Origin of the sequence: Frankia sp. CcI156, assembly GCF_001983015.1 — a bacterium.
GTDB classification, from domain to species: domain Bacteria; phylum Actinomycetota; class Actinomycetes; order Frankiales; family Frankiaceae; genus Frankia; species Frankia casuarinae.
This window is the reverse complement of sequence record NZ_MOMD01000017.1, coordinates 1-45,938: the sequence shown is the minus strand read 5'-3', so window position 1 is coordinate 45,938 and position 45,938 is coordinate 1. Positions and strand designations below refer to the sequence as shown.

General features: G+C 69.3%; 36 protein-coding genes, 1 tRNA gene, 1 pseudogene and 1 CRISPR repeat array. Of the genes and pseudogenes, 26 read left to right on the top strand and 12 right to left on the bottom strand.

What is annotated here, in order from left to right; translation table 11 throughout:
• The 5 genes and pseudogenes from CcI156_RS08850 to CcI156_RS08830 all read left to right on the top strand — a co-directional run.
• Positions 1-218: pseudogene (locus CcI156_RS08850) on the top strand (hypothetical protein); the annotation flags it as partial.
• 217 nt (positions 219-435) lie between these two features.
• Positions 436-1,482 carry a thioredoxin-disulfide reductase gene (gene trxB / locus CcI156_RS08845; RefSeq protein ID WP_023839960.1) on the top strand — a complete coding sequence of 349 codons (1,047 nt, stop codon included), beginning with the start codon at positions 436-438 and terminating at the stop codon, positions 1,480-1,482.
• A 154-nt stretch (positions 1,483-1,636) separates the two neighbouring features.
• Positions 1,637-1,963, top strand: coding sequence for a thioredoxin (trxA, locus tag CcI156_RS08840; protein ID WP_011438891.1), 327 nt, complete (start codon positions 1,637-1,639; stop codon positions 1,961-1,963).
• Between the two features lie 363 nt (positions 1,964-2,326).
• On the top strand, positions 2,327-3,613 hold the full coding sequence (locus CcI156_RS08835; RefSeq protein ID WP_076805265.1) for an N-acetylmuramoyl-L-alanine amidase: 1,287 nt from the start codon (positions 2,327-2,329) through the stop codon (positions 3,611-3,613).
• Between the two features lie 177 nt (positions 3,614-3,790).
• Complete coding sequence (locus tag CcI156_RS08830; RefSeq protein ID WP_076805264.1) at positions 3,791-4,429, top strand: GNAT family N-acetyltransferase; 639 nt, start codon at positions 3,791-3,793, stop codon at positions 4,427-4,429.
• 239 nt (positions 4,430-4,668) lie between these two features.
• Here CcI156_RS08830 and CcI156_RS08825 read toward each other — a convergent pair whose 3' ends face one another.
• The 9 genes from CcI156_RS08825 to rpmH all read right to left on the bottom strand — a co-directional run bounded on the left by CcI156_RS08825 (position 4,669) and on the right by rpmH (position 12,778).
• Entirely contained in the window at positions 4,669-5,670 is a 1,002-nt protein-coding gene (locus CcI156_RS08825) for a ParB/RepB/Spo0J family partition protein (RefSeq protein WP_076805263.1), read from the bottom strand.
• Positions 5,670-6,662, bottom strand: coding sequence for a ParA family protein (locus CcI156_RS08820; RefSeq protein ID WP_076805262.1), 993 nt, complete (start codon positions 6,660-6,662; stop codon positions 5,670-5,672). Before CcI156_RS08820 ends, CcI156_RS08825 begins: the two co-directional genes overlap by 1 nt.
• A complete protein-coding gene (gene rsmG / locus CcI156_RS08815) occupies positions 6,625-7,422 on the bottom strand; it encodes a 16S rRNA (guanine(527)-N(7))-methyltransferase RsmG (protein WP_076805261.1) in 798 nt (265 codons plus the stop codon). The genes CcI156_RS08820 and rsmG overlap by 38 nt, the downstream gene beginning before the upstream one ends.
• A 318-nt stretch (positions 7,423-7,740) precedes the next feature.
• On the bottom strand, positions 7,741-9,615 hold the full coding sequence (locus CcI156_RS08810) for a hypothetical protein (RefSeq protein WP_076805260.1): 1,875 nt from the start codon (positions 9,613-9,615) through the stop codon (positions 7,741-7,743).
• A gap of 13 nt (positions 9,616-9,628) precedes the next feature.
• On the bottom strand, positions 9,629-10,183 hold the full coding sequence (locus tag CcI156_RS08805; RefSeq protein WP_011438898.1) for a R3H domain-containing nucleic acid-binding protein: 555 nt from the start codon (positions 10,181-10,183) through the stop codon (positions 9,629-9,631).
• Positions 10,184-10,300: 117 nt separating this feature from the next.
• Positions 10,301-11,689, bottom strand: coding sequence for a membrane protein insertase YidC (yidC, locus tag CcI156_RS08800; protein WP_011438899.1), 1,389 nt, complete (start codon positions 11,687-11,689; stop codon positions 10,301-10,303).
• Positions 11,690-11,701: 12 nt separating this feature from the next.
• On the bottom strand, positions 11,702-12,232 hold the full coding sequence (gene yidD, locus CcI156_RS08795; protein ID WP_011438900.1) for a membrane protein insertion efficiency factor YidD: 531 nt from the start codon (positions 12,230-12,232) through the stop codon (positions 11,702-11,704).
• Positions 12,229-12,600 carry a ribonuclease P protein component gene (gene rnpA / locus CcI156_RS08790; RefSeq protein ID WP_041258073.1) on the bottom strand — a complete coding sequence of 124 codons (372 nt, stop codon included), beginning with the start codon at positions 12,598-12,600 and terminating at the stop codon, positions 12,229-12,231. Before rnpA ends, yidD begins: the two co-directional genes overlap by 4 nt.
• Before the next feature lie 40 nt (positions 12,601-12,640).
• Positions 12,641-12,778 (bottom strand): 50S ribosomal protein L34, encoded by a 138-nt coding sequence (gene rpmH, locus CcI156_RS08785; protein ID WP_011438902.1) that lies wholly within the window; start codon positions 12,776-12,778, stop codon positions 12,641-12,643.
• Between the two features lie 876 nt (positions 12,779-13,654).
• On the opposite strand from rpmH, the gene dnaA reads away from it, so the two are divergent.
• The 6 genes from dnaA (at position 13,655) to gyrA (ending at position 24,255) form a co-directional block, all read left to right on the top strand.
• Positions 13,655-15,343: a chromosomal replication initiator protein DnaA gene (dnaA, locus tag CcI156_RS08780; protein WP_139341452.1), complete on the top strand. Its 1,689-nt coding sequence runs from the start codon at positions 13,655-13,657 to the stop codon at positions 15,341-15,343.
• A 764-nt stretch (positions 15,344-16,107) separates the two neighbouring features.
• A complete protein-coding gene (dnaN, locus tag CcI156_RS08775) occupies positions 16,108-17,316 on the top strand; it encodes a DNA polymerase III subunit beta (protein ID WP_076805259.1) in 1,209 nt (402 codons plus the stop codon).
• Between the two features lies 1 nt (position 17,317).
• Complete coding sequence (gene recF, locus CcI156_RS08770; RefSeq protein WP_076805258.1) at positions 17,318-18,517, top strand: DNA replication/repair protein RecF; 1,200 nt, start codon at positions 17,318-17,320, stop codon at positions 18,515-18,517.
• Entirely contained in the window at positions 18,507-19,313 is an 807-nt protein-coding gene (locus CcI156_RS08765; RefSeq protein WP_254847337.1) for a DUF721 domain-containing protein, read from the top strand. The genes recF and CcI156_RS08765 overlap by 11 nt, the downstream gene beginning before the upstream one ends.
• Positions 19,314-19,616: 303 nt before the next feature.
• Positions 19,617-21,551: a DNA topoisomerase (ATP-hydrolyzing) subunit B gene (gene gyrB / locus CcI156_RS08760; RefSeq protein ID WP_076805257.1), complete on the top strand. Its 1,935-nt coding sequence runs from the start codon at positions 19,617-19,619 to the stop codon at positions 21,549-21,551.
• 199 nt (positions 21,552-21,750) lie between these two features.
• Positions 21,751-24,255: a DNA gyrase subunit A gene (gene gyrA, locus CcI156_RS08755; RefSeq protein WP_076805256.1), complete on the top strand. Its 2,505-nt coding sequence runs from the start codon at positions 21,751-21,753 to the stop codon at positions 24,253-24,255.
• A 165-nt stretch (positions 24,256-24,420) separates the two neighbouring features.
• On the opposite strand, the gene CcI156_RS08750 is transcribed toward gyrA, so the two are convergent.
• Positions 24,421-25,149: a hypothetical protein gene (locus tag CcI156_RS08750; RefSeq protein WP_049760793.1), complete on the bottom strand. Its 729-nt coding sequence runs from the start codon at positions 25,147-25,149 to the stop codon at positions 24,421-24,423.
• Positions 25,150-25,342: 193 nt separating this feature from the next.
• Here CcI156_RS08750 and CcI156_RS08745 point away from each other — a divergent pair, with 193 nt between their 5' ends.
• The 5 genes from CcI156_RS08745 (at position 25,343) to CcI156_RS08725 (ending at position 30,031) form a co-directional block, all read left to right on the top strand.
• Positions 25,343-26,092: a DUF3566 domain-containing protein gene (locus CcI156_RS08745; RefSeq protein ID WP_254847336.1), complete on the top strand. Its 750-nt coding sequence runs from the start codon at positions 25,343-25,345 to the stop codon at positions 26,090-26,092.
• A gap of 63 nt (positions 26,093-26,155) precedes the next feature.
• Positions 26,156-26,229 (top strand) — tRNA-Ile (locus CcI156_RS08740).
• 488 nt (positions 26,230-26,717) lie between these two features.
• Positions 26,718-28,121, top strand: a complete 1,404-nt coding sequence (locus CcI156_RS08735; protein WP_011434486.1) for a glycosyltransferase family 4 protein — start codon at positions 26,718-26,720, stop codon at positions 28,119-28,121.
• A gap of 10 nt (positions 28,122-28,131) precedes the next feature.
• A complete protein-coding gene (locus CcI156_RS08730) occupies positions 28,132-28,863 on the top strand; it encodes a class I SAM-dependent methyltransferase (RefSeq protein WP_011434487.1) in 732 nt (243 codons plus the stop codon).
• Complete coding sequence (locus tag CcI156_RS08725) at positions 28,850-30,031, top strand: hypothetical protein (protein WP_076805255.1); 1,182 nt, start codon at positions 28,850-28,852, stop codon at positions 30,029-30,031. Before CcI156_RS08730 ends, CcI156_RS08725 begins: the two co-directional genes overlap by 14 nt.
• Here CcI156_RS08725 and CcI156_RS08720 read toward each other — a convergent pair.
• A complete protein-coding gene (locus CcI156_RS08720) occupies positions 30,014-30,631 on the bottom strand; it encodes a class I SAM-dependent methyltransferase (protein ID WP_023839953.1) in 618 nt (205 codons plus the stop codon). The two genes, CcI156_RS08725 and CcI156_RS08720, sit on opposite strands and share 18 nt — an antisense overlap.
• A 91-nt stretch (positions 30,632-30,722) precedes the next feature.
• Positions 30,723-31,406, bottom strand: coding sequence for a peptide deformylase (gene def, locus CcI156_RS08715; RefSeq protein WP_076805254.1), 684 nt, complete (start codon positions 31,404-31,406; stop codon positions 30,723-30,725).
• Positions 31,407-32,169: 763 nt separating this feature from the next.
• Between def and CcI156_RS08705 the strand changes: the two genes are divergently transcribed.
• From CcI156_RS08705 to cas2e, 10 genes are all read left to right on the top strand, one after another.
• The gene (locus CcI156_RS08705) at positions 32,170-34,251 is read left to right on the top strand and encodes a glycosyltransferase family 2 protein (RefSeq protein WP_254847335.1); all 2,082 of its coding nucleotides are present in this window, start codon (positions 32,170-32,172) and stop codon (positions 34,249-34,251) included.
• 308 nt (positions 34,252-34,559) lie between these two features.
• Entirely contained in the window at positions 34,560-35,795 is a 1,236-nt protein-coding gene (locus tag CcI156_RS08700) for an acyltransferase (RefSeq protein WP_023840577.1), read from the top strand.
• A gap of 256 nt (positions 35,796-36,051) precedes the next feature.
• Positions 36,052-38,940 (top strand): CRISPR-associated helicase/endonuclease Cas3, encoded by a 2,889-nt coding sequence (locus CcI156_RS08695; protein WP_076805253.1) that lies wholly within the window; start codon positions 36,052-36,054, stop codon positions 38,938-38,940.
• 362 nt (positions 38,941-39,302) lie between these two features.
• The gene (gene casA, locus CcI156_RS08690; RefSeq protein ID WP_083718391.1) at positions 39,303-40,955 is read left to right on the top strand and encodes a type I-E CRISPR-associated protein Cse1/CasA; all 1,653 of its coding nucleotides are present in this window, start codon (positions 39,303-39,305) and stop codon (positions 40,953-40,955) included.
• 26 nt (positions 40,956-40,981) lie between these two features.
• Positions 40,982-41,602 carry a type I-E CRISPR-associated protein Cse2/CasB gene (casB, locus tag CcI156_RS08685; RefSeq protein WP_011434495.1) on the top strand — a complete coding sequence of 207 codons (621 nt, stop codon included), beginning with the start codon at positions 40,982-40,984 and terminating at the stop codon, positions 41,600-41,602.
• 78 nt (positions 41,603-41,680) lie between these two features.
• Positions 41,681-42,835 carry a type I-E CRISPR-associated protein Cas7/Cse4/CasC gene (gene cas7e, locus CcI156_RS08680; RefSeq protein ID WP_076805252.1) on the top strand — a complete coding sequence of 385 codons (1,155 nt, stop codon included), beginning with the start codon at positions 41,681-41,683 and terminating at the stop codon, positions 42,833-42,835.
• On the top strand, positions 42,832-43,662 hold the full coding sequence (cas5e, locus tag CcI156_RS08675; RefSeq protein WP_011434497.1) for a type I-E CRISPR-associated protein Cas5/CasD: 831 nt from the start codon (positions 42,832-42,834) through the stop codon (positions 43,660-43,662). Before cas7e ends, cas5e begins: the two co-directional genes overlap by 4 nt.
• A gap of 7 nt (positions 43,663-43,669) precedes the next feature.
• Positions 43,670-44,497 (top strand): type I-E CRISPR-associated protein Cas6/Cse3/CasE, encoded by an 828-nt coding sequence (cas6e, locus tag CcI156_RS08670; RefSeq protein WP_076805251.1) that lies wholly within the window; start codon positions 43,670-43,672, stop codon positions 44,495-44,497.
• Position 44,498: 1 nt separating this feature from the next.
• On the top strand, positions 44,499-45,491 hold the full coding sequence (gene cas1e / locus CcI156_RS08665; RefSeq protein ID WP_076805249.1) for a type I-E CRISPR-associated endonuclease Cas1e: 993 nt from the start codon (positions 44,499-44,501) through the stop codon (positions 45,489-45,491).
• Positions 45,488-45,766 (top strand): type I-E CRISPR-associated endoribonuclease Cas2e, encoded by a 279-nt coding sequence (gene cas2e, locus CcI156_RS08660; RefSeq protein WP_011434500.1) that lies wholly within the window; start codon positions 45,488-45,490, stop codon positions 45,764-45,766. The genes cas1e and cas2e overlap by 4 nt, the downstream gene beginning before the upstream one ends.
• A gap of 18 nt (positions 45,767-45,784) precedes the next feature.
• A CRISPR array of direct repeats spans positions 45,785-45,934; the repeat unit is 28 nt; unit sequence GTCGTCCCCGCACGCGCGGGGATCTTCC.
• Between the last annotated feature and the right edge of the window lie 4 nt (positions 45,935-45,938).

Sequence of the window (45,938 nt, the reverse complement as noted above, 5' to 3'; positions counted from 1 at the left end):
CTGACCTGCGTCCGTGCTACCAGAGCCTGACGGCGCAGACGGGTGGCACAATCCTCGCTGTCGACCGCGTCGTCTACAACGACCAGCCGGCGCTGTTGATCGTGCTCTCCGTGCCCATGCAACCGGCGGTGGCCAGGGTGCTGGTCGTCGACGCCCACTGCGGCGTCACCACCGTCTCCACCGCGCCGTGGTACAGCGTGTCCACGCTGCGGCATTGAGGTGGTGGTTGACGCATCGCGGGGCCGGGAGCCCAGCCGTGGCGCGCACCGGTGGCGGGCGCGGATGGAATCAGATGCCCGCGGAGACGGTTGTCGCTGTCGGACACCGTCTCCATGGACGGACCGATGAACGAGGAACTCGGATGAAGCCGRGGCGACAGGTACCGGCGAGGGCCCACCCGGCTCACAGGGATCCCGTAGCGTGAAAGGAGCGGGTGTGACAGCCCAGGAGGACGGCCAGGATGTCACCGGCCGCAGCAGCCAGCCCGACGGCGATGACGAYATACGCGATGTCGTCATCGTCGGTTCGGGCCCGGCAGGGTACACGGCCGCTGTCTACACCGCCCGGGCCAACCTACGGCCACTCGTGTTCGAGGGCGCGGTATCGGCCGGCGGAGCGCTCATGAACACCACCGAGGTGGAGAACTTTCCTGGGTTTCCGGACGGCATCCAGGGTCCGGAGCTGATGGAGAACCTGCGACGGCAGGCGGAGCGGTTCGGAGCCGAGCTGGTGGCCGACGACGTGACCGAGCTYGACCTCGCGGCGAACCCAAAGGTCGTCAAGATCGAGGACAGGACCTACCTCGCCCGCACGGTCATCGTCGCCACCGGTTCGGCCTACCGCATGCTCGGCGTCGAGCACGAGGAGCGGTTGCTCGGCCGCGGGGTCTCCGCCTGTGCGACCTGCGACGGCTTCTTCTTCCGGGATCAGGACATCGCGGTGGTTGGCGGGGGCGACTCGGCKATGGAGGAGGCGACCTTCCTGACCCGCTTCGCCCGCTCGGTGACGGTGATCCACCGGCGGGACAAACTCCGGGCCAGCGCGATCATGCAGGAGCGGGCCTTCGCCAACGAGAAGATCCGGTTCCGGTGGAACGCCGAGGTCACCGAGCTCCTGGGCGCGGACAAGCTCACCGGCGTCCGGCTGCGCGACACCGTCACCGGTGAAGCGAAGGATCTTCCGGTCACCGGACTGTTCGTCGCTATCGGTCACCTTCCGCGTACCGAACTCGTCCGTGGTCAGCTCGACCTCGACGACGCCGGCTACATCTCGGTCGCRCACCCGACCACGAAGACGAACCTGGACGGGGTCTTCGCCTGTGGCGACGTGGTCGACCACACCTACCGCCAGGCCATCACCGCAGCCGGCACGGGCTGCGCCGCCGCGCTCGACGCGGAGCGCTTCATCGCCGCCGGGGAGGGTCCGGGCGAGGTGACCACCGTGGCTCCCCGGGTCGTGACCCCGACGCCGCAACCCGCCTGATCCGGGCATCTGTCCGGGCGGCCGATCAGGCGGCGCCGGAGCAGGCCCGCCCGACCCGGCTGTCCGAAGGCCGTTCGGGCGYCGTCCGCGGGCCACCACCGGCCTGTTGATCGCCTACCCGTCCACCAAAAGATCATCCATCAGGGAGAACAACATGGCAGGTTCCACCACCCCCGTGACCGACAGCACCTTCGTGACCGAGGTGCTGGAGAGYGACAAGCCGGTCCTGGTGGACTTCTGGGCCGAGTGGTGCGGCCCTTGCAAGATGGTCGCACCCGTCTTGGAGGAGATCGCCAAGGAGCATGGCGAGAAGCTCCGGGTCGTCAAGCTGAACATCGACGAGAACCCGGAGACCGCCCGGAACTACCAGATCATGTCGATCCCGACCATGGCTGTGTTCGTCAAGGGCGTGATCGACAAGAGCATCGTCGGCGCGAAGCCGAAGGCCGCCCTGCTGCGTGACCTCTCGGTCTACATCTGATCTCGTCACGCGGTCGTTCCACCGTCGGCCCGCCGGGTGTGATCCCGGCGGGCCGACGTCGTTCCCGGACCGGTCCGCGCCGGTTCGCCCACGACAACCGGATACCACGTGCGGACCGGGAACTTTCTCCCGCCGTCACGAGCATCGGGGGAGTATCACGGCGGCCCGGTCACGCACGGTCAATACTGGAGGATTCGGTTCGCGGCCGGTCGAGACCGCACGGGCATGCCCTAGGCTTGAGATTCAGCAATCGGCCGTCGGCGCATCATTCGTCGACGCGGTGGCCCCGACCATCGGGTTTCGCCAGSGGCACCGGGTTTCGCCAGGGGCACATTGGGCAGGCGAGCTGAAAGGTATGCATCGGTGAAGCTGCTGCGTCTGGGAGACCAAGGTTCCGCCGTTGCCGAGGTTCGGGCGGCCCTGACCTATCTTGGTTTTCTTCCCGTGACGCCCCGGCAGAGCCGGGATCCGGCCGGCCCAGGTAAGGGTGACCCAGGTAAGAGCGCTCCGGATAAGAGCGCCCCGGATAGAGGTGTTACCTCCGCCGCGGAACCGTCCCAGGGCACGCGGGTCCCGGCTGTCGACGGTACTCTCGGCGGTGTTCCGGCCGAGCCGGCCGAGCCGGCCGATCGGTTCGACCGAGATCTCGACAACGCGCTGCGCGCCTTTCAGCAGAGCCGGGGGCTGTCCGCCGACGGGATACTCGGTCCGGACACGGCGCGTGCCTTGGAGGAGGCACGCCACAAGCTCGGCGACCGTCTGCTCTACCACAGCCCCGCGTACCCTTTTGTCGGCGATGACGTGGCGGCGCTCCAGGAACGCCTGTTCAACATGGGTTTCGACGTCGGCCGCACGGATGGGATCTTCGGGCCACGCACCGAGTCCGCGGTCCGCGACTTCCAGCGCAACCGGGGTCTCGATCCGGACGGCCAATGCGGGCCACACACCCTGCGCGAGCTCAAACGCCTGCAGCGCACGGTCACTGGTGGCCGGCCCGACATGCTGCGGGAGTCCGTCCGGCTGTTGGCCCACGGCTCCTCGCTGCTCGGAGTCGTCGTCGCCATCGATCCCGGCCACGGTGGCGACGATCCGGGCATCGTCCGCGGCAACCTGTGCGAACGGGATCTCATGGCCKACCTCGCCGCTCGGATGTCCACGCGGCTACTCGACTCGGGCCTGCGGGCGCACCTCATCCACGGCCTGGACGAGTCCCCCAGCGAGGAGGAGCGGGCCGCGCGGGCGAACGAGCTCGAAGCGGATCTCCTGATCTCGCTGCACGCCGACAGCAGTCCATCCCCGCGCGCCCAGGGGGTGTCGGCCTACTACTACGGCAACGCGCGCGGGTCGTCCGCCGTGGGTGAGCGCTTCGCCCAGCTCGTCCACCGTGAGATCGTCTCCCGGACCGACATGCTGGACTGCCGCACCCATCCGAAGGTCTGGAGCCTGCTTCGGCGGACCCGGATGCCGGCCGTACGGCTCGACCTCGGATATCTGACAAACGAACATGACGCCAAGGCCCTTGGCTCCACCGCATTCCGGGCAACCGTCGCCGAGGCGGTGCTCGCCGCAGCCCAACGACTCTTTCTCCCACCCGAGCAGGACGCGCCGACGGGCCAGCTTCACGTCCCCCGCCTCGCCAGCCGCACCTGACCGGCCACCAAGGCGTTCCATCGACAAGGCTGACGTTTCACGTGAAACGAGGCCGGTGCGTCGATGGGGAAGATTCATGCTCGGCAGCCTAGGCTGATTCCGTGACAGCCTCCGCATCCGTCGACGTTGACCTCGGCGGCCGGAGGCCCGGTAGCCGACCCATGKAGCGCCTTTTCGATGAGCCGTCGCATCGCGAACATCACCCTGGACAACATCGACGATCTCCCTCTACCCTGCCGCCGCTGCGTCTTCTGGGAGCTCGATCCGGTGGCCCGGAGCCGCGCGGAGGAGGCCGGCGGCACCGACCTCGAGAAGGAGGCGTGGGTTTCCCTGGCTCTCCTGGAATGGGGAAGTTGCGGAAAGATCGCCTATATCGACAACGTCCCGGCCGGATTCGTGATGTTCGCTCCGCCGGCCTACGTGCCTCGATCGGTGGCCTTTCCCACCAGCCCGGTCTCACCGGACGCGGTGCTGCTCATGACAGCGTCGATCGTCAATGAGTTCACCGGACAGGGGCTGGGGCGGATCCTCGTCCAGTCCGTCGCCAAGGACGTCATCCGCCGCGGCTTCAAGGCGGTGGAAGCGTTCGGTGACCTCCAGAACTCGGGTACCCGCTGCATCCTGCCCGCCGACTATCTCCTCGCGGTCGGTTTCAAGACGGTCCGGCCCCATCATCGATGGCCGCGGCTGCGGCTAGAGGTGAAGAACGCGGTGAGCTGGCGAGAGGACGTCGAGGTCGCCCTGGAACGTCTGCTGGGATCGATGACGCCGGAGGGCATGCTGCGCAAGGTCAGCCAGGCCGACAATCTGGCCTGAGCACGGCGATCTGCCCTGAGCACGGCGATCTGCCCTGAGCACGGCGATCTGGCCTGAGCACGGCGATCTGCCCTGAGCACGGCGATCTGGCCTGAGCACGGCGATGGCCCGGCACTCGGCGGGCAATCGGCAGACATGCGCGCGGCCACCCGGGGGAGTCCGGCACAGCCCTKGGACCGCGCGATCCGCGTCCGGCTCAAGAAGCCCAGAGAGCCCCGAGCGAACCCCGAGCCGGACGCCTAGTCCAACAAGCCGTCGACCGAGGCCGACGGCGACATCACGGCGACGATCCGCTCCAGATCCTCGATCGAGGCGAACTCGACCGTGATCTTCCCCTTACTGCGGCCCATGTCCACCTTCACGCGGGTCTCGAAGCGATCCGAGAGGCGGTCGGCGAGCCTCACCAGGGCCGGTGAGGCGGCCCCTGGTGCCCGCGACGCCCGCTTACGCGGGGCCTCGTCGTCCAGTGCCACGATCTCCTCGACGGCCCGCACCGAGAGACCTTCCGCGACGATGCGGGTGGCGAGCCGGTCCTGGGCGTCCGGATCCTGTAGCGAGAGCAGCGCGCGGGCATGACCCGCCGACAGCACGCCGGCCGCCACCCGCCYTTGTACCGCGGGCGAGAGCCCGAGCAGCCGGATCATGTTGGTGACATGYGACCGGGACCGCCCGAGCCGACTGGCCAGTTCCTCGTGCGTCGCCCCGAAGTCGCGGAGCAGCTGTTCGTACGCCGCAGCCTCCTCCAGCGGGTTGAGCTGCTGGCGGTGGAGGTTCTCCAGCAGCGCGTCGCGCAGCATGGCGTCGTCCGCGGTCTCCCGCACGATGGCGGGAATCCGGGGAAGCTTGGCGATCTTCGATGCACGCCACCGGCGTTCACCCATGACGAGCTCGTAGCGCTCGGGGGCCACCTCGCGTACCACGATCGGCTGGAGCAGCCCGACCTCGCGGAGGCTCGCCGCCAGCTCTTCGAGGGCGTCCTCATCGAAGTGAGTCCTGGGCTGGCGCGGGTTCGGGCTGACCGACTCGACGGGGATCTCGCGGAAGGTCGCCCCGTGTACGGGCAGCGGCCCGGTGCCGTCGCCGGAGCCGCGATTCGTCCCCCGGCCGCCGTAGCCACTGGCGTAGTCGGCGTAGTCAGCGTAGTCAGCCGAGGCGGTGCCCGCCTGACCGTCGAGGGGRGGAGGAGCAACCGGGATGAGTGCCCCCAGCCCTCGCCCCAGACCACTGCGCCGAGCACTCATCACGCCGCTCCATTCGAGTCCCGACCCCGTTCCGCGAGTTCGCGCGCCGCGGCCAGATAGGACAGCGAGCCGCGCGAYGTCGGATCGTACGTCAGCGCGGACTGCCCATAGCTCGGCGCCTCCGCCAGACGCACGTTCCGGGGGATGGTAGTGGACAGCACCCGGTCCCCGAAGTGTTCCTTGACCTCATGGACGACCTGGTCGGCCAGTCTGGTCCGGGAGTCGTACATCGTGAGCAGGATGGTCGACAGACGCAGCTCCTGGTTCAGGTGCGCCTGCACCAGTTCCACGTTGCGCAGCAACATGCCGAGGCCCTCCAGCGCGTAGTACTCGCACTGGATCGGGATGAGCAGCTCACGGGCGGCCACGAGGGCGTTGACGGTCAGCAGCCCAAGAGAGGGCGGGCAGTCGATGAAAACATAGTCGACGTCCCGTTGCATGCTCGCGATGGCCCGCCGAAGCCGATTCTCCCGCGCCACCAGCGACACCAGCTCGATCTCCGCGCCGGCAAGATCGATCGTTGCGGGCGCGCAGAACAGCCCCGACGCCTCGGCGGACTTCACGATGACCTCGTCGAGGGGCCGATCCCCCACCAGAACCTCGTAGATCGAGGGGACCCCGGAGTGATGGTTGACGCCGAGCGCCGTCGAGGCATTGCCCTGCGGGTCAAGATCGATCACCAGGACCCGGGAGCCATGAGATGCCAGCGCCGCCGCCAGGTTGACCGTCGTCGTCGTCTTCCCCACACCGCCCTTCTGGTTGGCGACCGAGATGATGCGCCGCCGGGTGGGGCGAGGGAATGGTTGTCGTCGTTCTACCGCCAGTGCTTCCACTGCTGCTGCCGYCGCCGCTCCGATCGGGGTCGAGGGATCGAGCAGGTCCAGTGCGGGGAGCGCGGAGTCATAGCCCCGCAAGCCCCCACTCCTGGTCCCACCCTGGCCCGCCGACGCTGTTTCACGTGGAACGAGACTGTCCACGTGTCGGCTGGTCACGACCGACCTCCCGTGATCGGAGTGAATCCCGTGACGTCCGTCTGACCTGTCTGCCATCGTGCCGCTCACCGTCGCCGCGCCCTCCCCTGCTCTCGGCCCGGGTGCGCTGGKATGAACGTACGGCCCGGAGGACACGGGCGGGTTCCTCCACCCGCCCCTCCCCGCACCTCACGACATCCACGGGATGCCAACCCTGAGTTCCGAGACCGCTGCGCGCGTCCTGCAGTTCCTCCAGGATCCGTGAACCGCGCATCGCCAGCATGACACCACCTGGTCGTAGCATCGGAAAGAGGATTGCGCCCAGCCGCTCCAGGGGAGCGACCGCGCGGGCTACGGCTATCCCGAATCTACGACCGTCCGGGCCGATTCCGGCATCTGGCGCGCGGCCACGTACCACAGAAATCTGGTCCTCCAGGCCTATGGTCGCCACAACCTCGTGCAGGAATCGGCACCGGCGTTCCATCGGCTCGAGCAGCACCACCCGCAGATCCGGGCGGGCGAGCGCCAGCGGGATACCCGGCAGCCCCGCGCCGCTGCCGACGTCCACGACATCGGCCTGCACCGGGACCACGTCGGCCAGGACCGCGCAGTTGAGTACGTGGCGGTCCCAGAGCCGGTCAGTCTCACGCGGACCGATCAGCCCGCGTTCGACCCCGTCGGTCGCCAGCAACTCGACGTAGCGCGCCGCGGATCCGGTCCGCGTGCCGAAAATCTCCACCGCGACGGGGGGCACCTCGGGGGCATCCGGGAGACCCGTCATGGCCGGATCCTCCGCCGTGCCGTGTGACCAGCCCGCGCCGGCCGGGCCGCCTGCGTCACCTCGACCGGCCACAGCATCGAGCCGAGCCGGGTTGGGACCGTGGGCATCACCAGGTGACCGCCGGCAGCGGGTGGGTGGAAGACCGGATCCGTGGACCCGGCCGGACAGGACCAGAAGGCCGGACAGGACGAGAAGGCCGGACAGGACGAGGAAGTCAGAAGACCGCGCACCCGACAAGCATCCCCGCCGGCCTCGACATGCTCCCGCCGCCACCCCCCCCCCCCCGCGGGAGGCACGGTTCCGGCCCGGGGACGGATGTCAGGTCGTCCGGTAGGACACCACGGTCCGCCGCGGCCGATCGAGTCGCGGGGCGGCGCCGGCGCAGCGATCGAAGACGGTCAGCGTTCCGGTGAGGGGGAACTGCCAGCCACGGCCGGCGCACCACCCCGCCCGGGGCAGCGCGGCCAGGTCGGGCGCGAGCGCCGGCCGCTCCGCGTCGAAGAGGAAGACGAGCAGCCGGGTCGGCGGGACCCGGCGGTTCGCCAGCTCGCCGACCAGGGAGGTACCCGCAGCGCCGAAGAAGATCGTGTCCTGCCGTGGTACCCGGGCCGGTACCCGCCCGGCGCCGGCGCTGGGGAGAGCTGCCGGCTCACGCGCCGGGTCGTCACTCGCCTCCATCGCGTACAGCCAGCCAGGCCGGGCGAGGCGACCCCCGACCACCACCAGGTCTCCCGGGCGGTGCAGCTGCCGGGCCGCGATGGCCKCGTCGACCATCCGATCGAGGCCACGAGTCCGGTGCCGATGATCCCAGAGCTGCCCGCTTCCCRACAGCGAGGTTCCCAGGAGCGGGACACCAAGCAAGATGATCATTGCGAGGCCGGCCAACGGCAGCACGGCGGTCGGAGAAATCGTGTTCGCGCTGGCGCTCGACGTCGGCGAGACACCGGAAACATCCAATCGTGACCGCTTGGTTACGGTTCCTCCGGTAGGGAGGGTCGGGGTCGCRGCCATCGGTGCCGGTACGGCCGGCTGAGGCCCGGCGGCGGGGATACGAGGTCGCACCGCCGCCACGAACAGGGCCACCAGCCGCCGGGTGCCCACCACGATCACAACGACGATCAGTGGCACGACGAAGAGGTTGGTCCGGGTCGGCCCGAACGGCCAGTACCGCGCGGCGCTCGCTCCCAGCATCAGCACCTGGGCTCCGCCGAGCGCGGTGAGGAGCAGCCTGCCGTCCGGTCGTCGCGCCAGCACGAGGACGCCGGTCAGGCCGGCGATCGACACCGCCACGGCGAGCAGCACCGAGACAACCGGTCCCCCGGGCACCGTCGCATGGATGAGGCTCGGGTCGAACCGGTCGATGCCGGGCGGCATACCGGTAATGAAGGCTCGCATCTGATCGACGATGAAGCGTACGGCCTCGACCGGCCCACGACCGGCAATGAACTGGCGATCCCAGTAGTCGCCGCGACGCTGACTGGACTGGTGCCCGATGAAGAACACGGTGTGTGCCACGCTGATGGCGACCGCGGGCAGGCATTCCACCAGTCGCCAGCGCCGCGCCGGACCGCGCCATACCTCCGCGGTCGCCAACGGCAGCACCAGAAAGATCCCGGGCACGGCGGTCAGGGCCAACAGGCCCGCCGCGGTGCGTCGCAGGAGCCGGGCACGGGAGAACCCGCCGGTGACAGGTGCAGGCCACGGGGACAGCGAGGGCCGCGGAGATGATCCGGTCGACCAGGCGAGGACGATGCAGACAGCGGCCAGCGCCTCGACGGAATACGGCTTGAGTTGGGTCGCGAGATCCAAGAAGGTCACGTTCAGGCACAGCCAGCACGTGGCGAACACCGCCGCGACCAGGCCGGTGAAACGGCGGGTGAGCAGGACGATCGCGGCGCCGAGCAAGGGCACGGCAAGATACCCGGGAAGCCGGAGCGACCAGCTGTGCCAGCCGAGGAGCTCGCCGGCCACCCGGGTCAGGCCGAACCAACCCAGCGCCGAGGGGGTGTTGGCGACGGTCAGCTCCGGCCAGAACGAGGACGCCGGTTCGCTGACGAAGTGGGCGCGCCAGATCTCGTCGTACCAGAAGGGTCTGGTCAGATAGGCATGCAGAACGCCGAGCACGGCCGCCAAGCCGACACCCACGGCGGCGGCCAGCACGAGGGAACGCGTCGGCCGGCGCCGACCCGCCATCGGTCGGCGCCGGTCAGCCGAGAAGGATGACTACCCGGCGGCCGGGTTCCTCGCCCTCGGACTCGCTGTGCACGCCGTCGATCCCGGCGACGGTGTCGTGCACCACCTTGCGCTCGAACGGCGTCATGGGAGCCAGCTTCTCCGGCTCACCGCGCGTGATGGCACGCGACGCCGCGGCGATCGCGATCTTGCGTAGCTCGACCCGCCGCCGGGCGCGATGGCCGCCGACGTCGAGCATGAGACGGCTGCGGGTGCCCGTCTTCTGGAGCACCGCGAGCCTGGTCAGTTCCTGCAACGCCTCCAGCGTCTCGCCGCCCGCCCCGATGAGCTTGTCCAGCCCCTCGCCCACCACGGCGACGACGGCGCGGCCGCTCTCGACGTCGAGGTCGAGGTCACCGTCCATGTCGACGATGTCGAGCAGACCCTCGATGTAGTCGGCGGCGATCTCGCCTTCCAACTCGAGATCGGACAGACGCCGATCCTCCGTGCCGGCGGTCTCGTCCGAGGAAGCGTGCTCGTCGGAGGCTCCGGCTCCATCCACAGCCAGTTCAGGTGCCGAACCGGTCATCAGCGACTCTCCAGGGGAACGGGGACAGCGGAGCAGAGATTACGGGATGCCGCCACTCGATGACGAAATCGGGTCGGCAGCCTGCCTGCCGGTCGGTCGGGAACGGCGTCTCCCGGATCAACGCCGCCCACCGGGCCGCTTGCTCTTGCCGCGCCGTTTCGCGGGTCGGGAGCCGCCGACCTGGCGCCGCACTCCGGCGGGTACGGGTGCCGGCCGGGGCGTGCTCTCCCCGTCGGAGGGCGCCGTCGGCCCGCTCGCCGCGCTCTGCCCGGCATTCTTGCCCGGGGCGTTCCTGCGGCCCGCCGCGCTGGTCTTCGCCTCCGCGCTGCGCCCCGTGGATGCGGCCGTGGTAGCGGCGACGCCGTTGTCCGAGACGCCGTTGTCCGAGACGCCACCGCCCGAGACGCCGTTGGCCCCGGGACCGCCCGGCGCCCCCGCCTTACCGCTCTTCGGGGTCGTCGCCGCTTTCGGGGTCGTCGTGGTACGGCTCGCGGTCGAGGTGCCGTTACGKGACCGGGTGCCGGGGGGAGCCGTCGAGGACGTCCGACCGGCCGCCGCGGCACCGGAATCGCCGCCCTTGGTCGGGGTCACCGAGGCGGACCGGGGGCGGTTCTTCGACTTCGCCCCGGCTCGGACACCGGGAGCCGGCCGAGCGGGGGTGACGGCACCGCCGGCGGCCGGACGGGCACCGGGCAGCCGGCCGTTCGCATCCGCGGGCTTGATCGGCGGCATCTTCTTCATGATGAAGAACTGCTGGCCCATGCTCCACAGGTTGGTGGTGAGCCAGTACAGCAGCACAGCGATCGGGAAACGGAAACCAAAGAAGGCGAGCATCAGCGGGGAGCCATAGAGCAGCGCCTTCTGCACCATCGCCTGCTGCGGGTCGAGCGGCCCGGTGCGGGCCATGATCTGGCGCTGCGTGAGGAAGGTCGTAAGACCCATCAGCACGATCAGGACGATCGCGAGAATCCTGACGTGCGTGCTGTCGACGCCGAGGAAGTGCGAGAAATCGCCATCGGAGGTGAACTTGCTCGCCAGCGAGATGCCGAACACCTTGGCCGAGGCGATCTGCTCCACCTGGTCTGCGGAGAGCCCGACCCGGGGACGCCAGACCAGCGAGTGGTTCGGACCCTCGTTCATCGGCGCCAGGTGGGTGAACACGTGGAACAGCGAGATGAACAGCGGGATCTGGAGGAAGATCGGGAGGCAGCCGAGGAGCGGGTTTCCGTGCTCCCGCTGCAGCGCCATCATCTCCTGCTGCATGCGGGGTTTGTCGTGCCCATGCTTCTCCCGGATCTCCTTGATCCGGGGCTGCATCATCTGCATCGTCCGCTGCGACTTCACCTGCTTGACGAACAGCGGGAAGATCAGAATACGGACGCAGACGACCAGCAGGACGACCGAAAAGGCCCAGGAGAAGAAACTGTCAGCACCAAAGATCGGCGCAAATCCCCGGTGAAAGAAGACGATCGCGTTCGCCGCGAGGTGGTATAGGGGATCCAACAACGGTCTGACTCCTCACACCCACGGTCCACGACCGGAACCGACGATCTCGGCCCGCATCCCCTGACTGGGAGACGGGGGACCATGCCTGTGGACGGGCGGTACGGCGACGGCCGGATCGCCCGCGCTCCGACCGTCGGGAGGCCCGCCGGGGTCGGCCGTCGCGCCCCTGGGTCTCCGAACGATTCCCGGACCCGGATCCGTTCCCGGCACGGGGTCGTAGCCGCCTGCCGCGAGCGGTTGGCAGCGCAGCAACCGGGCGACGGCGAGGACACCGCCACGCACACCCCCGTGGCGCCGCACCGCGGCCAGCGCGTAGGCGCTACAGGATGGCTCGAACCGGCACAGGCCGGCGTTGCGGGCCGACCAGCCGGCTCGGTAGAGCCGCACGAGCCCGGCAAAGGTCCAGGATAGGGGACCGCGTACCGCGCCGTCGGCGTTGCGGGCGACCCGCGGCAGGCGGCGCCACACCATCCGGGAGGCCAGCAGGAGGTCGACGACGGCCGCCGTGGCCAGCAGCACGACCAGCACCGTCCCGGCGGTCATCGTCCACGCCCATCCGGGCGCCTGGCACCCGCCGGCCGGGCCACCCTGGTGAGCGCGGTGTCCAGCGCACGGCCGAGCTCCGCGGAGCTCGCCGTCGCCGCATCGGGCAGCGCACGCACGACCAGCATCGTCCCTGGCGCGAGCGTGTCCAGCCGAACCCGTACCTGTTCCCGCAACCGGCGCCGCACCCTGTTACGCACGACCGCCTTCCCCACCCGGCGGCCGACCACGAAGCCGGCCCGCGCCGGATCGTCGCTTGTTGTCCACAGGCTGTGGACAACAAGCGGACCGGATCGGGTTCGCCGACCCATGGTCCCCACCCGGGCATGTTCGTCCCGGGTTCGGACGCGAGAGCCCTCAGGAAGCATGACCGGCGGGGGTACCAGCAGGACCAGCGGGAACCCGCCGTCAGGCGGAGAGCTCGCTGCGGCCCTTACGACGGCGGGCGGACAGGATCGCGCGGCCCGCGCGAGTCCGCATGCGCAGTCGGAACCCGTGCGTGCGGGCCCGCCGACGGTTGTTCGGCTGGAAGGTGCGCTTACTCACGTGAGAACTCCGTCTGCAAGATGGACGCGGGCGGTGATCTTCGCCGCCGAGGGAGAGTGGGCCGCACCACACGGTCCTGACAAGCAGATCCCACGACAAACGAAGCGGTCTAACACCGCGGTTCGGCCTAGCCTACACAGGGCGGTGCCTCGGACGGTCCGGCGGCGAGGGATCGCTGCCGGGCAGGGGGCCTTCGGCGGCCGGCGGCTCMGGGCCCGCCGGCCGCCGCTGGCCGCACCACCATCATTCGGTCATCACCCGGTCGCCGCCAGGGCAACCCGGACACGACGGCACCACACCGGAGGTCAAGGTGCGAGCGCACCGCGGCCGCGGCGGGCCGGCATCCGTCCGGCGGCCGTGGAATGCCACACTGCCGTGGCGGGCCCTCGGTGCCGCCGACGATGGGGCAGGGACGCGGCGCGGCCACCGCGGATACGTTCCGGCCCCGGCACGGCGGCTCGGGCCGCGCCTTACGATCCTGGTGGCAACGTCTCACTCGGGGCGGGCACCAGACGGCGTCAGGTATGCCCGCGTTCGGTGAGAACGACCGGCTCGGTGCACCCTGACCTGTGGAAAACGCCTGWGGAGAGGGCGGTCGGCGGAGGGGCCAGGGCGGAACGGGGGGACCTGAAGCGGATTCGAATGACCTCACTAATACAGGTTCATCCCCGGGAACGAGCCGGTTGCGCCACGCCGCATGCCGTGTCGTGTCCATGCACAGGTTGTGGACGACGATGTGGAGAACCATCGCGACGAGGCCCCTCGGTCGCTCGGTGGCCGGGGACCACATCACCAGCCGCATCAGCCGCGGCGCACCTCCAGCACGCGGGGAGCAGCACCACCCGCAAACCGTACCGAACTGCCCGAGGAGCCCCCGTGTCCAACCTCCGCGCCGACTCCGTCGCCGGTCTGCCGTTCGGGGACGAGCCTTCGGGTGACCCGGACCTGGCCGCGGTGTGGAGCCAGGCCGTCGCCGGGGTCGCCGACGGCACGCTGTCCGCCCAGCAGCGTGCCTGGCTGCGGCTGACCCGCCCCCTCGGGCTCGTCCAGGACACGGCTCTGCTGGCCGCGCCGAACGAGTTCACCAAGGATCTCCTCGACTCGCGCCTGCGCCCCTTCTTGTCCACAGCGTTGTCCACAGCCTATGGGCGGGAGATCAGGGTCGCGGTCACCGTCGAACACCTGCCCGATCCGGAACCAATGAGCGGACCGATCCGGATCGTACGGCCGGTGGATGCCAGGGGCGACACCACACCCGGCCAGGGCTCGGGCCCCGCCTCCGGTTCGGCGTTGAACGCGGGTACCGGATCAGGATCGACCGGCGCCGCCGCAGCCCCGGTGCCGCCGACGAGCCCGGGCTCGTCGGCGGTGCCGGTGCCGGCGCCGGCACCGGCACCAGTGCCGCCGGCGCCGGCGGCACTGGTGAACGGCGAACTGCCCTTCCCCGACGCCACCGAGGGAACACCACCGGTACGGGTCAGCGCGGGTCTCGGACGCGATGCGGCGCCGCACGAGACCGAACCGGCCCAGGCCCGGCTGAACCCCCGCTACATTTTCGAGACGTTCGTCATCGGCGACAGCAACCGGTTCCCCCACGCGGCAGCGGTGGCCGTCGCCGAGGCACCCGCGAAGGCCTACAACCCGCTTTTCATCTACGGGGACTCCGGGCTCGGCAAGACTCACCTTCTGCACGCGATCGGTCACTACGCACTCAAGCTCTACCCGAACATGCGGGTGAAGTACGTGAGCTCCGAGGAGTTCACCAACGACTTCATCAACTCGATCCGGGACGACCGCCAGCAGGCGTTCCAGCGGCGCTACCGTGACATCGATGTCCTGCTCGTTGACGACATCCAGTTCCTGGAGAACAAGGAACGGACGCAGGAGGAGTTCTTCCACACCTTCAACGTCCTGCACGACGGCGAGAAGCAGATCGTGATCAGCTCCGACCGCTCGCCCAAGCAACTCTCGGCCCTGGAGGACCGGCTGCGCAGCCGCTTCGAGTGKGGGCTGATGACCGACATCACCCCGCCCGACCTCGAGACGCGCATCGCCATCCTGTCGAAGAAGGCGGCTACGGAGCGCCTGCCGGTACCCCCGGATGTCCTCGAGTACATCGCCACGCACATCGAGCGCAACATCCGTGAGCTGGAGGGGGCGCTGATCCGGGTCGCGGCCTTCGCGAGCTTGAACAAGTCCCACGTCGACCGCACGCTCGCCGAGATCGTGCTGCGTGATCTCATCCCCGATGCCGGCAATCCCGACATCACGGCCGCCGCCATCATGAACGCGACGGCGGCGTACTTCGGCGTCTCGATGGAGGACCTGTGCGGCACCTCACGTAGCCGCGTGCTGGTCACCGCCCGTCAGATCGCGATGTACCTGTGCCGGGAGCTGACCGACCTGTCGCTACCGAAGATCGGCCAGCACTTCGGGGGTCGGGATCATACGACGGTCATGCATGCCGATCGCAAGATCCGCGGTCTGATGGCGGAACGGCGCGCGATCTACAACCAGGTCACCGAACTGACAAACCGCATCCGTCTGCAGGCCCGGCAGGCCTAGCGCCACTGCCCACTGTCCACCGCCGCCCACCACCGCCGCCCACCACCGCCGCCCACCACCGCCGCCCACCACCGCCGGGCAGCACCACCGCCGGGCAGCACGGTTCCTCCTACCTCCCCCCGGCCGGAACGTCCCGCGGACCGGTGGCTGCCGCCCGAAGGTGGGGTGTGACGCCTCGCCGGGTGTCACACGTGGCGCAGGAACCGGACGCCGCGGGGCAGGACTTCCCCAAACGACCCCGGACAACCACGGACGGCTGGGGACGACCTCACCGAGCCCACGGGGTGGTTCCGCCCACAGCTTGTGGAAAACGTTGTGGACAGCCTGCGGTCGGAACGGTGGAGTGGCAGTGGACAGCCTGTGGACAACTCGGGGATGGCCTGTGGAGGGACAACGTGGTCCTTGTGGACGCAGATCGGGCCTGGGGATAACCACTGCGCGCATGCACAGATCCACCCACAAGATTTGCACCGGCCAACAACCCCTCTGACCTGCAGAAACAGAGGTTATCCCCAGTATCCACACCCCCTACTACTACGACCAACTAGATCTTTCTAAGAATGATCAAAAGCTCTTAGTACTAGGGGGTGTGGACAACGGCTCGAGCGCGGCTCCGAGAGCCCTACGTGCCGCGACTCGGCCCCGGGCAAGYGCCCGGGGCACGGCCGACCGCTCGTCGGCGCCTGCTGGCACTCTGAGATGCTGGTCGGTGTTCCCTGCGGGGTAACTCCGAACAACCGGAGGGAACGACAGGAGGCCTAACCATGAAGTTCCGGGTGGAACGGGACGAATTCACCGAAGCGGTCGCCTGGACCGCACGCACGTTGCCGAGCCGGCCGACCACCCAGTTGCAGGTGCTCTCGGGCCTGCTCCTCGACGCGACCGGACCGATACTCAAGATCGCCGCGTACGACTACGAGGTGGCCGCCCAGTGCACGGTGCACGCGACCGTGTCGGAGGAGGGGCGCGGGCTCGTCAACGGCAAACTGCTCGCGGAGATCACCCGGGCGCTGCCCGCGGCACCGGTCGATCTGGGCATCGACGGCACCCGCCTGGTGATCACTTGTGGCAATGCTCGGTTCGCGTTGCCGATGCTGCCGGTGGACGACTATCCCGCCCTTCCGGCCATGCCCCCGATCACGGGGCACATCGAGGGATCCGCGTTCGCCGCGGCGGTCTCACAGGTGGCGATCGYGGCCGGTCGTGACGACACGCTGCCGGTCCTCACCGGGGTCCGTATCGAGATCGAGGGGGACACTCTCACCCTCGCCGCGACCGACCGTTACCGGCTCGCCGTGCGGACGTTGAAGTGGCGGCCGTCGGAGACAGCCGCCGGGCTCGATGAGGACGGCGTGACCGGTGTGGACGGCCCCCCGCCCACACCGGTCACTGTCGCTCTCGTGCCGGCCCGCACCCTGCTCGACACCGCGAAGTCGTTGTCGGGTTCGGGGGTGGAGGTATCCATCGCGCTCGGGACCGGCCCCTCCGGCGAGACGCTGGCCGGTTTCGCCGGCTCGACCCGGCAGACGACGACCCGGTTGCTCGACGGAAGCTTCCCGCCCTACCGCAAGCTGTTGCCTGACAGTTCGCCGTTGATCGCGCAGCTGGAGATCGCCCCGTTGCAGGAGGCCGTCAAACGGGTGGCGCTGGTCGCCGCGAAGACCGCACCGGTGCAGCTGACGTTCTCCCCGGACCACCTCGTGCTGGAGGCCGGGACGGGCGGTGAGGCGCAGGCGACGGAGACCCTCCCGGTGACCTACGACGGACCGGAGCTGTCCGTGGCGTTCAACCCGTCGTACCTGCTCGACGCACTCGGGGCGCTGGAGTCGGACGTCGTACGGATCGGTTTCGCCAGCGCGGAGGACCCGGCGGTGGCGGCGAACAAGCCGGCGATCCTGACCGGGAAGGCCGACGACGACGGCGAGGTCCCCGACTACCGGTACCTGCTGATGCCGATCCGCCTGCACKGGTGACGTGCACCTCACGCACCTGTCCCTCGTCGACTTCCGTTCCTACCCGGCCCTTGACCTGACTCTGGGTCCGGGAGTGGCCACCTTCGTGGGTGGTAACGGCCAGGGGAAGACCAACGTGATCGAGGCGATCAGCTATGTCGCCACGTTGGCCAGCCACCGGGTCGCCGGGGACGCCCCGCTGGTCCGTGACGGCGCGTCTCGGGCGGTCATCCGCGCCAGGATCGTCCGGGGTGACCGGGCCGCGCTGGTGGAGATCGAGATCGTTCCGGGAAAGGCGAACCGGGCCCGGTTGAACCGGGCTCCCGTCGCCCGGCCGCGTGACATCGTCGGTCTGCTGTGCACCGTGCTGTTCRCCCCGGAGGACCTGGCCCTGGTGAAGGGGGATCCGGCGCAGCGTCGTCAGTTCCTCGACGAGCTGCTGATCGCCCGGACCCCAAGGATGGYCGCGGTCCTCGCCGACTACGACCGGGTCCTCAAACAACGATCGACCCTGCTACGCACCGCCGGGACGGCCCGGCGAGCTGGGGGGCAGGGAGATCTGCGCACCCTCGATGTCTGGGACGGGTATCTGGCCGCGCATGGCGCCGAGGTGCTGGCCGCGCGGTTGGCACTCGTCGACGCGTTGCGGCCGGCCGTGGCCGCGGCGTACGAGGCCGTCGCCGGCGCCGAGTCCGCTACCGCGCTGGACTACCGTTCCAGCGTCACCCTCCCGGACATCTTGCATGCGTCCGGTCCACCCGGTCCACCGGGCCAGCCAGAGCAGCCGGGCGCGGGTCGGCCGGATCCGGCGGCACCGGATCGGACCATGCTGGCGGAGGCGATCCGCGCCGATCTGGAGGCCGCCCGGCCACGGGAGGTCGAACGGGGGATGACGCTGGTCGGTCCGCACCGCGACGATCTGCTCTTGTCGATCAACGGGCTCCCGGCCCGTGGCTACGCGAGTCACGGCGAGTCCTGGTCCCTCGCCCTCGCGCTCAAGCTGGCCTCGTTCGACCTGCTGCGTGCCGATGACCGCGAGCCGGTCCTGCTCCTGGACGACGTCTTCGCCGAATTGGACACGCGCCGCCGCGGTCGGCTCGCGGAACTCKTCGCCTCCGCGGAGCAGGTGCTGGTCACAGCCGCGGTCGAAACCGACGTTCCCACAGAGCTGACCGGGGTGCGGTACGCCGTCGCCGGAGGAGAGGTCCAGCATGCCCACTGAGCGCCCGGACCCCCGGGACCATCCCACCGTGCCCGGATCCACCGCATCCGGGCGGTCCCGGGGAGGGGCCGGGCGCCGCGGGAAGACCGAGGGGCCGGACGGCACCGCAGCCCACGGAGCGGACCTGGCTCGGGAGATTCTCGCCCAGGTCAAACGGGACGCGCGGGAGCGTGGGCGGGGACGGTGGGGCGCCGGCCACACCGCCCGCCACCCGACCGGGCCCGGTCCGGCCGGGCCCGGCACTGGTCGCGGTGGCGGGATGCCGGGTGCCGACGGCGGCACGTGGGCCGATGAGGACGCCTCCACCGGCGCCACCGGGACGGGCGGCCCGTGGGGCCCGGGCTCTCGGACCCGCCTCGGTGCCCGGCGGGCCGACCCGTCGGACGACCAGGTGCCCCGCCGACCGCGGATGCCGGGCATCGCCCCGCCCGGCCGGGAATGGCGCGAACCGGTCGGTTTCGGGACGGCGATCAACCGGCTGCTGGCGGCCCGTGGCTGGAAGGCTCAGGCGAGCGACGCGAACGTCCTGGCCCGATGGGATGCCATCGTCGGGCCGGACATCGCCGACCACTGCACCCCGGTGTCCCTGCGCGACGGAGACCTGGAACTTGTCGCGGAGTCGACGGCCTGGGCGACCCAGCTGCRCATGCTGTCCCGGCAGCTCCTCGGCATCCTGCACCGGGRGCTCGGTCCACACGTGGTCCGCCGGATCGTCGTGCGTGGCCCGACGGCGCCGTCCTGGCGGCACGGGTCCATCCGAACCGGCGGTCGAGGGCCCCGCGACACCTATGGCTGAGGCCGGCCGTTCGGCTGCTGCCCGCCTGACACCCCGGTGCTCTCGGTGCCCCTTGGCGCCTGGATTGTGCCTGTGGTATCCGTCGGTGCGGCTGGGGCGATCATGATGGCTCCGCGGGATCGCGGTGTCGGTGACAGTCGTGGAGGCGCGCCAAGGCGGTCGGGGGAGTCGGTCCGGTAGGGGGGGTTGGCCATCCCCATGTGCGTGGCGCTGCGCAGACGCCAGGGGGCTCCCTGCGTCCGCTATGGCGGGTTGCCGGGTAGACTGGTGGATACTTCCGCCCAGAACGAGGGGACCCGCCGCGTGGCCTACGATGCAAGTTCGATCAAGGTTCTCGAAGGTCTTGACGCGGTCCGCAAGCGTCCGGGCATGTACATCGGCTCCACTGGAGAGCGTGGACTGCATCATCTCGTCTACGAGGTCGTGGACAACGCGGTGGACGAGGCGCTCGCCGGTTACTGCGACACCATCACCGTGACGCTGCTTGCCGACGGCGGGGTGCGGGTCACCGACAACGGCCGTGGCATTCCCGTCGGCATGCATCCCACCGAGAAGCGGCCCGCCGTCGAGGTCGTGCTGACCACCCTGCACGCCGGCGGGAAGTTCGACGGCAAATCGTACGCGGTGTCCGGCGGGCTGCACGGAGTCGGCGTCAGCGTGGTCAACGCGCTGTCCACCCGGCTCGACGTGGAGATCCACCTGGATGGGCACGTCTGGTTCCAGCCGTACGTGGCGACCCGCCCGGACAAGCCGCTGGCCAAGACCGGTACCACCCGCAGGACCGGGACGTCGGTCACCTTCTGGGCGGATCCGACGATCTTCGAGACCACCGAGTACAAGTACGAGACGCTCTCCCGCCGCCTGCAGGAGATGGCCTTCCTGAACAAGGGGCTGTCGATCACGCTCGTCGACGAGCGTGACGAGGAACGCGTGGCGGTCACCTACAAGTACGCCAACGGCCTGGTCGACTTCGTCGGTCACCTCAACGCCACGAAGGACACCATCCACCGCAGCGTGATCTCGCTGGAGTCGAAGGGCGTGGGCATCGAGGCCGAGCTCGCGATGCAGTGGAACGGCGGCTACACCGAGTCGGTCTACACYTTCGCGAACACCATCAACACCCACGAGGGCGGCACCCACGAGGAGGGCTTCCGGGCCGCGCTGACCAGCGCCGTCAACGCCTACGCCAAGGACCAGAACCTGCTCAAGCCGGTGAAGGCGGGGGCCAAGAACAGCGACGAGCGGCTCTCCGGCGACGACATCCGGGAGGGCCTTACCGCGATCATCTCGGTGAAGCTCGCGCAGCCGCARTTCGAGGGCCAGACCAAGACCAAGCTCGGCAACACCGAGGCCAAGAAGTTCGTCCAGGAGATGTGCTACTCAGCRCTCAAGGACTGGTTCGAGGTCAACCGCACCGAGGCTCGGGCCATCGTCAGCAAGGCGCTCGACGCCCAGCGGGCCCGCATTGCCGCCCGTCAGGCCCGCGATCTGACCCGGCGCAAGGGTCTGCTCGGCGGCACCGGCCTGCCGGGCAAGCTCGCCGACTGCCAGTACACCGATCCCGAGCGGTGCGAGCTGTACATCGTCGAGGGTGACTCGGCGGGTGGGTCGGCCAAGGGTGGTCGAGACTCGAAGTTCCAGGCGATCCTCCCGCTGCGAGGAAAGATCCTCAACGTCGAGAAGGCCCGCATCGACCGCGTTCTGAAGAACACCGAGGTCCAGGCCCTCATCCAGGCGCTGGGTACCGGCATCCACGACGATTTCGACATCGCGAAACTGCGCTACCACAAGATCGTTCTGATGGYGGACGCCGACGTCGACGGCCAGCACATCCGGACCCTGCTGCTGACGCTGCTGTTCCGGTTCATGCGCCCGCTGGTCGAGGCCGGTCACGTGTTTCTGGCGCAGCCGCCGCTCTACAAGATCAAATGGGGTAGGGAGGACTGGGAGTACGCCTACTCCGATCGGGAGCGCGACKGGCTGGTCGCCCGCGGGGTGGAGTCCGGGCGCAAGCTGCCCAAGGATGCCATCCAGCGCTTCAAGGGTCTCGGCGAGATGAACGCCACCGAGCTGTGGGACACCACCATGGACCCRGACCGGCGCATCCTGCTGCAGGTCACGCTCGACGACGCGGCGGTCGCCGACGAGTTGTTCTCCGTGCTCATGGGTGAGGATGTCGACGCGCGTCGCAGCTTCATCCAACGTAATGCCAAGGACGTGCGTTTCCTGGACATCTGACCCGGCCGTGTCGCGTGCCTCGGACCGGTCGTCGGGTGACCCCTCAGGTCGGTCCGGGCGCGGCGATCCCGACGGTCCGGCCCGGCGAACGGAGGGCTCCGGATCCCGCCCGCCGTCGGGTCCACCCGGCCCCGTTGCCCGGGGCGCCCGTCCCGCCCTGACGCCCTGACGACTGCTCCCACTGCCCTGGAAGGACCCCGTGGTCGACGTCCTACCTCCTCCCCCCGGCGACCGCATCGAGCCCATCGGCATCGAAGTCGAGATGCAGCGGTCGTATCTCGACTACGCCATGTCGGTCATCGTCGGCCGTGCGCTGCCGGAGGTACGCGACGGGCTCAAGCCCGTCCACCGCCGGGTCCTCTACGCCATKTACGACGGCGGCTACCGCCCCGACCGCGGATACTTCAAGTGCTCCCGCGTGGTCGGGGACGTCATGGGTAACTACCACCCCCATGGCGACACGGCGATCTACGACACCCTCGTCCGGCTCGCGCAGGGCTGGTCGTTGCGCTACCCGCTGGTCGACGGGAACGGCAACTTCGRCTCGCCCGGCAACGATCCGCCCGCCGCCATGCGGTACACCGAGGCGCGGATGGCGCCCTTGGCGATGGAGATGTTGCGTGACATCGACCAGGAGACGGTCGACTTCGCCCCGAACTACGACGGGCGTTCGCAGGAGCCGCTTGTTCTGCCCAGCCGGTTCCCGAACCTGCTCGTCAACGGCGCCGGCGGCATCGCGGTTGGCATGGCGACGAACATCCCGCCGCACAACCTGCGCGAGGTCGCGAAGGGCGTGCGGTGGGCGCTCGACCACCCGGACGCGAGCGACTCCGAGCTGCTTGAGGCGCTGATCGGCCTGATCAAGGGTCCGGACTTCCCGACCTCGGGGCTCATCGTCGGCCGTAACGGCATCGAGGAGGCCTACCGTACCGGCCGCGGCAGCATCCGGATGCGGGCGGTGGTGAACGTCGAGGAGAACAAGGGCCGCACCCAGCTCGTCGTCACCGAGCTGCCCTACCAGGTGAACCCGGACAACCTCGCCGAGAAGATCGCCGAACTGGTCCGGGACAACAGGGTCACCGGTATCGCCGACGTCCGGGACGAGACCTCGGCGCGCATCGGCCAGCGGCTGGTCATCGACCTCAAGCGCGACGCCGTCGCCAAGGTCGTGCTCAACAACCTCTACAAGCACACCCAGCTCCAGGACACCTTCGGCGTCAACATGCTGGCGATCGTCGACGGCGTGCCGCGTACCCTGCGCCTGGACCAGATGGTCCGCTACTACGTCGAGCACCAGATCGACGTCATCGTCCGCCGGACCCGCTATCAGCTGCGCAAGGCCCGCGAGCGGCTGCACGTCCTGGACGGTCTGCTGATCGCGCTGGATCACCTCGACGAGGTCATCAACCTCATCCGCAACGCCGAGTCGGCGGACGTGGCCCGCGGCCAGCTGATGGAACGCTTCTCGCTGTCGGAGATCCAGGCCACCGCCATCCTCGACATGCAGCTGCGCCGGCTCGCCGCCCTGGAACGTCAGCGGATCATCGACGAGGCGGCCGAACTTCGCGCGAAGATCTCCGATCTGGAGGCGATCCTGGCCTCGCCGACCCGGCAGCGGCAGATCATCGGCGAGGAGCTCGCCGAGGTCGTCGAGAAGTTCGGCGACGAGCGGCGGACCCGTCTCGTCCCGTTCGAGGGCGACATGTCCATCGAGGACCTGATCGCCCAGGAGGATGTGGTCGTCACCGTCACCCGCGGTGGCTACGCCAAGCGCACCAAGACTGACCTCTACCGCTCGCAGCGCCGCGGCGGCAAGGGCGTGCAGGGCGCGGCGCTGCGCGAGGACGACATCGTCGAGCACTTCTTCGTCACGACCACCCACCACTGGCTGCTGTTTTTCACGAACAAGGGCCGGGTGTACCGGGCGAAGGCGCACGAGCTGCCCGAGCAGGCCAGGTCGGCCAAGGGTCAGCACGTCGCGAACATCCTGGCCTTCGGGCAGGACGAGCGGATCGCCGAGGTCATCGCGGTCAAGGACTACGAGGCCGCCCCCTACCTGGTCCTGGCGACCAAGCGCGGGCTGTGCAAGAAGACCGCGCTGCATGACTTCGACTCGAACCGGGCCGGTGGCCTGGTGGCGATCAATCTGCGCGACGACGACGAGCTGATCGCCGCCCGGCTCGTGGCGCCCGGCGACGATCTGCTCCTGGTCAGCCGTAACGCCCAGTCGATCCGGTTCCACGCCGACGACGAGCAGCTGCGGCCGATGGGYCGGGCGACCTCGGGTGTGATCGGTATGCGGTTCGATGCCGAGGACGAACTGCTGTCCATGGACGTCGTCGTGCCGGGTACGACGGCGGATCTGCTCGTCGCCACCTCCGGTGGATACGCGAAGCGGACGCCGCTGGCCGAGTACCCGGTGCAGGGCCGTGGTGGCAAGGGCGTGCTGACCGCTAAGATCGTCTCGACTCGCGGTGGTCTGGTGGGGGCACTCGTCGTCGATCCCGACGACCAGCTCTACGCCATCGCCTCCAACGGGGGCGTATTGCGGACCGTTGCCAAGGATGTAYGGCGGGCGCAGCGGCAGACCATGGGAGTCCGGCTCATCGATCTGGAGTCCGGGGTRCAGGTTGTCGGAGTCGCACGTAATGCTGATGCGGAGGACACCGACGCTCGTATCGACGCCGGGCCCCAGGAAAGCTGAGAGCGAGCCCCCGAGAGGTTGACGATCTCGTGGTCGTGGCCACCCACGCCGAGAACGACGCCGCCCGAGGGGACGGGTGTGCGCGGGACCCGTGCACACCGTCAGGACTGAACCGGGAGAGTCCGTGAGTGACAGTCAGGAAGACCGGCCAGCCCGGTCGGCGGTCTACCGCGGCCCCTCCTCGGCCGCCGGGGCGGAGGGATCGCGTGCCACCGAGCAGTCCCGCCGGCCGAGCGGGGGGGACGGGGCCGGCCCACGGTCCACGGTGAGACCCGCTTCCGTTGGTTCCTCCGGTGCTGGCGGCGCGGCCAGAGGCGCGAGCTCCTCCGGCCCGGATTCCGCGGGCCCGGATTCCGCGGGTTCCGCTGGTGTTTCCGATTCCGCCGGGCGTGATTCGGAAGCCGGCCGCCGGGCCGGCGCCGGCCCGGCGTCGGGACGCGCGGCGGACGCCGCGGGCCGCTCGTTGTCGCTGCGGGACGGCCGTGGGGAGGACGCCGGCAGCGAGACGGTGAAGGTGCCCGCGGCCGGCGATGGGCCCGAGTCCGGTAATCCGTTCTTCCAGCGGCCCGGGCGGTCCGGTCGGCCCGTGGATGAGCGGGAGGGCGGCCGCGGCCCGGCCGGAGGCGCGGCGGACCCGCCGCAGTCCTCCGCCGGGGGGCCGACGGGTTCGACTGGGTCGTCGAAGGCCGGGTCGTCAAAAGCCCATTCGGCTGAACCCGGCTCGTCGGCGTCGGGTTCGGCGGGTTCGGGTTCGGGTGCGGCGGGTTCGGCGGCGTCCCGCTCCGGATCGGTCCCCGACGGGGCGAAGTCCCCCTTGTCCTCGCGGTCCTTGTCCACCTCTTCCGCGGGCGCGTCGGGTGTGTCGGGCGCAGGGTCCTCGGCTGGCACCTCCACGGGACGTGCCAGCGGAACGTCGTCGGTGTCCCCATCCGGGTCGGCTCGTACCGGGGCCGCTGGAACCCACTCCGACGAGGCGGGCTCGGCTACCCGGAAACTCGGCCCGGCCGCCGTATCGTCGCCGGCGAAGTCCCTCGGCCTGGYGCCACCCGGACCCGGTCGAGCCACGCCAGGGGGGCCGGCAGTTCGCGTGGAGCCCCCGGCCGAGCGGCCACGGGAGACCGACACGATCTCCCTGGTCCGCCCGCCCAGCATGACGAGGAGCCGTACCACGAAGCCCGACAGGARCCGTGCCGCGCCCGAGCGCATGCCCGCCCCCGATCCGGTACGCCCCGCCCCGCCGGGTCCGGCGGGGGGGAGGTCCGGCGGTGCCGGCCCCACGGCGGCCTACGACCGGCCGCTCGCGGCGCCGGAGTCCGCGGGTACCACCACGACGACGGGTGCTCTGAACAGCGTGACCACGACCTCCCCCGGTGCGCTCGACGACCAGTTCGAGCCGGTCTCCGCTGAGCGGGCGGGTGCCGGTCACTCCCCTGGCCGGTCCGGTCCCGGCTCGTCCGGTTCCGCCCGCCCGCCCGGTCAGGGCCGGCGGGCCAAGCTCAAGCTGTCCAAGGTCAATCCCCTCACGGTGACCCGGGTCAGCTTCGYGTTCTCCCTCTGCGTCTTTGTGGTTCTGCTCGTCGCGATCGCCGTGCTGTGGTTCGTCCTGAACTCGATCGGCGTGTTCGACAGCGTCTCCGACGCGGCCGATACCCTGACCGACAGCAGCAGCACCGACATCCGAGGATGGCTGTCGTTCGGCCGGGCAATGCAGATCAGCTTGCTCATCGGGGCGATCAACGTCATCCTCATGACCGCGCTGTCCACGCTCGGTGCCCTGCTCTACAACCTCTGCGCCGAGATGATCGGCGGCGTCGAGCTGACTCTGAGTGATCAGTAGCTTGGAGGGACGGCGGCGGTCCCGCTCCTGCGCCGCCGTCCTGTATTCTTGGACTCGCAGCACGGACCTATAGCTCAGTCGGTTAGAGCGCTTCCCTGATAAGGAAGAGGTCGGTGGTTCAAGTCCACCTAGGTCCACGCGCTAGCCAATCATGATCGCCGCCCTCTGGGCGGCTTCGCCGTGCCCGTTATGCTGGCCGAGGGGCCAAGCCCCCTGACCCCCCGTGTTGCGCCTTCGGCGCTCGCCGTGCCCGGTGGGATGGTCGGGCCGTCGGTGGCGGCGAGGTCTGAGAGCGGGCCCGGGCCGACGTGCTGCGCGAGGTCGCGGGCAACGCCACAGGGACGACTCCCGGCTGCATAAACCGTCCACCGGTGATCCGGGAAGATCCCCGCGCCTGCGGGATAAAGCGGACACAAAACCCTCTGGATGGGCAAGTCTCCCTCGTTGCCRCAGATCTTGGACTCACGACGAAGAGTCCTAATGTGACGCAGGGCACACGGCCAGGACACAGTGTCGGCCCATTTCAGTGAAGATCGGCACTCAATATCCTAATGTGCCAGGAAGCGGCGCCACCCTCGACGTCGAGRAACCAGGACATGGCCCGAGACGGACGKAGGGCGCACAGTTGCGGATTGCGTTGTTGTCGTACCGGAGTCTGCCCACCTGCGGTGGCCAGGGTGTGTACGTCCGACATCTGTCCCGCGAACTGGTCGCCCTGGGGCACCGCGTCCAGGTGGTGAGCGGGCCGCCGTACCCGGTGCTTGAGGAGGGTGTCGGCCTCACCGAACTGCCCAGCCTTGATCTCTACCGGGACTCCGACCCGTTCCGGTGGCCCGGACTGGCCGAGTTCCACGGCCTGCCGGACGTCGTCGAGTTCGCCATGATGCGGACCGGCCAGTTCTCCGAGCCGCTCGCCTTCAGCCTGCGTGCCTGCCAAGCCCTGCGCCCCAGGGCATCCGGGGGTCGGCCGCCGTTCGACATCGTCCATGACAACCAGGGGCTGGGATACGGCCTGCTGGCGCTGCGGGCAGCCCTGCGCCCGTACCGGATCCCGGTCGTGGGCACCGTGCATCATCCGATCACGGTCGATCGCCGCCTGCACCTCGCCGCGGCGACCACCTTCACCTCCCGGCTGGGCCTGCGCCGGTGGTACTCGTTCCTCCCGATGCAGGCCCGGGTCGCGCGGGGGCTGGATGGCATCGTCATCCCGTCGGAGAGCTCCCGGCGAGAGATCATCGCGGACATGAACCTCCCCCCGACGGTCATGCGCACGGTTCCCTTGGGAGTCGACGCCGACGTCTTCACGCCGGCGCCCGCGGGCAATCCGGCGGTTCCGGGCCGTGTCGTCGTCGTGACCAGCGCCGATGTTCCGCTTAAGGGCCTGCTTGTCCTGCTCGAGGCGCTCGCGAAGCTGCGGGTGGATCGCTCGGCGCACCTGGTCTGCGTCGGCAAGGTCCGCGAAGGGGGAACGGCCCAGCGCCAGGTTGCCGAGCTGGGCCTGGCCGACGCCGTGACGTTCCGTTCCAACATGCCGGAACCGGAGCTGGTGGACCTGTTGCGCTCCGCCGAGGTCGCGGTCGTTCCCTCGCTTTACGAGGGGTTCAGCCTGCCCGCCGTCGAGGAGATGGCCTGCGGGATCCCGCTGGTCGCCACCACCGCCGGGGCGTTGCCCGAGGTCGCCGGTCCGGACGGGGAGGCCGCGTTGCTGGTCCCACCGGGGGATGCGGGAGCCCTGGCGGACGCCATCGGTTCCCTGCTCGATGATCCCGAACGACGGGCCCGAATGGGTGCCGCCGGGCGCCGCCGGGTGGAGGCGCGGTTCTCCTGGCGGGCGGCCGCCGCGGCCACCGCGGACTGGTACGCCGAGCGGATCGCGGCGGTCGGCGGGACGCCCACCTCCCCGGTCCCGGCCCCGGGACCGGGACCGGGACCGGCGGCCCAGTGGACGCCGGCACCGCTGTCCACACCCGGCGCCGTCACACCCGGCGCCGCGGCGTCCGCACCGGCGTCGTCGACGCTGACCGGCTGACGGCCGACGCATGCTGACCGTCGACTTCGACCAGTTTCCCGTCTCCGCGGGCTGCCGGCTGCTCGACCTGGGCTGCGGCGCCGGACGGCACACGTTCGAGGCGTTCCGACGGGGCGCCGAGGTCATCGCGCTGGACCACTCCGCCGGCGAGGTCGCCGGCGTCAACGCGATGCTCGCCGCGATGGCCCTGGAGGGACAGGCTCCGCCCAAGGCGAAGGCCGCCGGAGTGCGCGGTGACGCGCTGGCGCTGCCGTTCGCCGACGGCACCTTCGACCGGATCATCGCCGCCGAGGTGCTCGAACACCTGCCCGCCGACACGGCGGCGATGACGGAGATCGCCCGGGTGCTACGGCCCGGGGGGTGGGTGGCGGTCACCGTCCCGAACCGGTTCCCCGAGCAGGTGTGCTGGAGCCTGTCGACGGCTTATCACAGCGTCGAGGGGGGCCATGTCCGCATCTACCGCCGGGACGAGCTTCGTGACCGGTTGATCGCGGTGGGACTGGAACCGGCCGGCACCCATTTCGCACACGCCCTGCACGCCCCGTACTGGTGGCTGCGGTGTCTCGTCGGTGTCCACGACGACGACCATCCGGCGACGCGGCTTTACCACCGGCTGCTGGTGTGGGACATGATGCGCCGTCCCCGCATCACCCGGCTCGCCGAGCGGGCCCTCAATCCGATCATCGGCAAGAGCATCGTGCTGTATTTGAGGAAACCGGAGGTAACGCGTGCRGCCGGTTGAGTCTGCTCCGGTCCTGACCCCCGAGGCGCTCACCGCGACCGCGACCGCGATCGCCGTCGTCCAGGAGCCGGACGGCGCCATCCCCTGGTATCCCGGTGGCCACACCGACCCGTGGGATCACCTCGAATGCGCCATGGCCCTCGACCTCGGCGGCCTGGTCGACGCCGCCGACGCCGCGTGGGCCTGGCTGTGTCGCAACCAGCGGCCGGATGGATCCTGGGCGACGAGCTACGTCGGCGGCGCGGTCAAGGAGGACTTCGCCGACAGCAACCAGTGCGCCTATGTCGCCACCGCAGCCTGGCACCGCTGGTTGGCCACCGGTGACCGCGCCTTCCTCACGAGGATCTGGCCGGTCGTCGAGGCAGCCCTGGGCTTCGTCGTCGACATGCAGAGCCCGACCGGACAGATCTGGTGGGCCCGGTCGTCGGACGGTGTCGACTACCCCGAGGCCCTGCTGACGGGATGCTCCAGCACGTTGCACAGCCTGCGCTGCGGGATGGCGCTCGCAGCCCTGGTCGGGGAGGTGCCACCGGCCTGGGAACGGGCGACCGGCGCGCTGCGGCACACCCTCGTCGCTCACCCAGAGTACTTCGCCCCCCGCGACCGGTGGTCGATGGACTGGTACTACCCGGTGATCGGCGGAGCGCTGCGCCGGTCCGCGGGTCGGTCCCGGCTCACCAGCCGGTGGAACGACTTCGTCGTCGACGGTCTGGGCATCCGCTGCGTGGCCGACGAGCCCTGGGTCACGGGGGCCGAGACCTGCGAACTAGCCATCGCCCTGCATCTCGTGGGCGAGACCGCCGCGGCGACCAAGCTGGTTACGGACATGCAGCACCTGCGGCACGCCGACGGGAGCTACTGGACGGGCTGGCAGTTCGAGACCGCGACGTTCTGGCCGGCCGAACAGTCGACCTGGACCGCGGCGGCGGTGATCCTCGCGGTCGACACGTTGGCCGGCGGGGTCACCGAGACCCTCTTCCGCGGCGACGGCCTCCCCGAGGGGATCTGTGTCCTCGACAAGGAGTCCGACGAGCCTCGGCAGGGCGGCAGGCGGCTTCCGGAGTCGCGGACGGAGCCGCGGACGGGKACGGAGGTGGTGACGCCCGCCGAACGCCGGCTTCCTCGGCAGCGGCCGGCATGCGGATGCCGCTCAGTCGACGCGGCGTAGGACGCGCAGCGAACCCGCGCACGACAGCTCGCGGAAGCCCTCCGTCAGCGCCCGCACCAGGACGTGGTAGGGCGCCTGGCCCCCGTCCGCCGGGTCCGGAAAGACGTCGTGGATGGCCAGGAGACCGCCGGGCCGCACGTGGCAGGCCCAGGCCTCGTAGTCCGCCTGGGCCTGCTCCTCGGTGTGCCCRCCGTCGAGGAAGAGCAGGTCGGCCGGGGTCGACCACCATCGCCCCACCCGTTCGGAGCGGCCGACGACCGCCGTCACGACGTCCTCGACGCCCGCGTCCTCCAGCGTCCGCCGCAGGAAGGGCAGCGTGTCCAGCCGGCCGCTACGCGGGTCGACGAGATCGGCGTCGTGGTACTCCCACCCGGGTTGGTTCTCCTCCGACCCGCGATGATGATCCACGGTGATCACCGTCGCTCCCACCGTCCGGGCGGCCGCGGCCAGGTACAGGGTCGACTTACCRCAGTAGGTGCCGACCTCGCAGATCAGGCCGCCGGCCGATACCCGTGTTGCCGCCGCGTAGAGCGCCAGGCCCTCCTCCGTGGGCATGAAGCCCGTCGCCGCCTCGGCCGCCCGCCGCAACACCACATCCACCGCCGACTCTCTCTTTCTCGCAGGACGGATAGCCTTTCTTGCAGGACAGGTAGCCTTCCTCGCAGGACAGGTAGCGCGCGCCGGTGGCTCGCTACCTGCCGAGCCGCGCGGCCACCTCGACCCGGCGGGCGAAGATCTCCTCGGTCCGCTCCTCCATCTCGCGGAGGGCCTTCTTGCGTCCGCGGCTCGACAGCCGGTCCAGGTAGAGGCTGCCGTACAGGTGATMGGTCTCATGCTGCAGGCAACGGGCGAAATAGCCGGTTCCCTCCAGGCGGAGCGGGGCACCGTGCTGGTCCTGACCGCGGACAGCAGCATGCTCCAGCCGGGCGACCTCCATGTAGGCCCCCGGAACAGACAGGCACCCCTCATCCCCCTTGACGAGCCGGCGCTCCGCCGGCGGCGCCTCCTCCAGGACGGGGTTGACCAGATGGCCCACGTGCCGCACACCGTCCTCGTCGGTGCAGTCATAGACGAAGACCGCGGCGTCGACGTCGATCTGGTTCGCGGCGAGTCCGACACCTTCGGCGCCGTACATGGTGGTGAACATGTCATCGATCAGCGCAGCGAGCTCCGCGGTCCCGAACTCGGTGATTTTCTTACAGGGCCGGTGCAGAACAGGCTCGCCGACAACGGTGATCCTGCGGATGGAACCGCGGCCGACCTCCGGCGGCAGCTGGGGGTAGGAGTCCACCGGCTCCCCCAGCACCCGGACCCGCCGATCGATCTTCTCGTCCTTCTCGTCCTTCTCGTCAGATCGCGTCAAGCGCGAGGCCATGGCGAGCATCTCCTTCCATCCGACCGGGGCGCGCCTGCGCGTGAGTCGGCGCGGGGCCGATCCTGCCGATCGGCAGGATCGGCCCCGCGCCACCGCCGATCCTCGACGTGCTTCGTTCGCTACGAGCTTGACAGATCGCACCCCCTGTCCGCTCGGCGGACTGGTCACTCCCGTGATCAACAGTGTCACCAGGTGCGGCGCCATCATGGCCGCTACCTGCGGGAAGAGCGCGGACCTCAGACTGTTCATTGCATGGCGCAACTTCACCAACACCATACGCACATAAGGCTCCCCGGAAACGGGGAGCCTTTTCCGTGCCCGGTCGCACGCGGTCATGCCCGACCGTGTCCAGCCGTGTCCAGCCGCGTCCTATCGCCGTTCCCGCAGAGATCGCGGACGCTGAATCGTCCGCGATCCGCGTGGGTAAGAATGATTACCGCAAAGGATGAACAGAACGTTAAATCTAACTCGCATGCCGCTAACGCAACGTATCGTCTYCCCCTGGCGCACGGCCCACCAACAGACACCCGAACCCCGACTGGTATGGTGTCGGCCACGATAAAGCTGAACCAGTAGAGAATCACTCTCCCAGGTATTTACCTTCCGGCCAGGAGAGAGGAGTGCTGCCCCGACTCCCACGACTCCCTACACCAAAAAGACTTAGAATTATCCGGCGAATCTAGCGAGAGTTCAGTTCATGGCTGCGAATTTCGCTGAAACGGTCGCTGAAAGGCCGACGCCGGGGGGGATCAACACACCGAACATGGCAGTTCCGCCGCCGGAGTACGTGGTGGTGGATCTGGATCCGGGAACGAGTGACCTCGCCGTCCCGGATGGATCMGGATGGCGGCGGGTCATGCGGGTGCCAGGACGACGGCATTACCATCACGAGCACCACGATCGCGCCATCGCGACCGTCCAGCAGGCCCGGAGCCGTACTCGATCGACGGGCCGGAGTTGCGTCGTCGGCCTTCTGTACATCGCCGAGTTCGGCCGGCTGCGCGAGCGCCTCGCTCCGGGCGCCTGCCTGTCTCTACTCGATCAGGTCGCCGCCCTGGCAGGTGATCTGCATCGGTGGCGTGGCTCCGCCATCGGCCAGGGCCGCCCCGGCGAGGTGGTCGTCGTCCTGCCGACGCGGCCGGGCCGCTCCGCCGAAGCGGCGTTCGGCGAGATCGTGCGTACGGTCGCAAGCTGTGACTTCGCCGTCAACGGCGAGCGTCTGCGGGTCACCCCCGTTCCGGGGTTCGTCCAGGTGGACGACACCATCGATGATGCCACCGCCCTGCGGCGGGCCCGGCTGGCCATGGGGCTCGCCGCAGGGCAGCTCGACATGGTCCCCGTCTGTTACGACCCGAAGATGGAACCAGCGGAGAACCAGCCGCGACGTTCCGGGCGCCCGTTGCACACACGGTTGCGGCCGTCCGACGCCGTCCAGATCGTCGTCTCGACCGCGATCTGCCTCGGACTCCCGTTCGGGATCTACAGCACACTGTTCACACTGGGCCTCGACCCGACCCACGTCGTCTTCGCACTCCTGGCCATCGCGCTGGCCGGCACTACCCTCACCACCTACCTGGAGCAGTTGTCGGCGCTCGAACCGGAGAAGTGCCCGGACGCGCCCGCCGCGCCGTTCCCGGCGGCGAGCGCCATCATCGCCGCGTATCTGCCGAACGAGTCGGCCACGATCGTCGACACGGTCAAGGCGTTCCTCCGGCTGGACTACCCGGGTCCACTACAGATCATCCTCGCCTATAACACTCCCCGATACCTGCCYGTGGAGGAGACGCTCGCGCGGATCGCCGATTCCGATCCCCGTTTCATCCCGATGCACGTGCCGACCAGCACCTCCAAGGCGCAGAACGTGAACGCGGCGATGCCAATGATCACCGGTGAGTTCGTCGGTGTCTTCGACGCGGATCATCATCCGGCACCGGACGCCTTCCGGCGGGCCTGGCGGTGGCTGTCGCACGGGGCCGCGGTCGTCCAGGGGCACTGYGTGATCCGGAACGGAGAGGCATCGCGGATCAGCCGCACCGTCGCCGTGGAATTCGAGTCGATCTATGCGGTGAGTCATCCCGGCCGGGCGAGGATGCATGGTTTCGGGATCTTCGGCGGGTCGAACGGCTACTGGCGGACCGACCTGCTGCACCAGACCCGTATGYGCGGGTCGATGCTGACCGAGGACATCGACGCGAGTCTGCGCACCATCATGAGCGGTGAGCGGATCGTCGCAGACCCGGAACTGGTCTCCTACGAGCTGGCGCCGACGACGATGTCGGCGTTGTGGCGGCAGCGGTTGCGCTGGGCGCAGGGTTGGTACCAGGTCTCCCAGCGGCATCTGTGGAAAGCCGTCGGCTCACCCGACCTCACCGCCCGCCAGAAACTCGGCCTGCTCTGGCTGCTGGGCTGGCGCGAGATATATCCGTGGCTTTCGCTGCAGATGTATCCGCTGATCGTCTTCGGTCTGCTGCACCCGCAGTCCGGGCACGGTTTCCGGTTGAACGTCTCCCTGTACGTGGTCGCCACACTCTTCTCGGCGATGGCGGGCCCGATCCAGGCGTTGTTCGCGTACGCCCTCGCCGACCCCACGATCCGCCGCCATCGGAGTTGGTTCGTCCAGTTCTGCCTGATGAACATCGTCTACAGCGAGTTCAAGAACGTCATCGCCCGGCTGGCACCGGTGAAGGAGCTGCTGCGGGAACGCGAGTGGCACGTGACCCCACGCGCCGTGCCGCAGCCCGACCCGGTCACGCCGGACGGCGCGACCGCACCTCCAGCTGGCTCCGCACCTCCAGCTGGCTCCGCGGCGGGCGGTGTGGTCCCTTACCCCGAAGCCAGGTCATGACCACACCAGGCGGACCTCGAAACATCGTGCCGAGGTCCCGGGTTCTGCCCGCGCCGGCTCTCCCGTCCTGGTGGGCGCAGCCCCCGCCGCCGCCGCCGGTGCCGCCGCCGCCGGTGCCGCCGCCGCCGGTGCCGCCGCCGCCGGTGCCGCCGCCGCCGGTGCCGCCGCCGCCAGTGCCGCCGCCGCCAGTGCCGCCGCCGAGAGAGCGGCCGACCGTGCCGGTCCGGACCTCGGCCCGGCCGCGGGCCGGGGGGGTGGGTATCACCGGAGAGAGCGGAGGGAACCGCCGCGGTCGCCGACGGACGACGGTGGGCGATCCCAGGCTCGAGCTGGTCGACCTGGGCGGGTTCCGCGGCGTGGCGGCGATCTCAGTGATCATTTTTCACGCCTATCAGTTCTGCCGCGGGGATGGCAACACGCCGTACGCGGGTACGTTCCTCGGCCAGGTCCTCGGCGCCTTCGACGGGATGATCAGTTGGTTCTTCCTGGTCTCCGGGTTCCTGCTGTATATGCCGATGGCGAACCGGGTCAGGGCCGGCCGGACCCAACGGTCACCCAAGAACACGCTCATACGTCGTGGACTGCGGATTCTTCCGCTGTACTACACGGCGCTCATCGTCGTGTGGGCGGCGCGTAATCCCACTCTGCCCGGCGACTGGATCGACCTGGTCGAACACCTGACCTTCACCCAGGTCTTCGACAGCAAGCGGGTGTTCTACACGATCGGCCCGGCCTGGTCGCTGGCCGTCGAGGTCTACTTCTATCTATACCTCGCCCTGGTCGCCGGYTGGCTGCGGCGGCAGACTCATCGACTACCCGAGGCGCATCGCTGGCGGCGGCTCTGCCTGCCGCCGGTCCTGCTGATCGTGGTGTCCGCCGTCTGGATCGTCTATGCGGTCTACATCGTGCGGGCTCAGCACGACCAGTGGGCGTACTGGTTCTCGCCGCAGAACTATGCCGGCAACTTCGGMCTCGGAATGATCACTGCGGTTCTCTATGTCCGATGGGGTCGGGAGCGGCCGTTGCCCGCCCTGCTCGCGTGTGCGTTGCGGTTTGTCGCCGCCGGKCTCATCATCGCCGGCGCGCTGGTCCGGGGGCACACCGCGGCATCGTTCGAGGCGTTCTCCACGCTGAATTCAATCGGTTTCGGTGTGCTGTTCGCCGCATCCGTGCTGGCACCCCGCGACACGCTGTGGCGCCGGTTCTTCGCCACCCCGGCATTCGTCTGGCTCGGCATGATCAGCTACAGCGTGTATCTGTGGCATGAGCCGATTCTGCTGCTGGTGCTGGACCGKCACGGGCTGGTCAGTCATGCGCCGTCGGCGTTTCCGTGGGTGGCCGCCATGCTGGTCACGGTCGGCGTCCTCGGTGGATGGATCAGCTACGTCGTCCTGGAGAAACCGGGCCGCCGGCTGTCCATCCTGGTGGAGAAGCTCCGCCGCACCCCGGTGTCCGCCTCGGTGTCCCCCGCCTTGGTGTCCCCCGCCCCGGTGTCCCCCGCCCCGGTGTCCACCCCGGTGCGACCGGCACGGCCAGTTCCCTGACGTGGCGTGGCGCAGGCTTCCCGGTCTGCGCCGGCTGCGCTACGTGCGCCGGCCGCGCGCGGATCGTCTCCCGTTGGAGGCCCCGTCGTCCCCGCAGGCGCGGGGATCTTTCCAGTGATTTCCTGTCTTCAGGGCTGGGAGAACGCACAGCTCAATAATCAGTAAAACGAATCAGGCAAGCCGTCAACAGCATTTCTACGACGGCCGATGTCACGTCCAAGCCCCCATGAACGGGCTCATTTCGCAAGGTGCTTGAATGGGGCTGTCCATTATATCTGGGATGGGAGTCTTCATGGATGATGAGTTCTTCGGTATGATATGGGGGAAGTCGGCGGAGAAGGCGGGGGGATCGATGCACCTGCTCCTCGGCCATCTTCTGGATACGGCGGCGGTGGGCGAACTTGTCTGGGATCGTTTMCTCGCATCCACCATTCGGGATCGTCTGGATGATTGCAGCGATGGTCGCGGGCGGTCTCTGTTCGCGCTGTTGTGCGGCCTGCATGATGTCGGTAAGGCCACGCCGRCCTTTCAGATGAAGGACGAGGGTTTGGCGCAGCGCGTTCGGGCTGCCGGGCTTGGCTGGCGAGGGGTGACTCCTCAGCAGGGCCGGCAGTGRCATCACGCGCGGGCGGGGGCTGTCATCGTCCGCAAGTATCTCCCGCAGGTCGGTTGGAGTCGGCCGGGGTGTGACTGGGTGTGGCCRCTGGTCGCGGGCCATCACGGCCTGATACCGGACCGTGGCCGTCTTGTGCACAAGCCCGCCGTCCACGGCGCCGGACCGTGGCTCGACGTCCAACGTGCGTTCGTCGACCGGGTGGCCGGCGACCTCAACGTTGACCTGGCTTCCTTTTCGGAGCTGYGAACACCATCCCGCGGAGGTCARCTTGCCCTATCCGGGATGATCATCATGGCAGACTGGGTCGCGAGCGACAAAGAGCATTTCGGTGGGCTGTCGGATCTGGCGGAGATCTCGATGAAGGGCTCGCGGGAGCGTGCACAGCGAGCCTGGGCACAGTTGGGTCTGCGTGGYGGGTGGCGCTCCGACCGGCCCGCACCCGGCAACCAGTCTGACCTGGTGCACCACAGATTCGGTAAGCCAGCCCGGCCGGCGCAGCGCGCCGCGGTCCAGGCCGTGCGGGAAATGCCCGGCCCCGGGCTACTGATCCTGGAAGCGCCGATGGGTGAGGGGAAGACGGAGGYGGCGCTCGCCGCCGCGGAGGTACTGGCCGGCAAGGTCGGTGCGGATGGGGTGTTCGTCGGAATGCCGACGCAGGCGACGAGCGATCCGATGTTCAGCCGGGTCCGCGGCTGGCTCACCGCGGTGGATCCCGAGGTTCCGATCGGCCTACTGCACGGCCGGGCTCGTTTCAACAAGGAGTGGGCGGCACTTCGGTCGCAGGTCCGGTTCGTCGACGTGCATGACGATCTCGACGAGTATGGGATGGCCGACGATTTCGGTACGGGTACGAGCGGCCCGGGTCGTCGCGACGCACCGCTGGCGGGCGCCGCGGCGGCCGCGGAGTGGTTCTTCGGATCGAAACGGGGGTTGCTCGCTGCGGTGACGGTCGGCACGGTGGATCACCTGCTGCAGGCGGCGACCCGGACGAAGCATGTGATGCTACGGCACGCCGGCCTGGCCGGCCGGGTCGTCATCCTTGACGAGGTACACGCCTACGACGTCTACATGGCGCAGTTCCTGTTCGAGGCGTTGCGCTGGCTCGCCGACACCGGCGTGCCGGTCATCGTTCTGTCCGCGACGCTGCCGCCGGTACTGCGTGCACAGCTCGCCGGCGCCTATCTGCAKGGCGCCCTGCAGCGCCCCGATGTCGACCTCGCCGATCTGCCGCGGCCCACCGGCTACCCGAGCACCACCGCGGTGTATATGGCCGACGGGAAGCCCCGGTTTTCCGTGACGTCCCAGTCACCCTGGCGTGAGTCCGTGCCCGTTGCGGTAGAGATCCTGGCAGAGCCCACCGACTTCGCCCCGGTGAGCATCGCCGCCGCTGTCTCGGCGGAGGTGAGCGAGGGCGGCTGCGCTCTCGTCGTGTGTAACACCGTCCAGCGGGCCCAGGTCGTCTACGCCGAGCTGCGGACGACGTTCGGTGATGACGTGGTGCTGCTGCACTCCCGGTTCACCGCAGCCGAACGCGCGAGCCGTACGGAAGACGTCGTGGACAAGCTCGGCCCCCCCGGACGGGAGAACGCCCAGGACCGGCCCGCGCGGCTCGTCGTCGTGGCCACCCAGGTGGCCGAACAGTCGTTCGACGTCGATGTGGACATCCTCGTCACCGATCTCGCCCCCATCGACCTTCTGCTGCAACGGGTCGGCCGGCTGCATCGGCATGACCGGCCGACCGGGCAGMGACCGGCCCGGCTTCGCGACCCGAAAGTGATCGTCAGCGGTCTGCGGCTGCCCGACGGGGCTGTGCCACTCTGGCCCGCCGGTAGCCGGGCCGTGTACGGGGATCATCTACTGCTGCGCTCCGCCGCTCTCGTCGCCGAAGCCGCCACGGGTGGTGGATGGTCGATTCCCGCCGACGTGCCCGGCCTCGTCGCTCTCGGCTACGGTGATGAGCCTCTCGGTCCGGCGCGCTGGGCTGATGCCGCGGCCGAGGCCAGGCAGGAATGGGAGGCCAAGGAGCGTCGTCGCCGGGTGAACGCCACCGGATTTCTGCTTTCCGGCGAGGACGGTCTGGGCCTGACCACGCTCGAGGGTCTGCACGACAAGGCGACCGCGCCGCTGGAAACCGAGGAACGCCTCACCGCGGTCGTCCGTGACAGCGACGAGTCCGTGGAGGTCGTCCTCGTCCGCCGCGGACCGGCCGGGTATCTCACGCTCGCGGGCCGATCGCTCGGGCACATCGGCGAAGTTGCCGTGTCTGACGACGCGGTCCTCGAAGAGGTCGTCGGAGCCACCATCCGCCTGCCCGCGAACAAGGAGATCACCGCCGCGGCGCATGCCGAACTGACTCCCCTGGCCGGCTGGGACGGCGACTCCTGGCTCCGCCGCACCCGCGCCCTGATTCTCGACGATCGCATGTCGGCGATCCTCGGGGGGCGACACCTGACCTATGACAACAAGCTCGGGCTGAGCCTCGCGCCTCGACCGGCTGCTGATACTCGACCGGCTGCTGGTAAAGGGTGAACTGCCGGACCGGGGCAAGGTGTTGATCTTCTCGGCGCTCAAGATGGGACGGCTGACTCCCATGCTCCGAGACAAGGCGAATCCGTGCAGATATACCGGTTCACCCCATACGTCACTGTATGTGCTACTTTCGGTGCGAGGCGGGARCATGGGCACCGTTCGGCCAGTTATCTGGTCGCCATGGGTTAGGAGATCCTTGATGTGGCGACGCCAGATGTCCATCTCCTAGCAGGAGCCGCACGATCGGTAGCAGCCGACGTGCCGCGCCGTCGCGGTCGACCAAAACTGTCGGTGGCCCTTGGTACATCTCGGCTGAGCCACCGACGGTCGGCGCAGGCCGGGGCCTACGAACGGGGGAATGAGTGAACGGTTTCAACCTGATCGATGGGCAATGGATCCCAGTGATCAAGCGGGGGCGGCGCCTGGAGGTGGGGATCAGGAAGGCGCTCGTCGACGCTCACACGATCGACGGGCTGGCCCTTGATGATCCGCTCGAAGCCGTGGCGGTGCTGCGTCAGGTCCTGCTGCCCGTCGTCCTGGACGTGTTCGGCGCCCCCCGTACCGACGAGGAGTGGTCACAGCGGTGGGAGGCTGGCTGTTTCGACCGGATTATCAGGAAAGATCGGGCTGAGGATGAGGAGGGCATCGAGTCGTATCTGATCCGACAGGCGGCACGATTTCATCTGTTTCATCCGACGGCTCCGTTTGCGCAGGTCGCCGGGTTGCGGACCGCGAAGGACGAGACGAAGCCGGTGTCGCTGCTGGTTCCGCGGCTGGCCTCGGGGAACAATGTTCCGCTGTTCAGTTCCCGGACCGAGAACGACCCGCCGAGCCTGACGCCCGCTGCGGCGGCACGGGCGTTGCTCGCAGCCCATTGCTGGGACACCGCCGCGATCAAGACCGGAGCGGCGRATGACCCGAAGGTCAAGACGGGGAAGACGATGGGGAACCCGACCGGGCCGCTCGGGCAGTTCGGGATCGTCCTGCCGCTGGGTGAGACGCTCTTCCATACGCTGATGCTCAGCATCCCCGTCCTGCGGCACGGTCTGCGGCAGAAGGACCGGCCGCAATGGAGATCCGAAAGCAGCGCCACCTCCCGCTGGGAGACTCGCGCCCCGGAAGGGCTACTGGATCTGCTGACCTGGCAGTCGCKGCGGATCCGGCTCGTGCCCGAGGCAGACCCGACGGCTGTCGAGGATGTCTCGGTCCGACGGGTGGTGCTCACCGCCGGTGACCGGCTCACCGGATCGGTGCACGCACTCGAACCGCACACGGCGTGGCGGCAGGTTGACAAGCCCAAAGCCGACGAGCCGCCGGTCCGTCCGGTGCGGCATCAGCCGGGCCGGTCGGCCTGGCGCGGGCTGGAGGCTCTGCTGACCACAACGCCCTTGTCGAGTGACAAAGTGTTCGCGCCGACGGCGCTGTCGCAGCTCGCCCGGCTGCGTGACGACGGCTATGTCCCCGATGATCTGCCACTGCAGGTACTGACCGTCGGGGTGAAGTACGGCACGCAGTCGGCGGTGATCGACGAGGTAATGGCCGATGAGATTCCCCTCCCGGTCACCGCGCTGGCACGGGACTCCGCGGTCCGTGAGACCGTGCTGGCGGTGGCGGCCCAGGCCGAGAGCCTGCGGATCGCCGCCAACCGTCTCGGCGACGATCTTCGTGAGGCTGCCGGTGCGACGGACAAGCTGCCGTGGGACAAGGGCCAGCGGCTCGGAGAAATACTGATCCACAGCTTCAATCCGACGGTGCACCGGCTGCTAGCCGGGTTGCAGCAGCATCCGGAGGACGCCAAGCGGGCCGAACTTGCGTGGCGGATCCTCGCTCGGCGGTTGGCGTGGGAGGTCGTCGACCCGGTGTTGTCCGCTGCCGGTCCTGAGACGTTCCTGGGCCGCGATCCCGGTGAGCCGTTCGGCGCCCGCCTCGCCGGCGCCGAGATGTCATTCCGGCGCACGCTCAACGACGTGCTCGGCAAGGACGAGGACAACCGGCTTGCTCTGGCCGCCGCCTGATTCCCACGACCCGTCAGGAAGGTCTGATGACCGAGGTAACCGCGGCGCCGTCCGCATCGTCCACATCATCCGAGACGACATCGCCACGCGAGACGACATCGCCACGGCACTTCTGGGAACGGGACCATAAGGGCGACCGGCCCGACGGGGCGGATTTGGCCGTGTTGCGCCGCGGTGTTGGCCGCGAGCCTGGCAGCGTCCCGGAGATGTGGCGCTACTACTCCACGCTCACCGTCGATGGCCGCAGAACCTGGTCCCTGACCGCGGAGCACGTCGCGCTCACCTTGTTCGCGGTGCACCAGCAGTCCCTGCCCACTGCGGCGTATCAGCCTGGCATCGGGCTCGGCGAGGCTGCTCTACGCCTGCGTAGCAGCGACAAGTTCAGTCCTGAGGCGGTCGACCGGCGGTTCAACGCCGTGGCCACCGCCACCACCCTGGACGAGGCCGCCTACCACCTGCGTGGTCTGGTCCGCCAGTTCCGCCAGGTCCCCGTCGGTCTCGACTACACCCAACTCTGGCGGGACCTCATCGCCTGGCAGACCCCCGAGCGGATCGGCGACGTACGCCGCCGGTGGGGAGCCCAGTACTTCTACCGGCCCCCGAAAGACAAAGCCGCTACCCCGGCCGCCGCGTCCGGCACTTCCTGATCTTCCGTCTAACCTCCGGCGTTGCCTCCGCGCACCGGGGCTTTCCCGTCCTGACCCAGCAGAAAGAGGCATCTACCAATGCGCTGCTACATCGACGTCCACATCCTGCAGACCGTCCMTCCGTCCAACCTCAACCGAGATGACGCCGGTACCCCGAAACAAGCCGTCTATGGCGGGGTGAAGCGGGCCCGGGTGTCGTCCCAGGCCTGGAAGCGGGCGACGCGAACCGCCTTCGCCGACCACATCGATCAGGCCCAGCTCGGAACACGCACCAAGCGGATCTCCGCGCTGCTCGCGGAACGGCTCGCAACCCGCTGCGCGCTCGACGCGGAAACCAGCACCCGGATCGCCACCAGCCTTCTGACCGCTCTGAAGATCAGTGCGGGGAAGAAGGCGGCGGAGACCGCCTATCTGCTGTTCTTTGGCCGTCCCCAGCTCGAACGGCTCATCGACCTCATTGTCGAGGATGTGCCGCGCCTCGCCGATCTCAGCGACGGCGATCTGCTCGCCGCGGTCAAGGATGTGCCTGTCCTGGCTACTCTCGGCAGCGACCATCCGATCGACGTCGCGCTGTTCGGGCGGATGGTCGCCGACCTGGCGTCGTTGAACGTCGACGCGGCCACCCAGGTCGCGCATGCCCTGTCCACCCATGCCGTCGACGTCGAGTTCGACTACTACACCGCCGTTGACGACCAGAACGCCAAGGACGAGACCGGCGCCGGGATGATCGGCACGGTCGAGTTCCAGTCCGCGACGCTGTACCGGTTCGCCACCGTCGGCCTGCACCAGCTCGCCGAGAACCTCGGCGGTGACATCGAGGCGACCGTCGAGGCGCTACGGGTGTTCCTCACCGCGTTCACCACCTCCATGCCGACCGGCCATCAGAACTCCTTCGCCCACCGCACCGTGCCGAACCTGCTCACCATCGCGATCCGCCCCGACCAGCCGGTCAACCTTGTCTCCGCGTTCGAGAAGCCGGTACTGCCCCGTGGCCGGGGCGTCCTCACCGGATCCCTCGAGCAGTTCGCCATCGAACTCAACAGCGCGTCGACGCTGTGGGGCCTCCAGCCCGACATCCTCGCCTCCACCTACCGCGCCCCCGACGACACCAACACCAACACCGACACCACGGCGATGATCGTCAAGGCGCTCGGCGAGCCGAAGCCGTTCGACGAGGTTCTCGACACAGTGGTGGCTGCCGCCCGCGACCGGCTCATGAGCAGCGTCCGATGAGCCAGGACCCGCCCCGCCACTGCCTGGTGCTGCGCCTCGCCGGCCCCCTGCAGTCCTGGGGTTCCCGCAGCATGTTCAACCGCCGCGACACCCTCACCGAACCGACGAAGAGCGGGATCATCGGGCTGCTCGCCGCCGCCCAGGGCCGCCGGCGCACCGACCCGATCGAGGACCTCCTCAGCCTCACCCTCGGGATCCGCACCGACCAGCCCGGCACCCTGCTGCGCGACTACCACACCGTCAGCGACTACCGCGGCCGGCCGCTACCCTCCGCCGCGGTCAGCGCGAAAGGCCTCCAGAAACCGACGTCCCCGGCGAAGCACACCCACGTCACCGAGCGGTTCTACCTGCAGGACGCCGTGTTCGTCGCCGCCCTCGCCGCACCCGAACCGGTGCTCACCACCCTCGCCGACGCGCTGCGCACCCCCGCCTTTCCCCTCGCGCTCGGCCGCCGCGCCTGCCCGCCGACCCACCCCCTCCTCCTCGTTCCCGACAGCGAGCCGGACGCCGCTTTGTGGTCGGGCAGCGCCCTGGAGGTCCTGCGGCAGGTGCCGTGGCAGGCCCGCCCCGACCACCGCGACGCCCTCGCCCGGCGCAGGCCACCCCGCCTCCGCCGCATCGACCTACCCGTCACCGTTGACGACCCAGACGGGGACGACGTCCGGATCGACCTGCCGACCACCTTCGATCCCCACCAGCGAGGGTTCACCAGCCGCCGGGTCCACCAGAGCTGGGTCCACCTCCCACCCCCCTACGAGCTCACCGACGCCGACAACGTCGAGGGCACCACCCCGCACCACGATCCTTTCGCGATTCTCGGATGGTGACCGGACCATGACCTACCTGTCCCGGATCTGGCTGAACCCGCTGCGCACCGGCGCCCAGGCGCTACTGAAGAACCCCCAGCGCATGCACGCCGCCGTCCTCGGCGGGCTCAGCCGCCAACCCGTCACCGAACGGGTCCTGTGGCGACTGGAAACCGGTGAAGGCCTCCGTGGAGCAGACCGACCGCACCGCGCCGAAGTCCTCGTTCTCACCGAATCCACGCCGTCCTGGGAGCACCTCATCGAACAGGCCGGCTGGATCCACACCGACGAACCCCAGGTCCTCGTCCGCGACTACCAGCCCCTGCTCGACCGCCTCCACACCGGCCGCGAATTCCGCTTCCGGCTGCGCGCGAACACTGTCAGCGCCACCCGCACCCCCGACAATCCCTCCCCTGYCCAGAAGGAACACCTCGCCGCCCCCCGCCCCCGCGGTGTCCGCGTCGGCCACCGCACCGCCGCCCACCAGACGACCTGGCTCACTGACCGCATCGACCGCTGGGGATTCACCCTGCTCACCACCGCCGACCTCGATGGCCCCCGCAACCAGCCCGACGGCCCCCGCAACCAGCCCGACGGCCCCGGCGACACCGACGAGCCGGCCCCCGCGCTACGGCTCACCGCCCGCGAACGCCTCACCTTCCCCAAGAAAGCCAAGAACACCGAGAAGACTGGCCGCCGCGTCGTCCTCAACACCGCCACCTTCGAAGGCGCCCTGCGCGTCACCGATCCCGCCCGCGCCCGCGCCACTCTCCTGCACGGCGTCGGCCCTGCCAAGGCCTACGGCTGCGGGCTGATCACMCTCGCGCCCCTGCACACCGAMCAGGCCGGCCGCTGACATGTGGTGGCTGTCCAATCCGCAGGACCTGCACCGCGTCGAGGACCGCGTCTCCACGCTCTACGTCGAGAAATGCCACGTTGACCGCGACGACAACGCCGTCGTCCTGGTCAACAAGGAACGCACCGTCCGTGTCCCCGCCGCGTTCGTCGCCACCGTCCTGCTCGGTCCCGGAACCCGCATCACCAGCGCCGCCGTGCGCCTGCTCGCCGACTCCGGCACCGCCCTGTGCTGGGTCGGCGACCGCGGCGTACGCATGTATGCCRCAGGACTCGGACCCAGCCGCGGCGCCGGCCTGCTCATGCGCCAGGCTTACCTCGTCACCCRCACCAGCGAACGCCTTGACGTYGCCCGCCGCATGTACGCCAAACGCTTCCCCGACGACGACGTCACCACCGCCACCATGCAACAACTCCGCGGCCGGGAAGGCGCCCGCATCAAAAAGATCTACCGCGATCACGCCACCCGCACCGGCGTCACCTGGAACAAACGCGTCTACACCCACGGCGACCCCTTTGCCGACAGCGACGACATCAACCGGCTCCTGTCCGCCGGACACAGCTGCCTCTACGGCATCTGCCACGCCGCCATCGTCGGCATCGGCGCCAGCCCCGCCCTCGGATTCGTCCACACCGGAGCCGCCACCTCCTTCGTCCTCGACATCGCCGACCTGTACAAAGCCGACTACACCATTCCCCTCGCCTTCGACCTCGCCGCCGCCGGCCTCACCGACGAGCGCGACATCCGCACCGCCTTCCGCGACAAAGTCGCTGACGGGCACCTCATGGCCCGCATCATCCACGACATCAAAGACCTCCTCATCGAGGAAGGAACCCGAGATAACGACGAGGACGCACTCCACTTGTGGGACGAGCTCGACGGCCACGTCCCCGGCGGCGTCAACTGGGCCGCCGACCTCGCCGACCAGACCGACGACACCACCATCCTCGGTGTCACCGGACCCGACACCGACCAGCCACCCCCACCCTGGTGACCGTCATCGTCCTCATCGCCACCGCCGACGGCCTCCGCGGCCACCTCACCCGCTGGATGATCGAAATCTCGGCGGGCGTCTTCGTCGGCAACCCCAGCGCCCGCGTCCGCGACCGGCTCTGGACCCTGCTCTCCCAACGCGTCGGTGACGGCCAAGCCATCATGATCGAACCAGCCACGAACGAACAAGGCTGGGCCGCCCGCACCGCCGGCCGCAACCGCACCCAGCCCGTCGACTACGACGGACTGATACTGTTTGCCCGATCTCGCCGATAAACCCGCAGGTCAACAAGTGTCGTCCCCGCACGCGCGGGGATCTTCCTGGTGGTCCGGCGCAGATCTGGCTGGCGGTAACGTCGTCCCCGCACGCGCGGGGATCTTCCGTCACCCGGCAGGGTGGGCCACAACCCGGCGCGGTCGTCCCCGCACGCGCGGGGATCTTCCAACG

Coding starts and splice junctions, on each gene's coding strand:
- rnpA (WP_041258073.1), bottom strand. CDS start 12,600: ATGCTTCCTGAGGGCTCTCGCGTCCGAACCCGGGACGAACATGCCCGG.
- casB (WP_011434495.1), top strand. CDS start 40,982: ATGACCGAGGTAACCGCGGCGCCGTCCGCATCGTCCACATCATCCGAG.
- yidD (WP_011438900.1), bottom strand. CDS start 12,232: ATGACCGCCGGGACGGTGCTGGTCGTGCTGCTGGCCACGGCGGCCGTC.
- CcI156_RS08830 (WP_076805264.1), top strand. CDS start 3,791: ATGAGCCGTCGCATCGCGAACATCACCCTGGACAACATCGACGATCTC.
- CcI156_RS08805 (WP_011438898.1), bottom strand. CDS start 10,183: ATGACCGGTTCGGCACCTGAACTGGCTGTGGATGGAGCCGGAGCCTCC.
- cas5e (WP_011434497.1), top strand. CDS start 42,832: ATGAGCCAGGACCCGCCCCGCCACTGCCTGGTGCTGCGCCTCGCCGGC.